The sequence below is a fragment of the Ectopseudomonas khazarica genome (assembly GCF_004521985.1).
GTDB classification, from domain to species: domain Bacteria; phylum Pseudomonadota; class Gammaproteobacteria; order Pseudomonadales; family Pseudomonadaceae; genus Aquipseudomonas; species Aquipseudomonas khazarica.
Map to the genome: position 1 here is coordinate 54,710 of NZ_SBHZ01000001.1, position 57,169 is coordinate 111,878.

General features: G+C 64.5%; 49 protein-coding genes, 1 tRNA gene and 2 pseudogenes (2 of these 52 cut by a window edge). 29 read left to right on the forward strand and 23 right to left on the reverse strand.

All coding sequences use genetic code 11. The features are described 5' to 3' along the window. The 5 genes from EPK82_RS00275 to EPK82_RS00295 form a co-directional block, all read left to right on the forward strand. A protein-coding gene (locus EPK82_RS00275; protein WP_037056259.1) for an NADPH-dependent 2,4-dienoyl-CoA reductase crosses the window boundary here: on the forward strand, positions 1-797 show its final stretch. Its footprint begins 1,237 nt before the window's first position; only the last 797 of its 2,034 coding nucleotides appear in the window; the start codon falls outside the window, past its left edge; it ends in the stop codon at positions 795-797. 66 nt (positions 798-863) lie between these two features. Then, a complete protein-coding gene (locus EPK82_RS00280) occupies positions 864-1,295 on the forward strand; it encodes a nuclear transport factor 2 family protein (protein WP_037056258.1) in 432 nt (143 codons plus the stop codon). Between the two features lie 357 nt (positions 1,296-1,652). Next, positions 1,653-3,020 carry a chromosome partitioning protein ParA gene (locus EPK82_RS00285; RefSeq protein ID WP_080756991.1) on the forward strand — a complete coding sequence of 456 codons (1,368 nt, stop codon included), beginning with the start codon at positions 1,653-1,655 and terminating at the stop codon, positions 3,018-3,020. A gap of 2 nt (positions 3,021-3,022) precedes the next feature. Next, positions 3,023-3,964: a 1-aminocyclopropane-1-carboxylate deaminase/D-cysteine desulfhydrase gene (locus EPK82_RS00290; RefSeq protein ID WP_134675449.1), complete on the forward strand. Its 942-nt coding sequence runs from the start codon at positions 3,023-3,025 to the stop codon at positions 3,962-3,964. A 22-nt stretch (positions 3,965-3,986) separates the two neighbouring features. Next, positions 3,987-5,096: a cyclic nucleotide-binding domain-containing protein gene (locus tag EPK82_RS00295; RefSeq protein ID WP_037056255.1), complete on the forward strand. Its 1,110-nt coding sequence runs from the start codon at positions 3,987-3,989 to the stop codon at positions 5,094-5,096. A gap of 28 nt (positions 5,097-5,124) precedes the next feature. Here the strand turns inward: EPK82_RS00295 and EPK82_RS00300 are convergent, their stop codons facing one another. Further along, positions 5,125-6,054 (reverse strand): DUF1853 family protein, encoded by a 930-nt coding sequence (locus tag EPK82_RS00300; RefSeq protein ID WP_134675450.1) that lies wholly within the window; start codon positions 6,052-6,054, stop codon positions 5,125-5,127. A gap of 85 nt (positions 6,055-6,139) precedes the next feature. Between EPK82_RS00300 and EPK82_RS00305 the strand changes: the two genes are divergently transcribed. From EPK82_RS00305 to EPK82_RS00350, 10 genes are all read left to right on the forward strand, one after another. Then, entirely contained in the window at positions 6,140-7,027 is an 888-nt protein-coding gene (locus tag EPK82_RS00305; RefSeq protein ID WP_037056253.1) for an NAD(+) kinase, read from the forward strand. Beyond that, a complete protein-coding gene (locus EPK82_RS00310; protein ID WP_037056252.1) occupies positions 7,028-8,002 on the forward strand; it encodes a metallophosphoesterase in 975 nt (324 codons plus the stop codon). Then, on the forward strand, positions 7,999-8,856 hold the full coding sequence (locus EPK82_RS00315; protein ID WP_037056251.1) for a rhomboid family intramembrane serine protease: 858 nt from the start codon (positions 7,999-8,001) through the stop codon (positions 8,854-8,856). The genes EPK82_RS00310 and EPK82_RS00315 overlap by 4 nt, the downstream gene beginning before the upstream one ends. An 88-nt stretch (positions 8,857-8,944) precedes the next feature. Then, positions 8,945-9,208 carry a YeaC family protein gene (locus tag EPK82_RS00320; protein ID WP_037056249.1) on the forward strand — a complete coding sequence of 88 codons (264 nt, stop codon included), beginning with the start codon at positions 8,945-8,947 and terminating at the stop codon, positions 9,206-9,208. Continuing rightward, positions 9,208-10,053 carry a DUF2797 domain-containing protein gene (locus EPK82_RS00325; RefSeq protein ID WP_134675451.1) on the forward strand — a complete coding sequence of 282 codons (846 nt, stop codon included), beginning with the start codon at positions 9,208-9,210 and terminating at the stop codon, positions 10,051-10,053. The genes EPK82_RS00320 and EPK82_RS00325 overlap by 1 nt, the downstream gene beginning before the upstream one ends. Before the next feature lie 60 nt (positions 10,054-10,113). After that, on the forward strand, positions 10,114-12,771 hold the full coding sequence (gene pepN, locus EPK82_RS00330) for an aminopeptidase N (protein ID WP_134675452.1): 2,658 nt from the start codon (positions 10,114-10,116) through the stop codon (positions 12,769-12,771). A 482-nt stretch (positions 12,772-13,253) separates the two neighbouring features. Beyond that, entirely contained in the window at positions 13,254-15,287 is a 2,034-nt protein-coding gene (locus EPK82_RS00335) for a DUF1302 domain-containing protein (RefSeq protein ID WP_134675453.1), read from the forward strand. 67 nt (positions 15,288-15,354) lie between these two features. Next, positions 15,355-16,725, forward strand: a complete 1,371-nt coding sequence (locus EPK82_RS00340) for a DUF1329 domain-containing protein (RefSeq protein ID WP_037056239.1) — start codon at positions 15,355-15,357, stop codon at positions 16,723-16,725. Positions 16,726-16,926: 201 nt separating this feature from the next. Next, positions 16,927-18,024 carry a WD40/YVTN/BNR-like repeat-containing protein gene (locus EPK82_RS00345; RefSeq protein WP_394346176.1) on the forward strand — a complete coding sequence of 366 codons (1,098 nt, stop codon included), beginning with the start codon at positions 16,927-16,929 and terminating at the stop codon, positions 18,022-18,024. Positions 18,025-18,042: 18 nt separating this feature from the next. Next, a complete protein-coding gene (locus tag EPK82_RS00350) occupies positions 18,043-20,397 on the forward strand; it encodes an efflux RND transporter permease subunit (RefSeq protein WP_047586334.1) in 2,355 nt (784 codons plus the stop codon). Positions 20,398-20,760: 363 nt separating this feature from the next. On the opposite strand, the gene EPK82_RS00355 is transcribed toward EPK82_RS00350, so the two are convergent. The 9 genes from EPK82_RS00355 to EPK82_RS00395 form a co-directional block, all read right to left on the reverse strand. Next, positions 20,761-22,401 (reverse strand): protein BatD, encoded by a 1,641-nt coding sequence (locus EPK82_RS00355; RefSeq protein ID WP_134675454.1) that lies wholly within the window; start codon positions 22,399-22,401, stop codon positions 20,761-20,763. Beyond that, positions 22,398-24,146, reverse strand: coding sequence for a VWA domain-containing protein (locus EPK82_RS00360; protein ID WP_134675455.1), 1,749 nt, complete (start codon positions 24,144-24,146; stop codon positions 22,398-22,400). Before EPK82_RS00360 ends, EPK82_RS00355 begins: the two co-directional genes overlap by 4 nt. Beyond that, positions 24,143-25,141 carry a vWA domain-containing protein gene (locus tag EPK82_RS00365; RefSeq protein WP_134675456.1) on the reverse strand — a complete coding sequence of 333 codons (999 nt, stop codon included), beginning with the start codon at positions 25,139-25,141 and terminating at the stop codon, positions 24,143-24,145. The genes EPK82_RS00360 and EPK82_RS00365 overlap by 4 nt, the downstream gene beginning before the upstream one ends. After that, positions 25,134-25,628 carry a DUF4381 domain-containing protein gene (locus EPK82_RS00370; RefSeq protein ID WP_134675457.1) on the reverse strand — a complete coding sequence of 165 codons (495 nt, stop codon included), beginning with the start codon at positions 25,626-25,628 and terminating at the stop codon, positions 25,134-25,136. The genes EPK82_RS00365 and EPK82_RS00370 overlap by 8 nt, the downstream gene beginning before the upstream one ends. After that, entirely contained in the window at positions 25,625-26,584 is a 960-nt protein-coding gene (locus EPK82_RS00375; RefSeq protein ID WP_134675458.1) for a DUF58 domain-containing protein, read from the reverse strand. Before EPK82_RS00375 ends, EPK82_RS00370 begins: the two co-directional genes overlap by 4 nt. Then, the gene (locus tag EPK82_RS00380; RefSeq protein WP_037056217.1) at positions 26,585-27,544 is read right to left on the reverse strand and encodes an AAA family ATPase; all 960 of its coding nucleotides are present in this window, start codon (positions 27,542-27,544) and stop codon (positions 26,585-26,587) included. A gap of 194 nt (positions 27,545-27,738) precedes the next feature. After that, a complete protein-coding gene (locus tag EPK82_RS00385) occupies positions 27,739-28,668 on the reverse strand; it encodes a 5-oxoprolinase subunit C family protein (protein WP_134675459.1) in 930 nt (309 codons plus the stop codon). Further along, the gene (locus EPK82_RS00390; RefSeq protein ID WP_134675460.1) at positions 28,665-29,378 is read right to left on the reverse strand and encodes a 5-oxoprolinase subunit B family protein; all 714 of its coding nucleotides are present in this window, start codon (positions 29,376-29,378) and stop codon (positions 28,665-28,667) included. Before EPK82_RS00390 ends, EPK82_RS00385 begins: the two co-directional genes overlap by 4 nt. After that, complete coding sequence (locus EPK82_RS00395; protein WP_134675461.1) at positions 29,375-30,127, reverse strand: 5-oxoprolinase subunit PxpA; 753 nt, start codon at positions 30,125-30,127, stop codon at positions 29,375-29,377. Before EPK82_RS00395 ends, EPK82_RS00390 begins: the two co-directional genes overlap by 4 nt. 363 nt (positions 30,128-30,490) lie before the next feature. On the opposite strand from EPK82_RS00395, the gene EPK82_RS00400 reads away from it, so the two are divergent. Further along, positions 30,491-31,432, forward strand: a complete 942-nt coding sequence (locus tag EPK82_RS00400) for a TRAP transporter substrate-binding protein (protein WP_244229793.1) — start codon at positions 30,491-30,493, stop codon at positions 31,430-31,432. A gap of 43 nt (positions 31,433-31,475) precedes the next feature. Here the strand turns inward: EPK82_RS00400 and EPK82_RS00405 are convergent, their stop codons facing one another. Then, positions 31,476-33,359, reverse strand: a complete 1,884-nt coding sequence (locus tag EPK82_RS00405; protein WP_134675462.1) for a methyl-accepting chemotaxis protein — start codon at positions 33,357-33,359, stop codon at positions 31,476-31,478. Positions 33,360-33,498: 139 nt separating this feature from the next. After that, positions 33,499-34,722 carry an OprD family porin gene (locus tag EPK82_RS00410; protein WP_134675463.1) on the reverse strand — a complete coding sequence of 408 codons (1,224 nt, stop codon included), beginning with the start codon at positions 34,720-34,722 and terminating at the stop codon, positions 33,499-33,501. Positions 34,723-34,993: 271 nt separating this feature from the next. Here EPK82_RS00410 and EPK82_RS00415 point away from each other — a divergent pair, with 271 nt between their 5' ends. From EPK82_RS00415 to EPK82_RS00435, 5 genes are all read left to right on the forward strand, one after another. Then, positions 34,994-35,938: a LysR family transcriptional regulator gene (locus EPK82_RS00415; RefSeq protein WP_037056204.1), complete on the forward strand. Its 945-nt coding sequence runs from the start codon at positions 34,994-34,996 to the stop codon at positions 35,936-35,938. A gap of 305 nt (positions 35,939-36,243) precedes the next feature. Then, entirely contained in the window at positions 36,244-37,221 is a 978-nt protein-coding gene (locus EPK82_RS00420) for a TRAP transporter substrate-binding protein (protein ID WP_134675464.1), read from the forward strand. A gap of 69 nt (positions 37,222-37,290) precedes the next feature. Further along, a complete protein-coding gene (locus EPK82_RS00425) occupies positions 37,291-37,797 on the forward strand; it encodes a TRAP transporter small permease (protein ID WP_037056200.1) in 507 nt (168 codons plus the stop codon). Between the two features lie 57 nt (positions 37,798-37,854). Further along, on the forward strand, positions 37,855-39,159 hold the full coding sequence (locus tag EPK82_RS00430; RefSeq protein WP_037056197.1) for a TRAP transporter large permease: 1,305 nt from the start codon (positions 37,855-37,857) through the stop codon (positions 39,157-39,159). A 347-nt stretch (positions 39,160-39,506) separates the two neighbouring features. Then, entirely contained in the window at positions 39,507-44,348 is a 4,842-nt protein-coding gene (locus EPK82_RS00435; protein WP_134675465.1) for an NAD-glutamate dehydrogenase, read from the forward strand. Positions 44,349-45,317: 969 nt separating this feature from the next. On the opposite strand, the gene EPK82_RS00440 is transcribed toward EPK82_RS00435, so the two are convergent. Further along, positions 45,318-46,751 carry a M48 family metalloprotease gene (locus EPK82_RS00440; RefSeq protein ID WP_037057435.1) on the reverse strand — a complete coding sequence of 478 codons (1,434 nt, stop codon included), beginning with the start codon at positions 46,749-46,751 and terminating at the stop codon, positions 45,318-45,320. Between the two features lie 109 nt (positions 46,752-46,860). Here EPK82_RS00440 and EPK82_RS00445 point away from each other — a divergent pair, with 109 nt between their 5' ends. Then, positions 46,861-47,100, forward strand: coding sequence for a sulfurtransferase TusA family protein (locus EPK82_RS00445; RefSeq protein WP_037057431.1), 240 nt, complete (start codon positions 46,861-46,863; stop codon positions 47,098-47,100). Between the two features lie 46 nt (positions 47,101-47,146). Continuing rightward, complete coding sequence (locus EPK82_RS00450; RefSeq protein WP_037057428.1) at positions 47,147-48,214, forward strand: AI-2E family transporter; 1,068 nt, start codon at positions 47,147-47,149, stop codon at positions 48,212-48,214. Between the two features lie 312 nt (positions 48,215-48,526). On the opposite strand, the gene EPK82_RS00455 is transcribed toward EPK82_RS00450, so the two are convergent. Together EPK82_RS00455 and EPK82_RS00460 are read right to left on the reverse strand one after the other, a co-directional pair. Continuing rightward, entirely contained in the window at positions 48,527-49,000 is a 474-nt protein-coding gene (locus tag EPK82_RS00455) for a peroxiredoxin (protein WP_037057425.1), read from the reverse strand. Between the two features lie 124 nt (positions 49,001-49,124). Then, positions 49,125-49,682, reverse strand: a complete 558-nt coding sequence (locus EPK82_RS00460; protein WP_134675466.1) for a glycine cleavage system protein R — start codon at positions 49,680-49,682, stop codon at positions 49,125-49,127. 204 nt (positions 49,683-49,886) lie between these two features. Between EPK82_RS00460 and dapA the strand changes: the two genes are divergently transcribed. From dapA to EPK82_RS00480, 4 genes are all read left to right on the forward strand, one after another. Then, entirely contained in the window at positions 49,887-50,765 is an 879-nt protein-coding gene (gene dapA, locus EPK82_RS00465; RefSeq protein ID WP_037057413.1) for a 4-hydroxy-tetrahydrodipicolinate synthase, read from the forward strand. Between the two features lie 16 nt (positions 50,766-50,781). Further along, on the forward strand, positions 50,782-51,903 hold the full coding sequence (bamC, locus tag EPK82_RS00470) for an outer membrane protein assembly factor BamC (protein ID WP_134675467.1): 1,122 nt from the start codon (positions 50,782-50,784) through the stop codon (positions 51,901-51,903). Between the two features lie 89 nt (positions 51,904-51,992). Beyond that, on the forward strand, positions 51,993-52,862 hold the full coding sequence (locus tag EPK82_RS00475; protein ID WP_134675468.1) for a phosphoribosylaminoimidazolesuccinocarboxamide synthase: 870 nt from the start codon (positions 51,993-51,995) through the stop codon (positions 52,860-52,862). A 126-nt stretch (positions 52,863-52,988) separates the two neighbouring features. After that, positions 52,989-53,078: transfer RNA gene (locus EPK82_RS00480), tRNA-Ser, on the forward strand. 103 nt (positions 53,079-53,181) lie between these two features. On the opposite strand, the gene EPK82_RS00485 is transcribed toward EPK82_RS00480, so the two are convergent. From EPK82_RS00485 to EPK82_RS00495, 3 genes and pseudogenes are all read right to left on the reverse strand, one after another. Beyond that, on the reverse strand, positions 53,182-53,466 hold the full coding sequence (locus tag EPK82_RS00485; RefSeq protein ID WP_134675469.1) for a type II toxin-antitoxin system RelE/ParE family toxin: 285 nt from the start codon (positions 53,464-53,466) through the stop codon (positions 53,182-53,184). Next, entirely contained in the window at positions 53,463-53,741 is a 279-nt protein-coding gene (locus EPK82_RS00490; protein WP_134675470.1) for an antitoxin of toxin-antitoxin stability system, read from the reverse strand. The genes EPK82_RS00485 and EPK82_RS00490 overlap by 4 nt, the downstream gene beginning before the upstream one ends. 84 nt (positions 53,742-53,825) lie before the next feature. Next, positions 53,826-54,050: pseudogene (locus EPK82_RS00495) on the reverse strand (tyrosine-type recombinase/integrase); the annotation flags it as partial. A gap of 105 nt (positions 54,051-54,155) precedes the next feature. Between EPK82_RS00495 and EPK82_RS24980 the strand changes: the two are divergent. Continuing rightward, positions 54,156-54,269, forward strand: a pseudogene (locus EPK82_RS24980) (DNA-binding protein); the annotation flags it as partial. A gap of 57 nt (positions 54,270-54,326) precedes the next feature. Then, positions 54,327-54,881, forward strand: coding sequence for a hypothetical protein (locus tag EPK82_RS00505; protein ID WP_134675472.1), 555 nt, complete (start codon positions 54,327-54,329; stop codon positions 54,879-54,881). Positions 54,882-54,959: 78 nt separating this feature from the next. Here EPK82_RS00505 and EPK82_RS00510 read toward each other — a convergent pair whose 3' ends face one another. The 5 genes from EPK82_RS00510 to EPK82_RS25180 form a co-directional block, all read right to left on the reverse strand. Then, positions 54,960-55,235 carry a hypothetical protein gene (locus tag EPK82_RS00510; protein ID WP_134675473.1) on the reverse strand — a complete coding sequence of 92 codons (276 nt, stop codon included), beginning with the start codon at positions 55,233-55,235 and terminating at the stop codon, positions 54,960-54,962. An 84-nt stretch (positions 55,236-55,319) separates the two neighbouring features. Continuing rightward, a complete protein-coding gene (locus EPK82_RS00515; RefSeq protein ID WP_134675474.1) occupies positions 55,320-55,697 on the reverse strand; it encodes a ribonuclease E inhibitor RraB in 378 nt (125 codons plus the stop codon). 389 nt (positions 55,698-56,086) lie between these two features. Next, positions 56,087-56,386, reverse strand: coding sequence for a hypothetical protein (locus EPK82_RS00520; RefSeq protein WP_134675475.1), 300 nt, complete (start codon positions 56,384-56,386; stop codon positions 56,087-56,089). Between the two features lie 64 nt (positions 56,387-56,450). Then, on the reverse strand, positions 56,451-56,852 hold the full coding sequence (locus EPK82_RS00525; protein WP_134675476.1) for a GFA family protein: 402 nt from the start codon (positions 56,850-56,852) through the stop codon (positions 56,451-56,453). 148 nt (positions 56,853-57,000) lie between these two features. Beyond that, on the reverse strand, positions 57,001-57,169 hold the 3' portion of the coding sequence (locus EPK82_RS25180; RefSeq protein ID WP_167494312.1) for a putative signal transducing protein. The gene runs 152 nt beyond the window's last position; only the last 169 of its 321 coding nucleotides appear in the window; its start codon lies off the right edge, out of view — the gene reads right to left on this strand; the stop codon is at positions 57,001-57,003.

Consider the following 57,169-nt stretch of genomic DNA (forward strand, 5'->3'; position numbering starts at 1 on the left):
GTCAGTTCAACGTGGCCAAGCGCGTGCCGGGCAAGGAAGAGTTCTTCGAGACCCTGCGTTACTTCAAGCGCAAGCTGGAAACCACGGGTGTCGACGTGCGCCTGAATACCCGCGTATCGGTGGATGACCTGGTCGCCGGCGGCTTCGACGACATCATCCTGGCCACCGGCATCGCGCCGCGCACCCCGGAGATTCCGGGCATCGATCACCCCAAGGTGATCGGCTACCTGGACGCGATCCTCGAGCGCAAGCCGGTCGGCCAGAAGGTCGCGGTGATCGGCGCCGGCGGTATCGGTTTCGATGTTTCCGAGTTCATCACGCACCAGGGCACGGCCACCAGCCTCGACCGCGAAGCGTTCTGGAAGGAGTGGGGCATCGACACCGCGCTCGAGGCGCGTGGTGGCGTGGCGGGCATCGAGGCGCATCCACACCCGGCTGCGCGTCAGGTGTTCCTGTTGCAGCGCAAGAAGTCCAAGGTCGGCGATGGCCTGGGCAAGACCACCGGCTGGATTCACCGCACCGGCCTGAAGAACAAGAACGTGCAGATGCTCAACAGCGTCGAGTACGTGCGCATCGACGATGCCGGTCTGCATATCCGCATCGCCGCAGGCGAGGAACAGGTGCTGCCGGTCGACACCGTCATCGTCTGCGCCGGTCAGGACCCGCTGCGTGAGCTGCAGGATGGTCTGCAGCATGCCGGTCAGCGCGTGCACCTGGTCGGTGGCGCGGACGTCGCCGCCGAGCTGGATGCCAAGCGGGCCATCAACCAGGGCTCGCGCCTGGCGGCCGAACTCTGATCGAAACAGCGCCCCGCTTCCAGCGGGGCGTTTGCTATCCGGCTTGAAAACAACAAGGAGAAGCCGATGTCTCTCGCCGCCCAACTGCACCCTGCTGCCGCCGCCAGCCTCGAACGCTGGCACCAGTTCGTCGCCGCCAAGGACCTGAGTGCCTTGCCCGAACTGCTGCACCCGCAGGCCGTGTTTCGTTCGCCCATGGCGCATACCCCCTATCCGGGCGCGCAGGCGGTCAACCTGATTCTCAACACCGTGCTCAAGGTCTTCGAAGACTTCACCTACCACCGTGAACTGGCCACCGCAGACGGCCTCAGCGTCGTGCTGGAGTTCTCTGCGCGGGTCGGCGAGCGTGATCTGAAGGGTATCGACATGATTCGTTTCGACGAGTCGGGGCAGATCGTCGAGTTCGAGGTGATGATTCGTCCGATGAGCGGGCTGCAGGCCCTCGGCGCGGAAATGGCGCAACGCCTGGCGCCTTTTCTCGCGGCAGCCAAGCGCTGACAGGCGCTGAACGGCGCCCGGCCCTCGACCGGACCAGGGCGCCGCTTCTATCCTGAGAACGCCGCCTCAGGATAGAAGCGGCTCGGCACCGGCAGCCATCCGTCGATCGAAGGCGCTGGCCTGACTGGCCGATGTGCGTGCGGCGGTCGCCGCCTGCAGTGCAATCCCGTCACATTTTCGCGCCGCCGGTGCTTCCTCCGGCGTTGTTGGCAGAGTGAGTGCCAACCCAGTCACATTGCTGGGGTTGGCTTTTCCCCTAGACTTGTCTGAACTGTCAGGGATGATATCTGTACCGGAGCACGCGAGGCTTCGGCATTTGATCGTGCGCGCGTATCCCGTTGGTTCAGAGGGCCCTCAATGAGCATGCAGAACAAGCCGCAGATGGTGGAAGCCGTGATGTTCTTCAGTGAACGCGGTATCTGCAAACAGATGATGTTCCCTGAATTCGAGGCGTTGCTCGACGGCGTGGTCAACATGCCCGAGTTCGCCGACGAACAGATGCGCGCCGTGTTCGTGGTGATCAACCCGCGCCTGCTGGTCAGGGCTGCGGTGTTCTTCTTTCTCGACTTCGATGATGATGGCCGTCCTGACAAGGGCTGGAACATTCCGCTGCAGCACCTGGCCGAACGCGCTGGGCGTGGTCCCGATCTGGGCGCCGGGCCGATTCGTCTCGCCTGCCGCAGCCAGTGCCCGGTGTCCTGGCACCAGATGCACCTGTGGGACCCCAATCTGGCGCCGACGCAGAACGATCTGGTGACGCTGCGCGATGCGGTCAAGCGCAATCAGCTCGGGTTGCTGGTCGAGGACGACAGCGCTCAGGCGGTGGTCGCCGAGCGCTTGCAGGTGGCCTCCGAAGACAAGTGGTATGCGCCCGACCCTGCCAAGGAAGTGTCCGAGCAGCTGGCGCAGAAAATGGATCAGGAACACCGTGCCAAGACTGCGCAACTGATCCAGCAGCAGCGCCTGCGTATCACCAGCCTGACCCAGCAGCACGAAGAGGAGCTGGCCAAGTTCAAGTTGGCCAGCGAGGAACAGAGCAACAATCTGCAGGCGCAGATCCATGGGCTGCATCAGGCGGTGCGCCAGCAGCAGGAACTCAATGCCAACCTCAAGGCGCAACTGGCGGCGCAGGCGGAAAGCTTCCAGAGCAGCCGTGAGGAGATGACCCAGCAACTGCGGGCGCTGGAGCGTCACGGGCGCACCGAGGGCGATATCCTGCGTGCCCAGTTCGAAGGCGAGATGCGGGCGAAGGTGGCTGCGGCCGTGGCCGAGGCCAAGGAGCAGATCGCCATTCGTGACGTGGAACTGGCCTATCGCAACGAGCTGGATGCCCAGTTGCAGGCGGAGATCGAGCGCCTCAAGCGAGAGCGCAACGAGTTCGCCAGCCAGGGCGGCGATCAGGTGCTGGAGCGCCTGGCCAAGCTCGGCGTGGTGTTCGTGGTCTACCATCCCGGCGCCGGCCACCTGACCATTCCCCTGCAGGATGTCGCCCGCTACCAGGACAACCCCATGGCCTACGCTGCCGCCAAGTGCTTCGTGTCCGAGGAGCAGTATCGCCATTGGCTGGGGCACTATCAGCAACCCTCCTGCGAGGCGAGCCTGCCCAGTGGCGAGCGTTGCGCCATTCCCATCGACCGCATCGACACGCCGAGCCGCTTCGTGCTGGGCGAATCCAACTGCTGCTCGCGCCACAAGGCGAGCAGCCGCCTGCGTACCGTCGGCTGACCTTGGCGATACGCGTTCCCGACTGGCGCCCACAGGCGCCCCTGCAACGCATTCATCTCGACTGGCTCGATGCCGCTGGCGTCGAGCTGGCCTGCCTGCGGCTGGACCTCATCGACCCGCTGCTGTCCGGCAACAAGTGGTTCAAGCTCTCGCCCTACCTGCAGCAGGCCGCCGCTGACGGCGCGCAGGGCCTGATCAGCCTGGGTGGCGCCCATTCCAACCACCTGCATGCCTTGGCCGCGGCTGGCCAGCGCTTCGGTTTCGCCACGGTCGGCCTGTTACGCGGCGAAGCGCAGCGCACGCCGACGGTGGATGATCTGCAGGCGCTGGGCATGCAGTTGCACTGGCTGGGTTATGGCGGCTATCGCGCACGCCACCAGGCCGATTTCTGGCAACCGTGGCTGGCGCGCTACCCGGGGTTCCAGGCGGTTGGCGAGGGCGGCCTGGGGCTGCCGGGCGCCGAAGGTTGCCGCGGCCTGGTGGCGATGGCGCAAGCGCAGCTGGCGGATCTCGATTGGCCGGACTTCGATGCCTGGTGGCTGGCCGCCGGGACCGGTACCACGCTGGCGGGCCTGCTGCTCGGTGATAGCCGCCGCTCCGTGTTCGGCGCATTGGCGGTACCTGCCAGCCATGGCGTGGCTGCCCAGGTCGCCGCGTTGCTGGGGCAGGCGGGCGTCAGTGGCGCGCGCCAGCAGTTCATCGATGCCGCGCGCGGCGGCTTTGCGCGTTTCGATCAGGCGTTGCGTCAGTTCATTCTGGAGACCGAGCAGGCCGCCGGCCTGCCGCTGGATCCGCTGTATACCGGCAAGGCGCTGATGGCCTTGCGTGATTTTTGCGCGAACGGGCAACTTGTGCGCGGCACGCGGCTGATCTTCATTCATACTGGCGGCCTGCAGGGGCGCCGAGCCCTGATGGGCACGAACACCGACTACACTCAGGGCTGACCAGCGGAGCCTGGATTACTTCATGAGCGAACCCCTTACTCCCGAGCAACTGCGCAGCCTGACGCCCCTCAATGTGCTGTCCGAGCAGCAGTGGCGCGAGTTGCGCAGCCAGCTGGTGCCTCAGCCACTGCTGGCCGGCCAGCCGTTGTTTCGCCTGGGCGACCAGGCGCGGCTGACCTGCTACCTGCTGGCGGGTGAGCTGCAGCTGCAGGATGCCGAGGGGCATGTCCAGTCCGTGAGCGCCGGCAGCGAGGTCAGCTGTCATCCCCTGTCACCCAGTCTGCCGCGTCTGCACGAGGCCCGGGCGCTGACGGATGCCAGTGTGCTGATGATCGACAGCGCCACGCTGGACCGTCTGCTGACCTGGCGTCTGGCCTACCAGGATCTGCTGCTGGCCTTGCAGCAGCGCGGGGCCGATATCGAGTGGCTGGAGCGCCTGCTGGAGAACCCGTTGTTCGCCAAGGTGCCGCCGGCCAACGTGCAGAGCATGCTTGCCCGTCTGCAACGGGTCGAGTTTGAGGCGGGTAGCCAGGTGCTGCAGGAAGGCGCGGCCGGGGACTGCTGCTTCTTCCTGGAAAGCGGCCGTGCCGAAGTGATCCGCAGCGCCGGCAGCGATCGTCAGGTGCTGGCGGAGCTGGACGTCGGTGCCTGCTTCGGCGAGGAAGCGCTGCTGGCCGACCGGCCGCGCAATGCCACGGTGACCATGGTCGAGCGCGGCAGCGTGCTGCGGCTGGATCGCCAGGATTTCTTCGCCCTGCTCAAGGCGCCGGTCGTCGCCGAGGTGTCGCTGGGCGAGGCGTCGCGCCTGCTCAGCCATGGCGCGCAATGGCTGGACGTGCGCCTGCTGGAAGAGTACGAGAAGGCTCATGCGCCGCAGGCCCTGCACATGCCGCTGCAGCTGTTGCGGCTGAAGGCGCGCCTGCTGGACAAGTCGCGCACCTACCTGTGCTACTGCGACAGCGGCAAGCGCAGCAGCAGCGCGGTGTTCCTGCTCTCGCAGCTCGGTTACAGCGTCTACGCCCTGCGTGACGGGCTGGATGCCTTGCCGGCCGTGCAGCGTGGCGCGTTGCTGTGCGAGAGCGGTTCGGGCTATCTGGCGCGTTCCGGTGGGCGTACCGAACGCAGCCGCTGAGCGGAGCTGCTTCCGACGTGCTGCGCCCTCAGGTTGGCCATTGATCGCTGACCAGGAAGAGCCGCTCGACCTCTCGCCAGTCACCGGCCTGATCCTCTTCCAGTCGCACCAGCAGCTGGGAGCGGGAGGACAGGCCCTCCAGCCAGTGCACGAACGTCTCGCGCGACCAGCGTTCCTCGCCGTCAATCAGCGCCGGCGCCAGCCAGGACAGGCGTGGCAGGGGTTGCCAGTGCGCCTGCGCTTGCCGGGCGGAGAATGCTGCCCAGTCACGTTGCCGCAGCCAGTGCCCTCGCCAGTGCGCCGGCAAGGCGCCGCGCGGTGAATCGCAGCCGGTCGGCCAGGGGTAGAACAGGTAGCCGGCGAGCCAGAAGGACGATCGGGTGTCGCTCAGACGCAGCTCGTTGAGGTCGCCACGCGCCTCGCGCCGGGACGACAGCGGCAGTTGATGCTGGGCGAGATGATTCAGTTTCAGGTCGAGCCGGTCGTGGCTGCCGGGGCCGAGCCAGAGGCCGGCATCGTTGCCGTCGCCCGCCAGCGGGCCCAGGTAGAACTTCACCGCCAGCTCCAGATGGTGCTCGCCTTCGGCGTCGCGCAGCAGCAGGTCCAGCTCGCCCAGGGTCTGGCCGTTCTGGCGTATCGGCAGGTTGGCCGCGACCACCTCGACGTCGTCGGCGGCGTGCAGGGCGAATTGCCACAGGCGTTCGTAGTACAGGCCGAGGCGCCTGGCCGGTTTCGCCAGCAGCCAGGCATGCAGCGCATCCGGGGCGCTGTCCAGCCCGCTCAGCCAGTTCTCGAGCAACTCCGGGGTATGGCGCCATGCGCTGGCCTGCAGCGGGTGGCGCTGGGGTTTCGTGGTCTGCCCCAGCAAGGGGGGCGAGAGCAGGGTCCAGGCGAGGTCGCGCACCGCCGGGGTGCGCAGTCTCTGCAGCAGAGCGTGCAGCAAGTCGTGAGCGGTCATGGGCAGAGCATAGCCCCGGTTTGCCGCATACCGCGCCTTTGGCCGATAATCCTCGTTCGTTTCTTATCTGTCTGGCGGGAGTCCCATGGAGCAATTTCGCAATGTCGGCATCATCGGGCGCCTGGGTAGCACGCGGGTGCTGGAGACCGTTCGCCGGCTCAAGCGCTTCCTCATCGACCGCCACCTGCATGTGATCCTCGAGGACACCATCGCCGACCTGCTGCCCGGCCACGGCCTGCAGACCTCGTCGCGCAAGATGCTTGGCGAAGTCTGCGACCTGGTGATCGTCGTCGGCGGCGACGGCAGCATGCTGGGCGCGGCGCGGGCGCTGGCGCGACACAAGGTGCCGGTGCTGGGGATCAACCGCGGCAGCCTGGGCTTTCTCACCGACATCCGCCCCGACGAGCTTGAACTCAAGGTGGCGCAGGTACTCGAAGGGCAATACCTGACTGAAAACCGCTTCCTGCTCGAGGCCGAGGTACGCCGCCAGGGCGAAGCCATCGGCCAGGGCGATGCGCTCAACGATGTGGTGCTGCACCCCGGCAAGTCGACGCGAATGATCGAGTTCGAACTCTTCATCGATGGCCAGTTCGTCTGCAGCCAGAAGGCGGACGGGCTGATCGTCGCCACGCCCACCGGCTCGACCGCCTATGCACTGTCCGCTGGCGGGCCGATCATGCATCCCAAGCTCGACGCCATCGTGGTGGTGCCGATGTACCCGCACACGCTGTCCAGCCGGCCCATCGTGGTGGATGGCAACAGCGAGCTGAAGGTGGTGGTGTCGGCGGACATGACCATCTACCCGCAGGTGTCCTGCGACGGCCAGAACCACTTCACCTGTGCCCCGGGCGACACCCTGCACGTGGCCAAGAAGGCGCAGAAGCTGCGCCTGATCCATCCGCTGGATCACAACTACTACGAGGTCTGCCGGACCAAGCTGGGTTGGGGCAGTCGCCTGGGAGGACAGGACTGAATGTCCCTCGACCCTCATCGTGGCTATGACCTGATCGGTGATATCCACGGTTGTGCGCGTACCCTCGAACGTCTGCTCGAACGCCTGGGCTACAGCCGCCAGGATGGCGTATGGCGGCATCCTCTGCGCATGGCGATCTTCCTGGGTGACCTGGTCGATCGCGGCCCCGGCATTCGTGAGGTCCTGCACCTGGTGCATGACATGGTGCGTGCCGGCCAGGCCCTGTGCATCATGGGCAACCACGAATTCAACGCGCTGGGCTGGAGCACCCCGGCACCGCCTGGCAGTGGTCGCCAGTACGTGCGCGAACACAGCCCGCGGCACCAGCGGCTGATGCGCGAGACCCTGGCGCAGTTCGAGGGGCATCCGCAGGAGTGGCGCGAGTTCCTGCGCTGGTTCTACGAGATGCCGCTGTTCATCGATGCCGGGCGCTTCCGTGTCGTGCACGCCTGCTGGGATGCCGAGCTGATCACGCCGCTCAAGGCGCAGTTTCCCGACGGCTGCATCGACGAGCATTTCCTCCAGGCCGCTGCCGTGCCTGGCAGCTTCGCCAACATGGCGCTCGACCGCCTGCTGCGGGGTACCGACATGCGCCTGCCGCACGGTCTGACGCTGACCAGTGGCGACGGTTTCACGCGCTCCTACTTCCGCACCAAGTTCTGGGAAGAGAATCCGCAGACCTACGGCGATATCGTCTTCCAGCCCGATGCCCTGCCCGAGCTGGCGGCACAGACGCCGCTGACCGAGCTGCAGAAGGACGAGCTGCTCAGGTACGGCGCGCATGAGCCGTTGCTGTTCGTCGGTCACTACTGGCGGCGTGGCAAACCGGCACCGATCCGCGCCAACCTGGCCTGCCTGGACTACAGCGCGGTGGTCGGCGGGCGCCTGGTCGCCTATCGCCTCGATCAGGAAACGCGGCTGGATGCGGGCAAGTTCGTCTGGGTCGATGTCGACCCGCAGGAGGCTCCTCGATGACCGCCGTAGCTGTACTGCGCTTGCCGCTGGATAACGACCTGAGTGGTTTCGTGGCCTTGTTGCAGCGCCTGCGAGTGCCGCATCGGGTCGCGGAGGAGGGCGGCGAGCAGGTGCTCTGGGTGCCCGGCGAAGCGCTGGCCGAGCAGGTGCGCGAGCTCTATGCGCGCTACCCGCAGGGGGATGGCGGCGAGTCGGCGCCGGCCTTGCCGCCTGTGCAGGAAGGTTTTTTCAGCCAGTTGCGGCGCAGTCCGGTGACGGCGCTGATGCTGCTGGTGACCTTCATCGTCTTCGCCGTGACCCTGGCGGGCGAGAACTATGCGGCCATTTCCTGGCTGAGCTTCGTCGATTTTCGTCTCGACGGCGACAACATCTACCTCAACTACCTGGATGCGACCCTGGAGAGCGGTCAGTGGTGGCGCCTGATCACGCCGATGCTGATCCATTTCGGCTGGCTGCACCTGGCGATGAACAGCCTGTGGTACTGGGAGCTGGGCCGGCGCATCGAGTTTCGCCAGGGCGCCATCGGCCTGTTCGGCCTGACTCTGCTGTTCGGCCTGGCCTCCAACTTCGCGCAGTACGCGTGGGCCGGCCCGTCACTGTTCGGCGGCCTGTCCGGCGTGCTCTACGGCCTGCTCGGGCATTGCTGGATCTACCAGCGCCTGGCGCCGAACGCGGCGTATCGTCTGCCGCCAGGCGTGCTGGTGATGATGCTGGTGTGGCTGCTGATCTGCATGACCGGCATCTTCGAGCTGCTGCAATTCGGCGCCATTGCCAACGCCGCGCATGTCGGTGGCCTGCTGACCGGCTGCCTGACCGGGCTGCTTGGCGGTATGCTGGCCAGACGAAGCGCCTGATTCGATTTTCGACCTGTAGGGCGGGTGCAATCCGCCAGAACAGTATTTTGGCGGTTTTCACCCGCCCTACGATTCATTGGAGAGCTCTATGTCGTCCTTCCTCGAAGCCATCGACAACATCACCCCGGAAATCTACGAGAGCCTCAAGCTGGCCGTGGAGATCGGCAAGTGGCCGGACGGCCGCAAGCTGACCCAGGAGCAGAAGGAACTCAGCCTGCAGGCGATGATCGCCTGGGAAATGAACAACCTGCCGGAAGAAGAGCGCACCGGCTACATGGGCCCGCAGGAGTGCAAGTCCAAGTCCGAGCCGGTCCCCAACCTGCTGTTCAAGTCGTCGGATACCTTGCACTGATGACCGAGTTAGGACGTGGCTCGCTGAGCAAGATGAAGGCGCACCTCGACGCGCCGGTGCAATACGCCTTTCGCCTCGGCGACGAGGAGGTGCCGGTCAATCCGCTGGTGGGCAAGCACCTGCGCCTGGAGTACCTCGGCGCCATCCACTGCACGCATTGCGGGCGCAAGACCAAGACCAGTTTCAGCCAGGGTTACTGCTACCCCTGCATGCAGAAGCTGGCGCAGTGCGACATCTGCATCATGAGCCCGGAGAAGTGCCACTACGACGCCGGCACCTGCCGCGAGCCGAGTTGGGGCGAGCAGTTCTGCATGACCGACCATGTCGTCTACCTGGCGAACTCCAGCGGGGTGAAGGTCGGCATTACCCGTGCCAGCCAGGTTCCGACGCGCTGGATCGACCAGGGGGCGACCCAGGCGCTGCCGATCCTGCGTGTGGCCACTCGGCAGCAGTCGGGCTTCGTCGAGGACCTGCTGCGCAGCCAGGTGGCGGACAAGACCAACTGGCGCGCGTTGCTCAAGGGCGACGCCGTACCGGTCGACCTGCTGGCGATTCGCGAGCAACTGTTCGACAGCTATGGCGCAGGTATCGCCGATCTGCAGCAACGCTTCGGCCTGCAGGCCATCCAGCCGCTCACAGCCGCCGAGGTACTGGACATTCGCTATCCCATCGAGGCCTACCCGGCCAAGATCACCAGCTTCAACCTGGACAAGCAGCCCCTGGCCGAAGGTACCCTGCTCGGCATCAAGGGCCAGTACCTGATGTTCGACACCGGCGTGATCAATATCCGCAAGTACACCGCCTACCAACTAGCCATAAGCTGCACGCCACAAGCTGCAAGCTGACGACAACCCCACTTGCAGCTTGCGGCTTGAAGCTCGCAGCTGCCTCGAAGAGGCTTCGCCATGCGCACCGAACAATCCAAGACGATCTACCTCAAGGACTATCAGGTACCGGATTACCTGATCGACGAGACGCACCTGACCTTCGAGTTGTTCGAGGATCACAGCCTGGTGCATGCGCAGCTGATCATGCGCCGCAACCCCGAGGCCGGTGCCGGCCTGCCGCCGCTGGTGCTCGATGGCCAGCAGCTGGAGCTGCTCGAGCTGAAACTGGATGATCGCGAGCTGGGCGAGGGTGACTACAGCCTGACCGCCAGCCACCTGACCCTGCAGCCGACCCAGGAACGCTTCGTGGTCGACAGCAGCGTGCGCATTCACCCGGAGAGCAACACCGCGCTGGAAGGCCTGTACAAGTCCGGCACGATGTTCTGCACCCAGTGCGAGGCCGAGGGTTTCCGCAAGATCACCTTCTACCTCGATCGTCCTGACGTGATGAGCAAGTTCACCACCACGGTCAGCGCCGAGCAGCATGCCTACCCGGTGCTGCTGTCCAACGGCAACCCGGTGGCGAGCGGCAGCGAAGAGGGCGGTCGCCACTGGGCGACCTGGGAAGACCCGTTCAAGAAACCGGCCTACCTGTTCGCCCTGGTCGCCGGCGACCTGTGGTGCGTCGAGGACAGCTTCACCACCATGAGCAGTCGCGAGGTGGCGCTGCGCATCTATGTCGAACCGGAGAACATCGACAAGGTGCAGCACGCCATGGACAGCCTCAAGCGCTCGATGAAGTGGGACGAGGAGGTCTACGGCCGCGAGTACGACCTGGACATCTTCATGATCGTCGCGGTCAACGATTTCAACATGGGCGCCATGGAGAACAAGGGCCTCAACATCTTCAACTCCAGCTGCGTGCTGGCCAAGGCCGAGACCGCCACCGATGCCGCGCACCAGCGCGTCGAGGCGGTGGTGGCGCACGAGTACTTCCACAACTGGTCGGGCAACCGCGTGACCTGCCGCGACTGGTTCCAGCTGTCGCTCAAGGAAGGCTTTACCGTGTTCCGCGACAGCGAGTTCTCTGCCGACACCCACTCGCGCACGGTCAAGCGCATCGAGGACGTGGCCTACCTGCGCACCCACCAGTTCGCTGAGGATGCCGGTCCCATGGCTCACCCAGTGCGCCCGGATGCGTACATGGAGATCTCCAACTTCTACACCCTGACCATCTACGAGAAGGGTTCGGAAGTTCTGCGCATGATCCACACCCTGCTTGGCCCCGAGCTGTTCCGCAAGGGCTCGGACCTGTACTTCGAACGCCATGATGGCCAGGCGGTGACCTGCGACGACTTCGTCAAGGCCATGGAGGATGCCAGTGGCATCGACCTGACCCAGTTCAAGCGCTGGTACACCCAGGCCGGTACGCCGCGCCTGCAGGTCAGCGAGGCCTATGATGCGTCCGCGCAGACCTACAGCCTGACCTTCCGCCAGAGCTGCCCGCCCACTCCGGGGCAGAGCGAGAAGCTGCCGTTCGTGATTCCGCTTGCGCTCGGCCTGCTCGACGCCCAGGGCAACGAGCTGCCGCTGCGTCTGCAGGGCGAGGTCACCGCCAGCGGTACTGGCCGCGTGCTGTCGATCACCGAAGCCGAGCAGACCTTCACCTTCGAGGGCATCGCCGAACAGCCACTGCCGTCGCTGCTGCGTGGTTTCAGTGCGCCGGTCAAGCTCAGCTTCCCCTACAGCCGCGACCAGCTGATGTTCCTCATGCAGCACGACAGCGACGGTTTCAATCGCTGGGAAGCCGGCCAGCAGTTGTCCGTGCAGGTGCTGCAGGAGTTGATCGGCCAGTACCAGCGCGGCGAAGAGCTGGCGCTCGATCAGCGCCTGGTGGAGGCGCTGCGTACATTACTGCTGGACGAGTCGCTGGATCAGGCGATGGTCGCCGAGATGCTCTCGCTGCCTGGCGAGGCCTATCTCACCGAGATCAGTGACGTGGCCGATGTCGAGGCCATTCACGAGGCGCGCGAGTTCGCCCGCCTGCAGCTGGCCGATGCCCTGTACGCGCCGCTGCTGGCGCGCTACCAGGCCAACCGCGACGTCTCCAGGGCGACGCCCTACGTGGCCGAGGCGGCGCATTTTGCCCGGCGCAGCCTGCAGAACATCGCCCTGTCTTACCTGATGCTCAGCCAGCAGGCCGAGGTGCTGGCCGCCTGTGTCGAGCAGTTCGAGAACGCCGACAACATGACCGAGCGCCTGGCGGCGCTGGCGGTGCTGGTCAACTCGCCGTTCGAGGCCGAGCGCAGCAAGGCCCTGGCGATGTTCGCCGACTTCTTCAAGGACGACGCACTGGTCATGGACCAGTGGTTCAGCGTGCAGGCCGGCAGCCCGCTGCCTGGTGGCCTGGAGCGCGTGCATGCGCTGATGCAGCACGAGGCCTTTACCCTGAAGAACCCGAACAAGGTGCGCGCCCTGATCGGTGCCTTCGCCAACCAGAACCTGATCAACTTTCACCAGGCCGATGGCTCGGGCTATCGCTTTCTCGCCGATCAGGTGATCACCCTCAACGCGCTCAACCCTCAGATCGCCTCGCGCCTGCTGGCGCCGCTGACCCGCTGGCGCAAGTACGCGCCTGCACGTCAGGCGCAGATGAAGGCCGAGCTGGAGCGCATCCTGGCCAGCGGTGAGCTGTCCAGCGACGTTTACGAAGTGGTGAGCAAAAGCCTGGCCTAAGGCGGGTTGGCTTCAATAAAAGTGTTACCAGTCGATGGCTGGTAACACTTTTTTGTTACCCGTAGAAATATCCAGGTGCCGTGTTATTCGTGCGCACACTAAAGTTAGGGCTGCATGGCTCTTGACATCGGCTTGTCGCTCGTTGCCGAAAACCTCGTGTCCCCAGGGCTCGAGTGGCATAAAGCGTCGGATCGTAGGACAAAGCGCGCCAATTTCACGCTGAATAGCTGACGCACTGGTCAGTGGCTGATCAGTCACGAAAAGAAACTGCGCGAAGGCGCTGGCAAGCGGCTCTGCGCTGATACACCCGTTTGAATTGGCACCATGGTTGCAGTGTCGAGCAGGATTCGACCGTGCGCAGCTGCGCAAAGGTCCCTGGAATACGCTGCACGAATAAAAAACAAGCCGTCGTCAGTACGGCATAACGCATCCCGCCAAATGGGATCGCCCAAAAGAATGATCTGTCCACGGAGTGAGTCTCGATGGAAATTAAGTCCCGCAAGCCCGTTCTACGTTTTGCCCCGGCCAAGGCCGGCTTTGCGTTCGCTGGCGTCCTGCCTTTGCTGGTAGCCGCTCAGGCTCAGGCGGTGGAGTTCAGCTTCGCCGACAACGAGATCACCGGTTCCATCGATACCACCGTCTCCTACGGCCAACTGTGGCGTGTCCAGGGGCAGGACAAGACCAACGACGACATCAACACCAACGACGGTAATCGCAGTTTCGATACTGGCCTGGTGTCCGAAGTGTTCAAGATCACCTCGGACCTCGAGGCGTCCTACCAGAATTACGGCGTATTCATCCGTGGTACCGCGTTCTATGACACGCAGATCATGGACAAGCGCAACGACTACTACGACGCCAACTCCCCGGTCCAGCCGAGCCAGACCAATCCGCACGACAACACCTTCACTCGTGAGACCCGCCACAAGGCTGGTCGCGATGCGCAGATTCTCGACGCCTACGTTTACGGGAACTGGGATGTGGGTGACATGCCGGTTTCCGGCCGTTTCGGTAAGCAGGTGTTCAACTGGGGCGAAGGCCTGTTCTATCGCGGTGGCATCAACACCACCAACCCGGTCGATGCCGCCAAGTTCCGTCTGCCTGGCTCCGAAGTGAAGGAAGTGCTGGTGCCTGTCGAGGCACTGAGCTTCAACCTGGGGCTGACCGACAACCTGTCGATGGAGGCCTTCTATCAGTGGAACTGGAAAGAAACCGCTATCGACCCGGTCGGCACCTATTTCTCCGAAACCGACCTGTTTGCGGATGGTGGTAACACCGCTTACTCGACCCAGACCGCTCTTGTGCCTCTGGCCGGGCTCTATTCCGGCTTGAGTGCCGCAGGAGTCGGTGGTTTGCAGGGCGGCCGCACCGTTGATGCCAACGGCAATATCAAGGTGGCGAGCATTGGTCCTGATATCAATGCCAAGAACGATGGCCAGTTTGGCGTCGCTTTCCGCTATATCGCTGAAGAGCTGAACTCCACTGAGTTCGGTTTCTACTTCGTCAACTATCACGCTAAAGAGCCGACCATTTACGCGGATCTCGGTGCATACACCGGGCTCGACCTCACAGCACTTGGCGCTCAGACACAAGCAGCATTGACCCCGCAGGTGCAGCAGGCCGTTGCCGCTCAAGCAGGTGTATCACTTGCCACGCTGCAGGCAGTAGTCGCTAACCCCGCTCTCAATCCTGCTTTGGCCACGGCGTATTCGAATGCGCTGACCAGTGCGGTGACGAGTGCTACTGGTGGTCTGGCTACGATTGACGTAGCCAACCAGGTCAACGCTCGCCGCGAGTACGCCGAGGACATTCGCATGTATGGCCTCAGCTTCAACACCACGGTCGGTAATGCTTCGGTGTTCGGTGAGTTGGCGTACCGTCCCAACCTGCCGATCGGCATCGCTGCTACCAACGACCTGCTCGGTGACCTGCTGACGCAAGCGCCTCAGCTTGCAGGCGGTAGCGTGGTTAACATCGGTGGTCAGCAGGTTCAGCTGGGTGACCAGATCCACAACTCTACTCGTGTCGAGGCATTCAACACCTCGCTGGGCACCATCTACAACTTCGGTCCGACTCTCGGCTTCGACTCGCTGTTCGGTGTGGCCGAGCTGGCTTCCGAGCACCTGCGTGGCGACAGCCTGCAGTACAACTCCCGCAATGGCACGCGTTATTACGCTGGCCGCGGTAACGGCTCCTACATCTCCGGCTACGATCGCGACGATCAGGTCAACAAGAACGCCTACGGCTACACCCTGGTGCTCTCCGGTACCTGGAACGACGTCTACGCGGGCGTGAACCTGTCGCCGTTCGCCGTGTTCAAGCATGACTTCGAAGGCAACTCGCACCAGACCGGCAACTTCATCGAAGGTCGCAAGGCGTACACCGTCGGCATGCGCGCCAGCTACCTCAACAGCCTGGAAGCCGAGATCCAGTACACCGAGTTCTATGGCGCAGGCCAGAACAACGGTTCGCGTGATCGCGACAACATCGGTCTGAACGTCAAGTACTCCTTCTAATACCTATAACCAGAAAAACGCCGGGCGCTTGTGGGCGCCCGGCCAGACTCTTCACGGAGAATTACCCATGCTGAACAAGCACAGGCTGATGGCCGTAGCCGTTGCGCTGGCGTTTTCCGCCGGCTCTGCACTGGCTGCCGTTTCCCCGCAGGAAGCTGCCAAACTCGGCGACACCCTGACGCCCTTCGGTGCCGAGAAAGCCGGCAATGCCGCTGGCACCATCCCGGCCTGGACCGGTGGCATCACCAAGGCACCGGCCGGTTACACCCGCTCGGGCCAGCATCACGTCGACCCGTTCCCGGAAGACAAGCCGCTGTTCACCATCACCGCGGCCAACCTGAGCCAGTACGAGGCCAACCTGACGCCAGGTCAGATCGCCATGTTCAAGGCCTACCCGGAAACCTACCAGATGCCGGTCTACCAGACCCGTCGCTCCGGCTCGGCGCCGCAGTGGGTCTACGACAACACCGTCAAGAACGCCACCAGCGCCAAGCTGGTCGACGGCGGCAACGGCTTCTCCGATGCCTATGGCGGCATCCCGTTCCCGATTCCGCAGAACGGCGTGGAAGCGCTGTGGAACCACATCGCCCGTTATCGTGGTACCTACATCGTGCGTCGTGCCTCGGAAGTGGCGGTACAGCGCAATGGTGCCTACTCGCTGGTGACCTCGCAGCAGGAGGCCATGTTCAAGTACTACGTGCAGAACGGCTCCTTCGCCGACCTGAACAACATCATGTTCTACTACCTGTCCTTCACCACCAGCCCGGCGCGTCTGGCCGGTGGTGCGGTGCTGGTTCACGAGACCCTGGATCAGGTCAAGGAACCGCGCCAGGCCTGGGGTTACAACGCCGGTCAGCGTCGCGTGCGTCGTGCGCCGAACCTGGCATACGACACGCCGATCGCTGCCGCCGATGGCCTGCGTACCGCCGACGATACCGACATGTTCAACGGTGCTCCGGATCGCTACGACTGGAAACTGGTGGGCAAGAAGGAAATCTACATCCCGTACAACAACTACAAGGTCACCAGCCCTGAGGTTAAGTACGAGGACCTGCTCAAGGTCGGTCACCTGAACCCGGCGCTGACCCGCAACGAACTGCACCGCGTCTGGGTGGTGGAAGGCACGCTGAAATCGGGCGCCCGTCACATCTACTCCAAGCGCACCCTGTTCCTCGACGAGGACAGCTGGCAGGCTGCAGTGGTCGATCAGTACGACGGTCGCGGTGAGCTGTGGCGCGTATCCATCGCCTACCTGAAGAACTACTACGACCTGCCGACCACCTGGTCTGCCCTGGACGTGTTCCACGATCTTCAGGCGCGTCGTTACCACGTGCAGAACCTGGACAACGAAGAGAACAACACCATCGACTTCAGCCAGGCCATTCCGGACGACGGTTACTTCAAGCCGGCTGCGCTGCGTCGTCGCGGCACGCGATAATAGTCGTGTAGCCTCGCGCCAAGGCCGCTACAGTAGTAGCGGCCTTTTTCGTATCAGCTTCGCGAATAGGCTTCTATAACGCGGGTTCTGCCTTAACAAAACATAACGTCGCGCTAATTGTCAGGGCTTTCCTAAGCTCGCTAGGATGGGCGGCCTGCTATTGAGAGCAGTACCGCCTATAACAAGAAAGGGGGAAGGTATATGAGTGAGCCCGTCATGCGGCGCACCCAGTCCGGTCTGACGCCCACTACGGCGCACAAATCGGCGCTTCGTGTCCATTCGCCGCTGGCTAAAGCGCTCTCGCTGTGCAGTGTGCTTTCCGTTCTGGCTTTCACCGCCGTGCCTGCATACGCCGAGACGTCGTCGACAGCGGCGGAGGCCGGCTATGCCATCGAGTCCGCCAAGGCCGTACACAGCCTGCTGCAGGACGTCGTCAACACTGGCGAACGCCTGGTAGCCGTCGGCGACCGTGGCCACATTCTCCATTCCGAAGACCAGGGGCAGAGCTGGGAGCAGGCCAAGGTGCCGACCCGGCAGATGCTCACCTCGGTCTTCTTCGTCGATCCCAAGCACGGCTGGGCGGTCGGTCACGATGCGCAGATTCTCGTCACCAGCGACGGCGGTCTGACCTGGACCAAGCAGTTCGAAGACCTCGAGCGCGAGGCGCCGCTGCTGGATGTCTGGTTCAAGGACCTGCAGACCGGTTTCGCGGTGGGCGCCTACGGTGCGCTGCTGGAAACCAGCGACGGCGGCAAGACCTGGGAAGACGTCAGCGATCGCCTCGACAACGAGGATGCCTATCACCTCAATGCCATCACCGCGGTGAAGGATTCCGGCCTGTTCATCGTCGGCGAGCTGGGCCAGATGTTCCGTTCCGCCGACTGGGGGCAGACCTGGGAACGCATCGAAGAGCCGCCCTACGAGGGCTCGCTGTTCGGCGTGCTCGGTACCGACCAGAGTGGCACCTTGCTCGCCTACGGCCTGCGCGGCCACCTGTTCCGCTCCGCCGATTTCGGTGACAGCTGGCAGCAGATCTCGCTGCACACCCCCAACAATGGCCCGCTGGAGTTCGGCCTGGCCGACGGTACGCTGCTCCGCGACGGCAGCATCGTGGTCGTGGGCCACGGCGGCACCGTGCTGCGCAGTACCGACCACGGGCAGAGCTTCAGCCTGATGAACCGTCCCGACCGCCTTTCGCTGGCCGGGGTGACTGCACTGGATAACGGCAACCTGATCCTGGTGGGGCAGGGCGGCGTTCACCTCGCCGCTTCGACCGGCGCCGATCTGGGCCAACAATAACAAGCCGGGAGCCTTTGCATGACCAAGCATCAACAAAAGCCTGCTTCTTATCTCGAGCGGCTGATCTTCAACAATCGCCCGGCGGTGATCCTGATCTGCCTGCTGATCAGCATCTTCCTGTTCTACCAGGCTGCCCAGGTGCGCCCGCAGACCAGCTTCGAGAAGATGATTCCGCTGGGCCATCCGTACATCCAGAAGATGCTCGAACACCGTAACGACCTGGCCAACCTGGGCAACACGGTGCGCATCTCGGTGGAAGCCACCGAAGGCGACATCTTCAGCAAGGAGTACATGGAGACGCTGCGGCAGATCCATGACGAGGCCTTCTACATTCCCGGCGTCGATCGTTCCGGCCTCAAGTCGTTGTGGAGCCCCAGCGTGCGCTGGACCGAAGTGACCGAGGAAGGCTTCGCCGGTGGCGAGGTGATTCCGCAGACCTACGACGGTTCCGCCGACAGCCTCGAGGAGCTGCGCAGCAACATCCTCAAGTCGGGGCAGATCGGTCGCCTGGTGGCGAACAACTTCAAGTCCAGCATCGTCGACATTCCTCTGCTCGAGTCCTATCCGGACCCGGCCGACCAGAGCAAGCTGATCAAGCTGGACTACCAGAAGTTCTCCCACGAGCTGGAAGAGAAGATTCGCGACAAGTACCAGGCGCAGAACCCCAATGTGCAGGTGCACATCATCGGTTTCGCCAAGAAGGTCGGTGACCTGATCGACGGCCTGGTCGGCGTGGCGCTGTTCTTCGCCGTCGCCATCGGCATCACCTTCGTCCTGCTGCTGTGGTTCACCCACTGCTTCAAGAGCACGCTGGCGGTGGTCATCACCACCCTGGTGGCGGTGATCTGGCAGCTTGGCCTGCTGCACACGCTGGGCTTCGGTCTGGACCCTTACTCGATGCTGGTGCCGTTCCTGGTGTTCGCCATCGGTATCTCGCACGGGGTGCAGAAGATCAACGGCATCGCCATGGCCTCCGGCGAAGCGACCGATGCGCTGTCCGCAGCGCGCATGGCCTTCCGTCAGCTGTTCATCCCCGGGCTGGTCGCGCTGCTCTCCGATGCCGTCGGCTTCGTGACCCTGCTGCTGATCGATATCGGCGTGATCCGCGAGCTGGCCATCGGTGCGTCCATGGGCGTGGCGGTGATCATCCTGACCAACCTGATCCTGCTGCCGGTGGTGATCTCCTACATCGGCATCGGCAACCGTGCCGTGAAGAAGAGCCGCGAGGAAGCCGCCAAGGACCATCCGCTGTGGCGTGCCATCTCCAACTTCGCGCACCCGATGGTGGCGCCGATTTCCGTGGTGATTGCCGTGGTGGCCCTGGCCGGTGGCGTCTGGTACGGGCAGAACCTGAAGATCGGTGACCTCGACCAGGGCGCGCCGGAGCTGCATCCGGATTCGCGCTACAACCTGGACAACGACTTCGTCATCCGCAACTACTCGACCAGCTCCGACGTGCTGGTGGTGATGATCAAGACCGCGACCGAGCGTTGCTCCACCTACGAAGCGCTGTCCGCCATGGACGAGCTGATGTGGAAGATGGAAAACACCCAGGGCGTGCAGTCGGCCATCTCCATGGTCACCGTGTCCAAGCAGGTGATCAAGGGCATGAACGAGGGCAACCTGAAATGGGAAACCCTGTCGCGTAACCAGGATGTGCTGAACAACTCCATCGCACGTGCCGAAGGCCTGTACAACGCCGACTGCTCGGTGGCGCCGGTACTGGTGTTCCTCGAGGACCACAAGGCCGAGACGCTGTCGCGTGCCGTGGCTGCGGCCGAGGCGTTCGCTGCAGAGCACAGCACCGATGACCTGCAGGTCGTGCTGGCCGCCGGTAACGCCGGTATCGAGGCCGCCACCAACGAGGTGATCGCGGCATCCGAGACCACCATGCTGATCGCGGTCTACGCGGCCGTGAGCATCATGTGCCTGCTGACCTTCCGCTCCCTGGCGGCGACGCTGTGCGTGATCCTGCCGCTGGTGCTGACCTCGGTGCTGGGCAACGCGCTGATGGCCTTCATGGGCATCGGCGTGAAGGTCGCGACCCTGCCGGTGATCGCGCTGGGCGTCGGTATCGGTGTGGATTACGGTATCTACATCTACAGCCGCCTGGAGACCTACCTGCGTCAGGGCATGACGCTGCAGGAGGCCTACTACGAGACGCTCAAGTCGACGGGCAAGGCGGTGCTGTTCACCGGCGTCTGCCTGGCCATCGGCGTGGCCACCTGGATCTTCTCGGCGATCAAGTTCCAGGCCGACATGGGCCTGATGCTGACCTTCATGTTCCTCTGGAACATGATCGGTGCGATCTGGCTGCTGCCGGCGCTGGCGCGTTTCCTGATCAACCCGGAGAAGCTGCGCGGCAAGGCCTGATGCCTGTAGCGCAGGACGAGAACCGCGGCCCCAGGGCCGCGGTTTTTTTATGCGTGTTGCATGAGGGGCGATATGGGCGCGGGTAGGGGGCTTGGCTGGTGCCTGGGATCGCCCGCAAGCGGGCTCCTACGGAGTGGGTGGGCGGCAATGCGCGGGGCTGTGCTCGGTTCCTAGGGCGTTGGCAGGTTGCGAATTGCCTTGCACGGTTCATCGCCTTGCCACTGTTGGTCGGTCTCGCTGTGCGGCGTGCCGTCGGGTGCATCGGGTGCGTCCGTCAGCGGTACGTAGTGCGCCGCCATGTCAGGGTTTACGCGAGGGATCGCCCGTAAGCGGGCTCCTACGTAGTGTGTGCGGCTGCGTTTGCTAGCGCGGATACAGCGGCGGCAACGCGCTGCTGTCCTGCGGGGCGGCGCTCGGTTCCTGCGCTGCCGGCAGGTTGCGAATCGCCTTCCACAGCTCATCGCCTTGCCACTGCTGGCCGGTCTCGCTGTACAGCGCGCCGTTGAGGCCATCGAGCGCGTCCGACAGCGGCACGTAACGCGCCGCCATGTCGGCCAGGGTTTCCGGTTGCTGTCGCGCCCAGGCATCGAGCGCGTAACGGGTGGCCTGGGCATCGCCCGCCTGGCAGGCGCGCTTGAGGTCGTCGAGCAGCGTGCGCGGGCTGGGGCCCGCCTGTGCGGCCCGCTGGATGGCCGGTTGGCGTCGGGCGCGCCACCACAGGGCGAAGCCGAGCAGGGTGCTCAGGCCGAGCAGCGCGCAGGCCAGTTGCCAGGGCCACAGCTCGGGCACCTCCTGTGGCTGTGCGACGGGCAGGTTCGCCGTGGGGCTGTCCTCGCCCTGCAGCTGAGGGTTCTCGGCCACCTGCAGGGTGCGTGCCGGCAGCGTCGTCCGCTCCAGGCTGTCGCTCTGCGTGTTCCACCACACCACTTCCAGCGCCGGTAGGGCGATGTCGCCGCTGCGGCTCGGCACCAGGGCCTCGCGTTCCTCGCGCGTGCCGACCACGCCGCTCTCGCTCTTCTGGTCGCTCAGTTGCGGCTGGTCCGGGTAGCGGCGCAGGCCTTCGACCTGGGTAGCCGGCAGCGGCGGCAGCTGGGCGCTGGACAGGCCATCGACCTTGAGGATCAGGCGGCGGGTCAGCGAGTCGCCGACCTGGCTCTGTTCCGGCTGCGGGTTCCAGGTTTCCGCCAGGCCCAGCGCCCGTGCCGGCAGCCAGGGTGCATCGGCGGGATAGTCCGCCGGCTTGGCCTTGACCCGCAGGGGGATGTCCGGCGACTTGACCCGCGAGACCTTGCCCGCACGCGGGCCGAAGGGCAGGAAGTCATCGTTGCGCGAGCGGTCGACCAGGGTGGCGCTGAAGGTCTGCCCCGGAATCACCAGTTCGCCGCTGCGCTGCGGGTAGATGGCGTACTGCAGTTCGATCACGCCGTGGCGCACGCCGCCGATGCGCTTCTCGTAGGTGCGCGGCTCGCCCAGCTGTTCCACGCGCGCGTCCTGCATCTGCAGCGGCGTCAGGGTGCTGTCGTCGTACATGGACACCGAATGGTAGATGCGCAGCGTCAGCACGGCCTGTGCCTGCACGTAGACGCTGTCCTGGTCGAGGCTGGCATCGATGTACACCGGGGCCAGCTTGGCGCTGCCGCTGGCGTCGCTGACCGCATCGACGGTGAGGGTGATGGGCAGGGTCTCGGCGTCTTCCAGGCGGATGGGCGGAATCACCACTTCGCCGCTGCGCCGGGGTTGCAGGGTGAGGATCCAGCGGGTGCTGGCGCGGGGCGTGTCGCCGATGCTGCTCAGGCGATTGACCTGGCGGCTGCCGAGGACTTCGAAGTTCTCGTCCAGCGGGCTGAAATCGGGCCGTCCGAAACGGGTCGGGTCGGTCGATTCGAGGGTCAGCACGACGGTCTCCCCCTCGCTCAGGCGCGTGCGGTCGACGCTGGCGAAGAAGGCATCGGCGCAGGCCTGGCCGCTTACCAGTAGAAGAAGCAGGAAGAGGAAGCGCTTCATCGGCTTGAGTCCTGACGCTGTTGCTGTTCATACCAGAATTTGCGCCGCAGCAGTTCGGCCGGGTCGTCCGGGATCTGCCGCAACCATTGTTCCAGGGCCTGGCGACGCTCTGCGGCGTCGCCCAGATCGCCCTCGGTGACGGCGCCCTGGCCCGGCTCGCTTGGCTCCGCCGGAGCGCCCGTATCCGGCTGCGTGCCACCTGCGCTTGCATCCTGGGCATCGCCGTCGCTGCCGCTGTCATCGCGGCTGCCGGATTGGCCGGGCTGCGCAGGCTGGCCGTCGGCGGGCTGAGCGCTTGCGTCCTCGTGCGGTTCGCCGGTGTCGCCCGAGGCGTCGTCCTGCTGCTGCGCAGACGCATCGCCGCCGTTCTGCTGCTGATCCTGGCGCTGGCGCAGCGCCTCTTCCACCAGCGCCTTGTTCTGTTGTGCTGCGGTCAGTTCCGGCTGGCGCTCCAGGGCCTGTTCATAGGCATCCAGCGCCGCTTCCAGTTCGCCGGACTTGGCCAGCGCGTTGCCGCGATTGTAGTGATCGGCGGCCGTGTCGCCCTGGGCGAAGCGCTCGGCGGCACCGGCGTAGTCCTCGGCCTGGTACAGCGCGTTGCCTTGCCACTGCGGGTCGACGAAACGCTCCGCGGCCTCGGCCGGGCGCTGCGCCTGCAGCAGGCGCTGGCCTTGCTGGTCAGGGCGCAGCCACAGGTCGTCCAGTTCGAAGGCCTGGCTGCTCTGCGGCGGCAGCATCAACAGCAGCGGCAGGCAGAACAGCCAGCCGCGACGCCCCGCGCAGGCCGCGAGCAACAGCAACGGCAGCAGCAGCCAGTAGCCCTGGTCGACATGGCTGTCGAGCTGCGTGGGCTCCTGTGCCGCCCGCAGTGCCTGGGGGGCGTCGAACAGGCCGAGGCGCCTGAGGTCGTCGTCATCCACCCGTATCTGGGCGTAGCGGCCGCCGTTGCTCTCCGCCGTTTCGCGCAGGCTGCGTGCATCCAGGCGGGGCACCAGGATGGCGCCGCGCTGATCCTTGAGGAAGCTGCCGTCTTCCTGCACCACCGGTGCGCCTTCGCGGCTGCCGACGCCAAGGATCAGCAGCGGCACCGCACGTTTTTCCAGGGCCTGGCGGATGCCGCTGCGTTCCTGTTCATCCAGTGCGCTGCCGATCAGCAGGATGCGACCCTGGCCGAGCTGCGCCTGATCGAGCATCTGCAGGGCGCGCACCACCGCCAGGTCGGCACGGCGGCCGGGTTCGGGCATCAGCGACGGCTTGAGCGCCTCGAGCAGGTTGCGGCTGGTGGCCAGGTCATCGGACAGTGGCACCAGGCTGTGTGCGCTACCGGCGTAGACGATGATCGCCGTCTGCGCATCGCGCCGCGCCTCGAGCAGGTCGAGCAGCTTGCGCCGCGCCTGTTCCAGGCGATTGGGGTGGCCATCGCTGGCGAGCATCTGCGGGGTCAGCTCGAGCACCACCAGCAGCGGATCGGCCGGTTTCTGGTTGCTCTGCTCGACCCGCTGCCAGCTGGGCCCCAGCAGTGCGCCGATGGCCAGCAACCAGGCCAGGCCCAGGGCCACCCAGGGCAGGCGGCTGGAGCGGCCATCACCGCCCTTGAGCAGCACCTGATGAAAGGCGGCGGGAAGCAGCAGCTGCCAGCGGCCGCTGGCCCGTTCACGGTGCCACAGGCGCCACAGCAGCCAGGCCAGCAGGGGCAGCGGCAGCAGCCACAGCGGGCGCAGCCATTCCGGCCACAGCGCCATCATGCGCGCCTCCGCAGCTGGTCGGGCCACAGCACCTGGCCGACCAGCAGCAGCGAGCCCAGCAGCGCCAGCGCCAGTGGCCAGGCGTACAGCGCCAGGGCAGGGCGGGCGAGAGTCGGTTGCTGGGCTACGGGCTCCAGGCGGTCGAGGCTGAGCTCGATCTGCTCCAGCTCGGCCTGGCTGCGTGCGCGGAAGTATTCGCCACCGGTGGCATCGACGATCGCGTGCAGGGTCGGTTCGTCCAGTTCGAGGCCACTGTTGAAGCCCAGCGCGCCAGCCAGGCCGTCTTGCTGAGGGTCGGCGCCGATGCCGATGGCATAGATGCGCACGCCTTCATCGGCGGCCAGTTGCGCGGCCACCAGCGGCTCGATGCTGCCGCCGTTGTTGGCTCCGTCGGTGATCAGCACCAGTACGCGGCTCTGCGCCGGGCGCTGGCGCAGGCGCTTGACCGCCAGGCCGATGGCGTCGCCGATGGCGGTGTTCTTGCCGGCGATGCCGATCAGCGATTCCTCCAGCCAGGTGCGCACGGTGGTGCGGTCGAACGTCAGCGGTGCCTGCAGGTAGGCCTGGCTGCCGAAGAGGATCAGGCCGACGCGGTCACCACGGCGGCCATCGATGAAATCACCGAGCAGGCGCTTGACCAGCTCCAGGCGGCTGATCGGCTCGTCGTCCCATTGCATGTCGGCGTAATCCATCGAGCCGGACACATCCACCGCCAGCAGCAGGTCGCGGCCGCTGGCCGGCAACGGCAAGGGTTCGCCGACCCACTGCGGGCGCGCCGCCGCGCACAGCAGCAGGCACCAGAGCAGCACCAGCGGGGCCTGCTGGCGCCAGCTGGGCAGGGCGGCGCGGGCGCGGCGGCCACTCAGGGCCTGCAGTTCGTCGAGGAAGCTGACGCGCAGCGCCGCATCGCCGCTGTCGGCGGCCGGCAACAGCAGGCGCAGCAGCCAGGGCAGCGGCGCCAGGAGGAAGACCCACGGCCAGGCGAACTCAAACATGCTTGCGAATCCACACGGCAATGGCCTGGTCGAGCTCGGCGATGGCCTTGTCGCTCAGCGTGCACTGCGGCTTGTAGCTGCCTTCGACCAGAATCATCCAGCGCGTCAGGCCGGCGGCCGGGCAGCGGTTGTCGAGGAACGCCAGCCAGGCGCGACTGCTCAGCACGTGGCTGCCGCTGTCCGGATAGCGTTCGCGGCACAGTCGCTTGAGCAGGGCGTTGAGCTGTTGCAGCCAGGGGCCGGCCGGCGCTGCGTCGTAGGGTTTGCTCAGCCGCGCCAGTTCGTCCAGCGCGGCCTGGCGCAGCGGGTCCAGGTCGTTCTCGAGCTGCGCCCTGGGCGGACGCTGGCGCCAGCGCCGAAGCAGCTGCCAGAGTCCCCAGCCGAGCAGCGGCAGCAGGGCCGCCAGCAGCCACCAGCCCGGTGCTGGCGGCCACCAGGGCACGGGCGCCGGTTCGATCAGCGGCTGCAACTGGTCGATGGGGTTCATAGGGTTTTTCTCGGGTGCAGCGCGCCGAGCTGCTCCTGCAGCTGTTCGATCAGCTCGAACTGCGTGCTGAGCGGCAGCAGCGGTACGCCGAGCTTCTGCGCCAGGCGCTGCCAGCGTGCTTCACGCGCCTGGGCCTGGGCACGATAGGCCTGGCGCAGGTCGCCGTTGTGGCTGTCGACTTCCAGCTGCATGCCGCCCTGGGTGAAGCGCAGCAGGCCGGCGGCCGGCAGGGCATGATCCAGCGGGTCCGACATCGGCAGCAGGAGCAGGTCGGTATGCCGGGCGAGCAGGCTGAGTTGCTGCTCGGCGTTATCGCTCAGGGCGCGCTCGTCGCACAGCACGATCACCAGGCTGCCGGGGCGCAGCACTTCGCGGGCACGGCGCAGGGCCAGGCCGAAGTTGTCACGGGCGAGGTTGGCCTGGCTGTCGGGCCCCAGCGCCTGGTTGGCGCGGGCCAGCAGGTTGAGCAATTGCAGCAGGCTCTGCTTGCTGCGCCTTGGCTTGACTTCATGGTGCTCGTCGTCGGCGAAGACCAGGCCGCCGATGCGGTCATTGTGACCGAGCGCGGCCCAGCCGATCAGCGCGGCCGCACGGGCGGCGAGCACCGACTTGAAGCACTGCCCGGAGCCGAAGAACAGGCGCTGGCTCTGTTCGGCGATGATGAAGATCGGCCGCTCGCGTTCTTCGTGGAACAGCTTGGTATGCGGTTCCTGGGTGCGCGCGGTGACGCGCCAGTCGATGGTGCGCACGTCGTCGCCGGGCTGGTAGACGCGCACCTGGTCGAAGTCCACGCCGCGTCCGCGCAGCCGCGAATGGTGCAGGCCGGTGAGCGGGCTGCGCCGTGCGGGGGTGGAGAACAGCGGCACCTCATGCGCCTTGTGGCGCATCTCGATCAGCTCGCCGAGATCGACCTGGATGCCCGCCTGCAGCTTGTGGCTTGCAGCTTGCGGCTGCATCTATGCCACCGCCACCACGTCGAGGATGCGCTGGATCACGCGGTCCTGGTCGACGCCCGAGGCTTCGGCCTCGAACGACAGGATGATGCGGTGGCGCAGCACGTCGAACAGCACTGCCTGGATGTCTTCCGGGCTGACGAAATCACGCCCGGCCAGCCAGGCGTGGGCGCGTGCGCAGCGGTCGAGGGCGATGGAGCCGCGCGGGCTGGCGCCGTAGGCGATCCAGTCGGCCAGCTCGGCGTCGAACTTGGCCGGGGTGCGGCTGGCCATGACCAGTTGCACCAGGTATTCCTCCACGGCATCGGCCATGTACAGGCCGAGGATTTCCTTGCGTGCGGAGAATATCGCCTGCTGGCTGACCCGGTGCTCCGGCTTGGCCTCACCGTTGAGGGCGTCGCCGCGTGCCTGGGCGAGGATCTTGCGCTCGACCGCCGCGTCGGGAAAACCGATCTTCACATGCATCAGGAAGCGGTCGAGCTGCGCTTCGGGCAACGGATAGGTGCCCTCCTGCTCGATCGGGTTCTGCGTGGCCATGACCAGGAACAGCGGCGACAGGTCGTAGGTGCTGCGTCCCACCGACACCTGGCGCTCGGCCATCGCCTCGAGCAGCGCCGACTGCACCTTGGCCGGTGCCCGGTTGATCTCGTCGGCCAGCACCAGGTTGTGGAAGATCGGCCCCTGCTGGAACACGAAACTGCCGGTTTCCGGACGATAGATCTCGGTGCCGGTGATATCGGCCGGGAGCAGGTCAGGGGTGAACTGGATGCGGTGGAACTCGCCTTCGATGCCTTCGGCCAGTTCCTTGATCGCCTTGGTCTTGGCCAGGCCCGGTGCGCCCTCGACCAGCAGGTGGCCGTCGGCGAGCAGGGCGATCAGCAGGCGCTCGATGAGCTTCTCCTGGCCGAGGATCTGGGTGGAGAGAAATTGGCGTAACGCGACCAGCGCTTCACGGTGTTCCATCGTCGGGCTCTTCTGGCGGATGGGCAAGGCGCACTGCGACCTCGCGTGCAGACCGCCGACTTTAATGCATTTGCGCCTTCAGCCGCTATGCATGGCGCGGGTGATGCACCGCCTGGTGAAAGAAATGAGCGACGCATCGCCAGGCGCCAGGGCAGTCCATCACAGCGCGTGCTGGATTGCCCGGGCGCGGCCGCTCATTGCCACTGCGCGAGCAGTCGACGCTGGCTGCGCTGTGCGCTGTCCTGGGTGGTCGGTTGCAGCCACAGGCTCTGCCCTGGCAGGCATTGCGCCAGGCGCGCCACCGCCTGGGGTGTCAGCGCGCCCAGGCGTGGATAGCCGCCGATGGTCTGGCGGTCATTGAGCAGGATGATCGGCTGGCCGTCCGGGGGCACCTGCACGGCGCCGAGTGGAATGCCTTCGGAGATCATCGAGCCGCGCTGGCATTGCAGTTGCGGACCGTTGAGGCGAATGCCCATGCGATCGGCACGCTGGTCGATCAGCCACTCGCTGTTGAAGGCGTCGAACAGGCTCTGGCCACGGAAGTCACCGATCTGCGCGCCGAGCACCACCTGCAGCCGGGGGGCATCCTCGTAGACGGGGATGCACGCCGCGGGCATCTGCCGGGCAGCGGCTGCTTCCGCGTCCCAGGTGAGCGCATCACCCACGGCCAGCGGGCGGCCGTCGCCGTGCAGGCCGCCGAGCCCCTCGCGGCGCATGCTCGCGCAACTGCCCAGTACCAGGGGCGCCTTGAACCCGCCGGGCGCGGCCAGGTAGGCCCGTGCGCCCTGGCGCGGCGTGGCGAAGCTCAGGCGCTGCCCCTGGCGCACGCTGAAACTGCGCCAGGGCAGCAAGGCCTGGTCATCGAGACGCGCGCCGAGATCCGCGCCGGTCACTGCCAGGGTCGCATCGCGGGTGCACTCGAATTCGAGGTTGCCGAGGGTGATCTCCACCACGGCTGCCGTGAGCGGGTTGCCCAGCAGCCAGTTGGCCCAGCGGTGGGCGATCCAGTCCAGTGCGCCGCTCTGGGTCACGCCAAGGTGGCGTACGCCGAAGCGCCCAGCATCCTGCAACTGAATGAAAGGGCTGCTGCGCAGCACGCGCAGGCCATTGCCGATCGCGCTCATTGGCTGGCCTCCAGCGGACTGTCGTCACCGCCCAGGCGAATGAATTCGGCGCGTTCGACAGCGACGAAGCGTACGCGGTCACCGGGTTGCAGCAGGCTGTAGCCCTCGATGTCGCTGCCGAACAGGCGGGTCGGGGTACGCCCGATCAGGTTCCAGCCGCCGGGGGAGACCACCGGATAGGCGGCGGTCTGGCGCTCGGCGATGCCGACGCTGCCCGCAGCGATGCGCTGGCGGGGCGTGCTCAGGCGCGGTGCGGCGAGGATTTCCTCGACCAGCCCCATGAAGGCGAAGCCCGGTGCGAAACCCAGGGCGAAGACCTGGTAGGCATGGCCGCTGTGACGAGCGATCACCTCGGCTTCGCTGAGACCGCTGCGGCGTGCCAGCAGCTGCAGTTCCGGGCCGACGCTGCGGTCGTACCAGGTCGGCAGCTGGTGCTCACGGCCGTTCTGCACGTCGGCAGGCTGCAGGCCATCGAGTGCCTCGGCGACCTTGGCGCGCGCCTGGGCGCTGTCGAGCTGGCACAGGTCATAGTGCAGCAGCAGCGTGGTGTAGGAGGGCACCAGGTCCAGCAGGGCGTCGCCGAAGGTGGCCTGCAGGCGCGTGCGTGCCGCCAGCATCCAGGGCATGTTGGCTTCGTCGATGTGATCGAACAGGCGCAGGATCAGGCTGTCGATGCCGGCGACTTCCAGTCGCACACTGGGCGCCTTCATGCCTGGGCCAGATGGTCGAAGGCCTGGCGGATACGCTTGACCGCCGCGACCGAGCTGGCGTTGTCGCCATGCACGCACAGGGTCTGCGCGACCAGCGGCAGGGCACTGCCATCGCTGGCCTGCAGCGCCTCGCCACGTGCCAGGGTCACGGCCTGGGCGACTATCACTTCGCTGTCGTGATGCACTGCGCCGGGCAGGCTGCGGCTCACCAGGTAGCCGGCGGCGTCGTAGGCGCGATCGGCGAAGGCCTCGAACCACAGGGTCAGGCCGAACTCGTCGCCCAGTGCCTGGGCAGCAGCGTTGTCGCGGGTGCACATCAGCATCAGCGGCAGCTGGCGATCGTACTTGGCCACGGCGCTCATCACCGCGCGCAGGGTGGCGGGCTTGCGCATCATGTCCTGGTACAGCGCGCCATGCGGTTTGACGTAGCTGACGCGGGTGCCCTGGCTGCGGCAGAGGCCTTCCAGCGCGCCGATCTGATAGAGCATCAGGTCTTCGACTTCCTGGGGCGAGCAGTCCATCGAGCGGCGGCCGAAGCCGACCAGGTCCTGGTAGGCGGTATGTGCGCCGATGCGTACGTTGTGCGCCACGGCAAGGGCCACGGTCTTGCGCATCACGCTGGGGTCGGAGGCGTGGAAGCCGCAGGCGATGTTGGCGCAGTCGATATAGGGCATGACCTCGGCGTCCAGGCCCATGGTCCAGGCGCCGAAGCTTTCGCCGATGTCGCAGTTCAGAAGCAGGCTGTTCAAGGGAGCATCCTAATCATGGCTTGTCGATTCCAGCAGCGTTGAGCTGTCCTGGCTGATGGCTGCATTTTTTCCGTTGCCACGGAACAGCGTCCAACTAATAAAAACATCCGCCGGAGATAGGAAAAGCTGATGGTGGCGGGCATCGGATTTTTCGATCGCCAGGCGCTGGTTTTTCCCGTTGGACAGCGTGCGTCGCGTGGGTCGACAGTGCGTCGGGTGAACGCTCCCTGGCGCCGTTCTGGCGCATCCCGGTGCCCCGCACCGGGGCCTCTTGCGTTTCCTTCGACCCGACACGAACGGGGGACCCCGATGAAGACCGCTCCCTGCATGTCCGCGCTCTGCGCGTTGCTCGTCGTTCTACCCATGAAAGTATCCGCGCAAGGTGCCGCGTCCTGGTCGATGTCGGTGGAGCAACCGGCTGGCAATTTCATCAGCCGCGTGGCCGTCGATTTTGCCAGGAATGTGCGCCAGACCACCAAGGGGCAGCTGAACATTCGCGTGCATCCCGGTTCTGCCCTGTACAGCCGGCCGCAGGTGAAGGGCGCCGTGAGCCGCGGTGACATTCAGCTCGGCGATGTGTTCATGTCCGCGCTGGGTGCCGAGGACCCGCTCTACGAACTGGACAGCCTGCCGTTTCTCGCCACCGATTACGAGCAGGCGCGCCGGCTCTGGGCCGTCAGCCGCGGGGCGGTCGAGCAGCGCCTGCTGGTCGATGGCGTGCGCCTGCTGTATGCGGTGCCCTGGCCGGCGCAGAGCCTGTTCAGCACGCGCCCGCTGCGCCAGCCGGGCGATATCCGCGACCTGAGCTTTCGCAGCTACAACCCGACCATCTCGCGCCTGGCGCAGCTGCTCGAGGCCCGGCCCACGACCATCGACACCGAGGACGTGCCGCAGGCGTTCCGCGACGGCCAGGTCGACATCATGCTCACCTCCAGCGCCACGGGAGTGGACCTGCGCGCCTGGGACTTCACCTCGCACTTCTATGATGTGCGCGCCTTCATCCCGAAGAACATCGTGATCGTCAACGAGCGTGCCTTCCAGCGCTTGCCCGAGGCGCAGCGTCAGGCCCTGCTGCATGCGGCCGAGCGCGCCGAGCGGGCAGGCTGGGAGCTGTCCTGGGCACTGACCGAGTACCAGACGCGCATGCTCGCGCGACATGGCATGGAGGTGGTTCGCGACATCGATCCGGCCCTGCAGCAGGGGCTGGTCGAGGTGGGGCAGCGGCTGACCGAGGAGTGGCTGGCGCGTGCCGGTGACACGCGGGCAGGGATCATCCACGAATACCGGCAAGAGCAGGCGCGCTGAACCACGGCGGCGGGCGTCAGCCTCGAGCTGGCGCCCGTCGTGCTCATGCCAGGCGAAACTGGCTGGCGCTGCGACTCAGGGCGTCGACCTGGGATGACAGCCCCTCGGTATGACCGCCCAGCGTATGGCGCAGCTCTTTGCTTTGCCCGGTGTGCACGTGGATGGTCTCCATCTTGTCGGCGATGTCCTCGGTGGTGGTGGACACTTCCTCGATGGCGACCACCACCTGGTTCATCTCGCCGGTCAGGCGCTCCATCGCCGAGGTGATCGAGGTGATCGCGTCGGCGACCTGCGCCGCATGGCGTTCGCTGTCGGCTGCCAGGTTCAGGCCGTTGCTCATCAACTGATGCATGTGCCGGGTCTGTTGCTGGAACTCACCGACGATGGCGCTGATGTCGGTGGTGGCGGCCACGGTCTTCTGCGCCAGCGAGCGCACTTCATCGGCCACCACCGAGAAGCCGCGCCCGGCATCACCGGCCCGCGCCGCCTCGATGGCCGCGTTGAGCGCGAGCAGGTTGGTCTGGTCGGCCAGGCTGTTGATCACATCGACGATGCCGTTGACCCGGGCGCTGCTCTGGCCGAGGGCGTCCACCTGGTTGTGCGTGTCCTGAATCAGCTGCGCCAGGCGGCTCATGCTGTTCACGCTGGCGGCGATCACTTCGCCGCCGTTGCGCGCCGCGTCGTAGGCACTGGTGGTGGCGCTGCCGACTTCCGCAGTGCGCTGCGCCATGTCGTTGAGGGTGGCGCTGATCTGGTGCGAGGCGGAGGCGGCCTGCTCGGTCTGCATCTCCACCTGGCTGCTGTTGTCACCCAGCTGGCGCATGGCGTCGCCGAGGTGATTGTGCAAGCGGCTCAGCTCGCCGTTGGCACGTACCACCTCGGCCACGATGCCACCGATGCCCTGGATCATGCGATTGGCCGCGTCTGCCAGCTGATTGAATTCGTCGCGGCGGTTGCTTCCCACCGGCAGCTTGCCGCTGAGGTCGCCGGACGCCACCTGGCTGAGCAGCTGGATGACGTTGCGCAGGCGGCTGACCAGGGTGCGTGAGGCTTGCAGCAGGGTGAAGCAGAGCAGGGCGGCGACGGCCAGGAAACTCAGGCCCATCAGCCACAGCGCGGAGATGCGCGATTGCTCCGCCTCCTGCGCACGTCGCAGCAGCAGGCCGTCCTGCAGGGCGCGAGCCTGTTGTGCCATGCGCGCCTGCAAGTCTTCGCCCAGCTGGCCCAGGCGCTGGTTGGTGGCGTTGATGCGCTCGATACTGGCATGGGCTTCGCCGAAGGCATCGGCGTAGGCCTGCACGTTCTTGCCGATCGGGGTCTGCTGCCACTCCAGGTCGGCGATCTGCTCCTGCAGCTTGCCGATCGCCGTCAGCGCGATCTGGGCGAAGGCCGGATCGAAGGTCGACAGGTAGTCGCGCTGGCTGCTCAGTGCGCTGGTGATGAACGGCTTGATCAGGTCGAAGCTGATGGCTTCCAGGGCCTTGCCCTTTTCACTCAGGACCTTGCGCTGGCCATCGAAGGGCGACAGCCCCAGCGCCTGGTTGAAGCTCAGCCACTGGCGCTGTTGTTCCAGCTCCTCCTCGAGGATGGCCTGGATCCGCTGTGCGTGTTGCAGGGTATCGTCGTCTCGCAAGGCTTGAGCTTTGGTCAACAGTTGTCCGATGAGTTCGTGCAATTCATCGAGACCGCTGCCGAATGCCGCCTGCTGCTCGGGCGTGAGCTTCTGGCGCTGGGCGTTCTGCCGCCACCAGCGGTTCATCAGTTCGGTGCTGGCGCTGGCGTAGCTCGCCGCCTGCTCCCTGGCTTGCAGGGCGCTGCTCAGGCGGTGGCTGGCCCACAGCGAGGCGGCCGCCATCAATGCCAGACTGATCAGGGTGAGCGCGATGAGGGCGCGGAATTTTTGTTGCCAGGACAGGTGCAAAGTCACGATAACGCCTCGCCATCTTCTTCAGGATGATTCTCGGGGATCGGCAAGTTGTCATACGACTGCGGTGAAAGTCTATGGCTATCTTGCCGCCCGGGAAATGAAAAACGGGGCCCCGAAGGCCCCGTCCGCGCAACGCCGCTTACCAGAGCGGCAGGGTGTAGCTGAGGATCAGGCGGTTCTCGTCGAGATCGTTGCCGAAGTTGGAACGAACGGTGGCGTTGCGCCATTTCAGGCCCAGGTTCTTCAGCGGGCCGGTCTGCACCACGTAGGCGATATCCATGTCGCGCTCCCACTCCTTGCCCTCGCCGCTGCGTCCGGCGACCTCGACGTTGTCGCCGGAGATGTAGCGGGTCATGAAGGTCAGGCCGGGGATGCCGAGGCTGGCGAAGTTGTAGTCATAGCGCAGTTGCCAGGAACGTTCCTGGGTATTGGCGAAGTCGTTGATCTGCACGAAGTTGACCAGGAAGGGGTCGCTGTTGGCGATGTACGGGAAGGGGTCGTCACCGCTCATGCGCTGGTAGCCGGCGCCGAAGGCATGGCCACCCAGGCTGTAGGTGAACATGGCGCCGAAGGCCTTGTTGTCGAGGTCACGGAAGTTGCTGTCCTCGCGGCTCTGCGAATAGCGCAGGTCGCTCTTCAGCGACTGCCCTTCGCCCAGCGGCAGCACATGCACCAGGGTGCCGTAGTACTGCTGGTAGATGTCTTCCAGCGTGCCGTAGTGCAGGCCGGCGGTGAGCTGCGGCGTGAGCTTGTACTCACCACCGCCGAAGACGAAGGAATCGCTGCTGCCGCCGATGCGGTTGCCGCTCATCTCGGTGTAGTCGCTGGAGCTGTTGGCCTTGATCCGGTTGATCTTGCCGCCCTGCAGGGTCAGCTTGTCGATTTCCTGGACGTTGAGCAGCGCGCCCTGGAAGGTCTGCGGCAGCAGGCGCGAGTCATTGGCGGAGACGATCGGGCTGCGGAACTGCAGGGCGCCGACTTTCAGCGTGCTGTTGGAGATCCTGGCCTTGGCGGTCAGGGCGAGCTTCGAGTAATCGTCCTGCGATCCGCCGGAACGGTCGGCCGGCAGCAGGCCGGTGCCGGCGGTGCCGTCGCCGGAGTCGAGTTTCAGGCCGAGCATCCCCAATGCATCGATGCCGAAACCGACGGTGCCCTCGGTGTAGCCGGATTCCATGCGCAGCAGAAAACCTTGCGCCCATTCCTCAGCCTTGTCGCGAGCGCCGCTCTGACGGAAGTCGCGGTTGAAGTAGAAGTTGCGCATCTCGACGCTGGCCTTGCTGTCAGCGATGAAGTCGGCGTGCGCCAGGGTTGGCAGGCCGCTGCCGAGCAGCAGCGCGGATGCCAGTGGGTAATGGGGTTTCATGGTTGCAGTGTCTCCTGTTGGGAGCGCGCAGCGGCGAGAGCGGCTGCTTGGCAGAGCGCGTTTTGAATGATGTTGTTGTGGTCTGCGCGGAGCGCGCCGCCATTCTTCAAAGCGTTGTTCGGCTGCGTCCAACGAGAAAAAACAGGGGGCCGGCGATAGGAAAATTCATCCGCCGGGCGAAAAACCTCTGGCATGCAACCTGCTACGCCCAAGGCAGCATGGGTGCTGACGATCAGGCCCGGATGACGATATTGCGAAGAGGCGTTGTGGCATGAACCTGAGATTTCTCGAGACCTTCGTTTGGGTGGCGCGGCTGAAGAGTTTCCGCCTGACTGCCGAGAAGCTGTTCAGTACCCAGGCGTCGATTTCCAGCCGCATCGCCGCGCTCGAGGATGAACTCGGTACGCGTCTTTTCCTGCGTGATTCCAAGGGCGTGTCGCTGACGCCCGAAGGGCAGAAGGTGCTCGAATACGCCGAGCGGATGATCGACACCATGCAGGCGCTGAAGCAGTCGATCAGTGATACCGGCAGTATCCAGGGGCGCATCCGCATCGGGGCGATGGATACCGTCATTCACACCTGGTTGAGTCCGTTCGTAACACGGGTGATGGAGCGCTACCCCGCAGTGGAGATCGAACTGACCGCCGACACCGCGCGCAACCTCAACGAGCAACTGCTCAAGGGTTATCTGGACATCGTGTTCCAGACCGACATGGTCAATGGCGACAGCGTGCGCAATCTGCAGCTGGCGGTGTTCCCGGTGCGCTGGATCGTGCCCACCGGCTCGCTGTACCACCGCCGCTACGCCTCCACGGATGAGCTGGCGCGCGAGCGCATCATCACCTTCTCGAAGAACTCGCGGCCGCACCAGGACATTCTCAACCTGCTGCACGCCGGCAGCGTCAGTGCGCCGCGCATCAACTGCGTCAACTCCATCGCGGCGATGACCCGGCTGATTCGCGATGGCTTCGGGGTCGGCGCCTTGCCGCCGGCGCTGGTCCACGATGAACTCAAGCAGGGGGTGCTGAGCATTCTCGACGACGTTCCCGAGCCGCCGGCCTTGCCGGTGGTGGCCACCTGGCGCACCGGGGTCGGGCTGGAACTCAGCGAAGACATCATCGCTCTGGCCTGCGAGGCGCTCGACGTCTATGCCGAGGAAATGGGCGAAGCCTGCATGGCGCGCGTCGCCCCGGCGCCGGAACAGCAGAGCGCCTGAGCCCTTACGCTGGTCGACGGCCCCTCGAGAAGCCCCCTCGGCAGGCTCGCTCAGCGCGCGTGAATCCCGCTTGCCTGTCTGTCATGCCCCGGCGCAGGCGGCCTTGCCCAGGTTTTCCAGGAGCCGTCAGCGGTTGCCCGCTGCTGGTGCATTTGCCACAGCGATGCCCCGTTTCATCCCATAACGAATTCCGATCATGCGCCCCCGGTTTTTCTAGTTGGACAGGGTAGGGCGATGCGCTGAGACTCGAAATCGTCTTCCAGCCGCGCGTGCGGCGCACAAAGAACAATTAACAGGAGAGCACCATGAAAAGCATCGCATCGCGTTTCGCTATTACCGCTTTGGCTTGCGCACTGGGCGTCGGCGCCCAGGCTGCCGAGCGCTGGAACATGAGCGTCGAGCAGCCCGACGGCAACTTCATCACGACCGTGGCCAAGTCGTTCGCCGAGGACGTGGAGCAGGCCAGCCAGGGTGAGCTGCAGATTCGTGTGCACGCCAACTCGGTGCTGTTCAAGCGCCCCGAGGTCAAGCGTGCGGTGCAGACCGGGCAGATCCAGGCTGGCGACGTGCTGATGTCGGTACTGGGTAACGAAGACCCGATCTTCGAAGTCGACAGCGTGCCGTTCCTGGTGCGCAACTACGAGCAGGCCCAGGCGCTGTGGGCCGCCAGCCGGCCGGCCGTCGAGGAGCGCCTGGCCAAGCAGGGCATCAAGCTGCTGTACGCCATGCCGTGGTCGCCGCAGAGCATCTTCACCAAGACCCCGGTCGCCAGCATGGACGACTTCAAGGGCATGAAATTCCGTGCCTACAACCCGGCCACCTCGCGCATGACCGAGCTGATGGGGGCGGTGCCGACCGTGATCCAGACCGGCGAGATTCCACAGGCCTTCAGCACCGGCATGATCAACGGCATGCTCACTTCGCCGACCACGGGCGTGGACTCCCAGGCCTGGGACTTCTCTTCCTACTACTATGACGTCAAGGCCTTCATTCCGAAGAACTTCGTCATCGTCAACGCACGTGCCTTCGCGCGCCTGCCGGAAGCGACCCAGGCTGCGGTACTCGATGCCGCCAAGCGTGCCGAGGCGCGTGGCTGGGCGATCGCCCAGGAAAAGACCGGCGAGCTGGTCAAGACCCTGGCCGACAACGGCATGCAGGTGTCCGAGCAGGCACCGGCTGCGGTCGAGAAGGGCTTCGAGCAGATCGGCCAGACCATGACCGACGAGTGGCTCAAGCGCTCCGGGGCCGACGGCCAGGCTATCCTCGACGCCTACCAGCGTTGATGTCAGTGCCCATCGCTGCGTCGCAGCGATGGGCTTTTTCTTCAAGCTTGCCCAGGGAGCCCGCTGTTCATGACCCCACTGCACAAGCTCTACACCCTGTCCGGATGGCTGTCCGGCGTCTTTCTCGTCTCGATCTGCGTGCTGGTGGTGGCGCAGATCGTGGCCCGCCAGCTGGGCACCATGGTGCCGGCGGCCGATGAGTTCGCCGCCTACGCGATGGCGGCGTCCGGTTTTCTCGCCTTGCCCTATGCCCTGCAGCGTGGCGCACACATTCGCGTGGAACTGATGCTGCGCCTGCTGCCGCCTGGTGGCCGTCGTGCGGCCGATGTGCTGGCCACCCTGATCGGTCTTGGCATCGCCGCCTACCTGGCCTGGTACTGCACCCTGTTCGTGCTGGAGTCCTACGAGTTCAAGGAAGTGTCCTCGGGCCTGTTGCCGATCCCGATGTGGCTGCCTCAGCTGCCGATGCTGCTCGGCACCCTGATCCTGGTCGTGGCCATGGCCGAGCGCCTGGTGCTGACCTGCCTGGGCAGGCGTTTCGAGTCTGCCGAGGCCGATACGGCGATGAGCGAGTGAGCCGCATGGCTCGATCCTTAATTGCGGCCATCGCCGCACTGATTCGTGAGTGAACCCGTGGACTACACAACCATCACCATTACGCTGCTGCTGGCACTGTTCGTGCTGCTCGGCGGCGGCGTCTGGGTCGCCCTGTCGCTGCTCGGCGTCGGCATCATCGGCATGGAGCTGTTCGGCGGCGCGCCGGCCGGCTCGATCCTGGCCTCCACCAGCTGGGCGTCCAGCGCCAGCTGGACCCTGACCGCCTTGCCGCTGTTCATCTGGATGGGCGAGATCCTCTACCGCACGCGTCTTTCCGAAGACATGTTCAACGGCCTGGCACCCTGGATGCGCGGCATGCCGGGGCGCCTGCTGCACGTCAATGTATTCGGCTGCGGCATGTTCGCGGCGGTCAGCGGCTCGTCCGCCGCCACCGCCGCCACCATCGGCCGCATTTCCCTGCCCGAACTGAAGTCGCGCGGTTATCCCGAGTCCATCGCCATGGGCTCGCTGGCCGGCGCCGGCACGCTCGGCCTGCTGATTCCGCCGTCGATCATGATGATCGTCTACGGGGTGGCGGCGCAGGTGTCGATCTCGCGCCTGTTCATCGCCGGCATTCTGCCCGGCCTGTTGCTGCTCGCCATCTTCAGCGGTTACCTGATGCTCTGGTCGGCCTGCAATCGCAGCCAGCTGCCGGAGGAGGGCGAGCGCCTGCCGTTCATGGAAAAACTGCGCCGGGCCAAGTTGCTGATCCCGGTGCTGGGGCTGATCGTCGCGGTGATCGGTTCGATCTATGGCGGCATCGCCACGGCGACCGAGGCGGCGGCGGTGGGGGTGGTCGGCGCGCTGCTGATCGCGCTGTGTTCCGGGGCGCTGACCCGGGAGACCTTCATGGCCAGCCTGATGGGCGCCGTCTCCACCTCGTGCATGATCTTCTTCATCCTGCTCGGCGCGGCCTACCTGACGTCGGCGATGAGCTTCACCGGCCTGCCGGCGGCGCTGGCCGACTGGATCATCGCCAAGCAGCTGTCGCCGTACCTGCTGCTGCTGGCGCTGACGCTGTTCTTCATCGCCCTGGGCTGCTTCCTCGATGGCATCTCGATCATCCTGCTGACCACGGCGGTGATCCTGCCGGCGGTGCAGGCCGCGGGCATCGACCTGCTGTGGTTCGGCATCTTCGTCATCCTGGTGGTGGAGATGGCGCAGATCACCCCGCCGGTGGGCTTCAACCTGTTCGTCATCCAGAACCTCACCGGGCGCAACCTCGGGGCGGTGGCGCGGGCCAGCTTTCCGTTCTTCATGCTGCTGGTGCTGGCGGCGGTGCTGATCACCACCTTCCCGCAGATCGTCCTGGCACTGCCCGAGGCCATGCGCGGCGCCTGACCCTTCTGCATGGCTCGTTCGCCCTGCGCTGGCGGGCCATGGTTTTTCTCTTTTGCACCGTCTCGGTGCAGCCTTGAAAGAAAATGTCGCAGCACCGCAAGCGGTTGCAGGGCTTCCCTCGTTAAGCTCGGCGGTCATACGTGACCAGTCGGTCGTCTCCCTTCGCGCCGGTCCGATGCGACTCGCAGGTGTCATTGTCGCTTCATGGACTAACGTTGAACTAGCAGACCATTGCAAACGTAGACGCGGCAGCAATGGCAACGCAGGTGGTTGTTCAACCGCCTGGCAACACCCAGCGGCAGCGATCCAGATGTCCTGTCGAACCACCAGCCCAACGGAGCAAAAACATGGCGTTCTTTACGGCGGCCAGCAAAGCCGACTTCCAGCACCAACTGCAAGCGGCCCTGGCGCAGCACGTGAGTGAGCAGGCGCTGCCACAAGTAGCCCTTTTCGCCGATCAGTTCTTCGGCATCATCGCCCTCGAGGAGCTGACCCAGCGGCGTCTTTCCGACCTGGTCGGCTGCACCCTGTCGGCCTGGCGCATGCTGGAGCAGTTCGATCACGCCAAGCCGCAGGTGCGGGCGTTCAACCCCGACTACGAGAAGCACGGCTGGCAGTCCACCCATACGGCGGTGGAAATCCTCCATGGCGACATCCCGTTCCTGGTGGATTCGGTGCGCATGGAGCTGAACCGCCACGGCTACAGCATCCATACCCTGCAGAACAGCGTGTTCAGCGTGCGCCGCGACAAGAACGGCCAGCTGCTGGAGATCCTGCCGCGTGGCACCCAGGGCGAGGGCGTGCTGCAGGAAGCGCTGATGTTCCTGGAAATCGACCGCTGCGCCAGCTCCGCCGAACTGAAGACGCTGGAGAAGGCCATCCACGAAGTCTTCGGCGACGTGCGCATGAGCGTTGCCGACTTCCAGCCGATGAAGGCCAAGGCACGCGAGCTGCTGGCCTGGCTGGACCGCGCCAAGCTCAAGGTGGACAAGACCGAGCTGGAGGAGATCAAGGTCTTCCTCGGCTGGTTGCTGGATGACCATTTCACCTTCCTCGGCTACGAGGAATTCACCGTGGCGCCCTCCGCTGAAGGCGGCACCATGGTCTACGACGAGAAATCCCTGCTCGGCCTGTCCAAGCGCCTGCGCTCCGGGCTCAAGGCCGACGAGCTGCACATCGAGCCGGAGGCGGTCGCCTACCTGCGTGAAGCGCAGCTGCTGTCCTTCGCCAAGGCGGCCGTGCCGAGCCGCGTGCACCGCCCGGCCTACCCGGACTTCGTCTCCATCCGTGAACTCGATGCCAAGGGCAACGTGGTCAAGGAATGCCGCTTCATGGGCCTCTACACCTCGGCGGTGTATGCCGAGAGCGTGTGGAACATCCCCTACATCCGCCGCAAGGTGGATGTGATCAAGCAGCGCTCCGGTTTCGACAGCAGCGCCCACCTGGGCAAGGAACTGGCCCAGGTGCTGGAAGTGCTGCCGCGTGACGACCTGTTCCAGACCCCGGTCGACGATCTGTTCAGCACCGCCATGGCCATCGTGCAGATCCAGGAGCGCAACAAGATTCGCGTGTTCCTGCGCCGCGACCCCTATGGCCGCTTCTGCTACTGCCTGGCCTACGTACCGCGTGACGTGTACTCCACCGAGACTCGGGTGAAGATCCAGCAGGTGCTGATGGAGCGCCTGCAGGCCACCGATTGCGAGTTCTGGACCTTCTTCTCCGAGTCGGTGCTCGCCCGCGTGCAGTTCATTCTGCGGGTCGACCCGAAGAGCAAGACGCAGATCGATCCCGTGCGCCTGGAGAAGGAAGTCATCCAGGCCTGCCGTTCGTGGAAGGACGACTACGCCGGCCTGATGGTGGAGAGCTTCGGCGAGGCGCAGGGCACCAACGTGCTGGCGGAATTCCCCGGCGGCTTCCCGGCGGGCTATCGCGAGCGTTTCGCCCCGCACTCGGCGGTGGTGGACATGCAGCACCTGCTCAGCCTGAGCAGCGAAAAGCAGCTGGTGATGAGCTTCTACCAGCCGCTGGCGCAGAACGAGCAGCAGCTGCACTGCAAGCTGTACCACGCCGATGCGCCCCTGCCGCTGTCCGACGTCATGCCGATTCTGGAGAACCTCGGGCTGCGCGTGCTCGGCGAGTTCCCCTACAAGCTGCGCCGTGCCGATGGCCGCGAGTTCTGGATCCACGACTTCGCCTTCACCTACGCCGAAGGCCTGGATGTCGACATCCAGCAGCTCAATGACACCCTGCAGGATGCCTTCATCCACATCGTCGGTGGCGACGCCGAGAACGACGCCTTCAACCGCCTGGTGCTGACCGCGGCCATGCCCTGGCGCGACGTGGCGCTGCTGCGTGCTTATGCGCGCTACCTCAAGCAGATTCGCCTGGGCTTCTCGCTGAGCTACATCGCCGCCACCCTGGTCAACCACGCCGACATCGCCAAGGAGCTGGTGCGCCTGTTCCGCACGCGCTTCTACCTGGCGCGCAAGCTCACCGCCGAAGACCTCGACGACAAGCAGCAGAAACTGGAGCAGGCCATCCTCGCTGCGCTGGACAACGTTGCGGTGCTCAACGAGGACCGCATCCTGCGGCGCTACCTGGACCTGATCAAGGCCACCCTGCGCACCAACTTCTACCAGAACGGCGAGCATGGCCAGGGTAAGGCCTACTTCAGCTTCAAGCTCAGCCCGCGCCTGATCCCGGACATTCCGCGCCCGGTGCCGAAGTTCGAGATCTTCGTCTACAGCCCGCGTGTCGAGGGCGTGCACCTGCGCTTCGGCGACGTTGCGCGGGGCGGTCTGCGCTGGTCGGATCGTGAAGAAGACTTCCGTACCGAAGTGCTCGGCCTGGTCAAGGCGCAGCAGGTGAAGAACGCCGTAATCGTGCCGATGGGCGCCAAGGGCGGCTTCGTGCCGCGCCGGATGCCGGTCGGCGGCAGCCGCGACGAGGTGATGGCCGAGGGCATCGCCTGCTACCGCATCTTCATCAGCGGCCTGCTCGACATCACCGACAACCTCAAGGATGGCGAGGTGGTGCCGCCGGCCAACGTGGTGCGCCACGACGCCGACGACCCCTACCTGGTGGTGGCGGCGGACAAGGGCACCGCGACCTTCTCCGACATCGCCAACGGCATCGCCGCCGAGTACGGCTTCTGGCTCGGCGACGCCTTCGCCTCCGGCGGCTCGGCCGGTTACGACCACAAGGGCATGGGCATCACCGCCAAGGGCGGCTGGGTCAGCGTGCAGCGTCACTTCCGCGAGCGCGGCATCGACGTGCAGAAGGACAATGTCACGGTGATCGGCATCGGCGACATGGCGGGCGACGTGTTCGGCAACGGCCTGCTGCTGTCGGAAAGCCTGCAGCTGGTGGCGGCGTTCAACCACATGCACATCTTCATCGACCCCAACCCGGACGCCGCGCGCAGCTTCGTCGAGCGCAAGCGCCTGTTCGAGCTGCCGCGTTCGAGCTGGGCCGACTACGATGCCAAGCTGATCTCCGAGGGCGGTGGCATCTTCCTGCGCAGCGCCAAGAGCATCGCCATCAGCCCGCAGATGAAGGCGCGCTTCGACATCGCCGCCGATCGCCTGGCGCCGACCGAGCTGCTCAACGCACTGCTCAAGGCGCCGGTCGACCTGCTGTGGAACGGCGGTATCGGCACCTACGTCAAGTCCAGCAAGGAAAGCCACGCTGACGTCGGCGACAAGGCCAACGACGCCCTGCGCGTCGATGGTCGCGAGCTGCGCGCCAAGGTGGTGGGCGAGGGCGGTAACCTGGGCATGACCCAGCTCGGCCGTGTCGAGTTCGGCCTGCACGGCGGCGCCAGCAACACCGACTTCATCGACAACGCCGGTGGCGTGGACTGCTCCGACCACGAGGTCAACATCAAGATCCTGCTCGGCGAGATCGTCTCCGGCGGCGACATGACCGAGAAGCAGCGCAACAAGCTGCTGGCGCAGATGACCGACGACGTTTCCGAGCTGGTGCTCGGCAACAACTACAAGCAGACCCAGGCACTGTCGCTGGCCGAGCGCCGTGCGCGCGAGCGGGCGGGCGAGTACAAGCGCCTGATGAACGCGCTGGAAAGCGCCGGCAAGCTGGATCGCGCCCTGGAGTTCCTGCCGTCCGACGAAGAACTCAACGAGCGCGCCAACAACGGCCAGGGCCTGACCCGTCCGGAGCTGTCGGTACTGATCTCCTACAGCAAGATCGACCTCAAGGAGTCCCTGCTCAAGTCCCAGGTGCCGGATGACGACTACCTGGCCCGCGAGATGGAAACCGCCTTCCCGGATATCCTCACCGAGAAGTTCGGCGACGCCATGCGCCGTCACCGCCTCAAGCGCGAGATCGTCAGCACGCAGATCGCCAACGACCTGGTCAACCACATGGGCATCACCTTCGTGCAGCGCCTGAAGGAGTCCACCGGCATGAGCGCGGCCAACGTCGCCGGCGCCTACGTCATCGTGCGTGACCTGTTCCGCCTGCCGTACTGGTGGCAGCAGATCGAGGCGCTGGACTACAAGGTGCCGGCCGACCTGCAGCTGCAGCTGATGGATGAGCTGATGCGCCTGGGCCGTCGTGCTACGCGCTGGTTCCTGCGCAGCCGTCGCAACGAACTGGACGCCGCCCGCGACGTGGCGCATTTCGCGCCGCGTATCGAGGCGCTGGTCGGTCGCCTGGACGAGCTGCTCGAAGGCCCGGCGCGCGAGCAGTGGCTGGCGCGCTACCAGAGCTTCGTCGAAGCTGGCACGCCGGAGGAATTGGCGCGCGTGGTCGCCGGCACCAGCCACCTGTACACCCTGCTGCCGATCATCGAAGCCGCAGACGTGACCGGCAAGGATGCCAGCGAAGTGGCGACTGCCTACTTCGCCGTGGGTGGCGCGCTGGAACTGTCCTGGTACCTGCAGCAGATCACCAACCTGCCGGTGGAGAACAACTGGCAGGCACTGGCCCGCGAAGCCTTCCGCGACGACCTCGACTGGCAGCAGCGGGCGGTCACCGTGTCGGTCCTGCAGATGGTCGACGGCCCGCAGGACATCGAGGCACGGGTGGCGCTGTGGCTTGACCAGCATCAGCGCCTGGTCGATCGTTGGAAGGCCATGCTGGCCGACCTGCGCTCGGCGACCGGCACCGACTACGCCATGTACGCCGTGGCCAACCGCGAGCTGATGGACCTGGCGCAAAGCGCCTGAGCCATCCGCTGAAATGAAGAGCCCCGCCTAGTGCGGGGCTTTTCATTTCAGGCTGCGCGCGTAGCCCGGATGAAATCCGGGGCCGGCTACGGGGCTGTACTACGGATTCCCCGGATTGCATCCGGGCTACGGACGCAGCGCCCACAAGATTTGCTCCCCTCTCCCATTCATGGGAGAGGGGCCGGGGGAGAGGGGCGAACGTACCGCACTTCGCCAAACCAGTGCGCCACCGCCTTGACCACCTTCGTAGCCCGGATGAAATCCGGGGCCGGCTACGGGGCTGTACTACGGATTCCCCGGATTGCATCCGGGCTACGGATGCAGCGCCCGCACGGTTTGCTCCCCTCTCTCATTCATGGGAGAGGGGCCGGGGGAGAGGGCCGAGCGCGCCGCACTTCGCCAAACCAGTACGCCACCGCATTGACCACTTTCGTAGCCCGGATGAAATCCGGGGCCGGGCTACGGGGCTGTACTACGGATTCCCCGGATTGCATCCGGGCTACGGATGCAGCGCCCACAGGGTTTGCTCCCCTCTCTCATTCATGGGAGAGGAGCTGGGGGAGAGGGCCAATCGTTTCGCACTTCGCCAAACCAGTACGCCACCGCCTTGACCACCTTCGTAGCCCGGATGAAATCCGGGGCCGGGCTACGGGGCTGTACTACGGATTCCCCGGATTGCATCCGGGCTACGGATGGAGCGCCCGCACGGTTTGCTCCCCTCTCCCATTCATGGGAGAGGGTCCGGGGGAGAGGGGCGAGCGCGCCGCACTTCGCCAAACCAGTGCGCCACCGCATTGACCGCCTTCGTAGCCCGGATGAAATCCGGGGCCGGGCTAAGGGATTCCCCGGATTGGATCCGGGCTACGGGCGCAGCGCCCGCACGGTTTGCTCCCCTCTCCCATTCATGGGAGAGGGGCCGGGGGAGAGGGCCGAACGTACCGCAGTCAAAAGACCGTGCCAGCACGTGCGTCAGCGCAACATCTGCTCGACCAGGCGTTTCTCTTCGGAGAGTTCGCGCTGGCGTGCGTCGATGCGCGAGGCCAGCTGGAAGTTGTTGCTGGCGCGGCGCTTGGCGTAGTCCAGCTGTTCGATCGCCTGGTTGTAGTCACCCACCAGCGCGAAGAACTCGGCGCGCGCCTGGTGCAGGCCGATGGTGTTGCCGCTCAGGCCGCGTACCTCGGCGACCTGGTACCAGACGTCCGGGTCCTTGCTGCGGGTCTTCAGCAGGTCATCCAGCGCTCGCTCGGCATCCGGGATGCGCTGCTGCTTGAGCAGCAGGTCGATGCCGCTCTGTTGCAGCGGATAGTTGCTGGGGTACAGGGTGCGCATGCGTGCCTGGCGGCGATCGGCCGCATCGAGGCGATTGGCGGCCATGTCCAGCTCGATCTGCGCCAGGTTGTAGACGATGTCGTCCGGGGCCTTGCTCAGCAGCGGTGCCAGGGTCTTGCCGGCCTCGTCGAGCTGGCCGGTCTTCATCTGCGCCAGGACCAGGCCATAGCGCGCGGCATCCAGCCCCGGGTTCTCGTCGAGCATGGCGCGGAAACGCTTGGCGGCGACCCCGGGCGTCTCTTCATAGGTCAGCTGCACGCGGGCGCGCATCAGCTGGTAGCGCAGGCTGTCCTCGCGGCCTTCCACCGGATACTGCTCGGCGCGGTTACGGGTGTCGGCGATGCGCGACTCGGAAACCGGGTGGGTCAGGAGGAATTCCGGCGGCTTGGCGTCGTAGCGGTACTGGCGCATCAGGCGCTCGAACATCGACGGCATGGCGCGCGGGTCGTAGCCGGCCTTTTCCAGGTTGACCAGGCCGATGCGGTCGGCCTCCTGCTCGTTCTGGCGCGAGAAGCGGCGCTGCTCCTGAATCGCCGCAGCCTGGGTCGACATGATCGTGGCGATGCCGGCATCCCCCGCGCCCGCTGCCGCGGCGACGATGCCGGCGAGCATGGCGGCCATCAGCGGCAGTTGCATGCGCTGCTGCGCCTCGATGCCACGGGCGAAGTGGCGTTGCGACAAGTGCGCCAGTTCGTGCGCCATGACCGAGGCGTACTCGGCTTCGGTCTGAGCGTAGAGGAAGAGGCCACCGTTGACCCCGACGATCCCGCCCGGGGCGGCGAAGGCGTTGAGCTGCGGGCTGTTGAGCAGGACGAACTCCAGGCGGCGGTCCTGCAGCTGGCTGGTTTCCGACAGACGATAGACGCTGGATTCGACGAAGTCCTTGAGCTGCGGGTCGTCCAGTTGCGAGACCTGGCCGCGCAGCAGGCCGAGCCAGGCGCGGCCGAGTTGGTGTTCTTGCTGAGGGGAGACGATCGAGGAGCTGGCATCGCCAAGCGACGGCAGGTCACTGGCTCCCGTGTGGGCAGCGAACAGGCAGGCCAGCGTCAGCAGGGTGGGGCGCAGAAAAGTCATGCACTCAGGGCTCTCGGAGGGCAAAGGGGGTTACTGTAGCCGGCCAGCTAGCGCGCTGGCCAGGGTTGCAGTGGCTTGGTTATCCTAGCGCCCTTATCAGGAGTAGACGATGACAGACGTACCGGCTTTCGATGCCGAACTCGACGCCTGCGGGCTCAATTGCCCGCTGCCCTTGCTCAAAGCCAAGCTCGAGCTCAATCGCCTGGCCAGCGGCGCCGTACTCAAGGTCAGTGCCACCGATGCCGGTTCGCAGCGCGATTTCCGCGCATTCGCCACGCTGGCCGGTCATGCGCTGCTGCATGAAGAAGTCGACTCGGGTGTCTATCGTTACTGGCTGCGCAAGGCCTGAGCCCTTCGCCGTCCTCCCCAGCACATCTGCAGATTAAGGATCGTTGATGGTCAAGGTTATACGCGACTGGCTGCACCGCTACTTCTCCGACGAGCAGGCCGTGGTGCTGGCCGTGCTGCTGGTGCTGGGGTTCGCCGTGGTGCTGACCCTGGGCGGGATGCTCGCGCCGGTGCTGACCGGCCTGGTGCTGGCCTTCCTGATGCAGGGCATGGTCAACGGCCTGGAGCGCATGCGGGTGCCGCAGGTACTCGCCGTGTGGCTGGTGTTCACCCTGTTCATGGGCTGCCTGGCGGTGTTCATGCTGGTGCTGATGCCGTTGCTGTGGCAGCAGCTCAGCACCCTGTTCAACGAGCTGCCGCGCATGGCGGCCGAATGGCAGTCGGTGTTCCTGCTGCTGCCGGAGCGCTACCCGAACCTGATCACCGACGCGCAGATCGTGCAGCTGATCACCAGCATGCGGGGCGAGGCCGGCAAGTTCGGCCAGTGGGCGCTGTCGTTCTCGCTGTCCAGCCTGCCGATGCTGGTCAGTGTGATGATCTACCTGGTGCTGGTGCCGATCCTGGTGTTCTTCTTCCTCAAGGACCGCGAGCAGATCGGCCAGTGGTTCCGTGGCTACCTGCCGCGCGAGCGGGCGCTGATCAGCCAGGTCGCGCAGGAGATGAACCAGCAGATCGCCAACTACATCCGTGGCAAGTTCATCGAGATCATCATCTGTGGCGTGGTCACCTACATCGCGTTCGCCTACCTGGGGCTGAACTACGCGGCGCTGCTGGCGCTGCTGGTTGGCCTGTCGGTGGTGGTGCCCTACATCGGCGCGGTCGTGGTGACGGTGCCGGTGGCGCTGATCGGCCTGTTCCAGTGGGGCTGGAGCGACCAGTTCATCTACCTGATGGTGGTCTACGGCATCATTCAGGCCCTCGACGGCAACGTGCTGGTGCCGTTGCTGTTCTCCGAGGCGGTCAACCTGCACCCGGTGGCGATCATCTGCGCGGTGCTGCTGTTCGGCGGCCTGTGGGGATTCTGGGGCGTGTTCTTCGCCATTCCGCTGGCCACGCTGTTCAAGGCGGTGATCAACGCCTGGCCGCGTACCGAGCTGGAGTCTGCACAGGCCTGAGAGGGCGGGTCACAGGAGCCAACGGTCTTTGCTCTGTGTCTGGCACGCTGGTGCTGGGGCCGCGTCGTTCCTCTGGGAGAGGGGGCATCCGCGACCGCGGCGTGCGCCTGGGGCGCATCGCGAATGGCCGCTGGCTCCTCGGGCGAATCCCCCCGTAGGAGCGGCTTCAGTCGCGAAACAGGCGCATTACTGGAGCGATATCCCCGTCAAACGAAAAAGGCCGCGAATGCGGCCTTTTTCATGCTTGCTCCCGCTGGTGCGGGGCTCGGCATTCGCGGCTGAAGCCGCGCCTACAGCAAGGTGAGCCTGGTCTCAGCGCTTGTGCAGTTCCTGCGCGGCGGCCAGCACCTTGTCGACATGGCCGGCAACCTTGACGTTGCGCCATTCCTCGCGCAGCACGCCATCCTTGTCGATGAGGAAGGTGCTGCGCACGATGCCCATGTACTCCTTGCCGTAGTTCTTCTTCAGCTGGTACACGCCGAACAGGTCGCACAGGGCGTGCTCCTCGTCGCTGATCAGCTCGAAGGGGAACTCTTGCTTGCACTTGAAGCTCTCGTGCTTCTTCAGGCTGTCCATCGACACGCCGAAGATCAGCGTGTTGGCGGCCTGGAACTGTTCGAAGCGCGCGCGGAAGTCCAGGCCCTCGGTGGTGCAGCCGGGCGTGGCGTCCTTCGGGTAGAAGTACAGCACGACCTGCTGGCCCTTGAGGTCAGACAGTTTCACCTGCTGGCCGCTGGTGGCTTCGGCCTGGAAGTCGGCAACGGCTTGGTCGATGGCTACGGTCATGGGAACTCCTTCGATAGAGGCGGTCGATGATCTCGCGCGGCAGTCATCTGCGCGGCAGACGGCGGGGCCTGATGAGCAGGCCGCCGCTGCGGTTACTGGCGCAGGGCCGACGCGCGGCGAATCGTCATGGGTTCTGCGGGCGCCAGGGTTCGATCAGCGCATCCAGGTTCAGGGCGTCGGCGAAATCGAGGAACTGATCACGCAGCCAGCTGATCTGGGTGCCTGCCGGCAGCGTCACCGTCAGCGTGGCGTTGAGCATGGTGCCGCCGGTCTGCGGTGCCTGGTAGGTATCGCAGGTGAGGTTCTCCAGCTCCACGCGGTGGTCGATGAAGAACTGGCACAGTTCGTTGAGGATGTCCGGGCGGTACACGGCGCTGACGTAGGCGACGTAGGGCAGCGCCTGCGGGCGAGCGTCGGCAGCGGCGCTACGGATCAGGTTGACCGAGAAGTCGTGCTTCTTGGCCAGCAGCGGCAGGCTCGACTCCAGGCGCGCCAGGGCGTCCCAGCTGCCGGACACCTGCAGCACCAGGGCGCTGAACTCTCCATGGCGGCTCAGGCGGGTGCTGATCACCGCACAGCGGTTCTCGTGGCTGGTGCGGCTGAGCAGGTTGGTCAGGGCCATGGCATCACGGCCGAGAGCGCTGATAACGAGGAATTGTTCGCGAACGGGGGGGGGGGACATGCAGCCTTCCTAAAGCGATGAACGGTCCGCGCACGAGACGCCGCAGACCAAAGAGAGCAGGTTAGCGAAAAGCACCGCCGAGGGGAATGGCGCCGCCACCCTCGTCGCCCCAAGTCGGGAGCGGATATGCCCTTGTCCGTTGCTTGTGCCGGACTGGTGGCACCAGTACCATTACGGCTCAATTTTTCCGGCAGGAGCAGTTGCATGATTGCGGGCAGTATGGTGGCACTGGTCACGCCCATGGACGCGCAGGGTGATCTGGATTGGGCGGCCCTGAGCAAACTGGTGGATTTCCACCTGCAAGAGGGTACCAATGCCATCGTCGCGGTCGGCACCACCGGTGAGTCCGCCACGCTGGACGTGGGTGAGCACGTCGAAGTGATCAAGCGCGTGGTCGACCAGGTCGCTGGCCGTATCCCGGTCATCGCCGGCACCGGTGGCAACTCCACCCGTGAGTCGGTCGAGCTGACCCGTGCGGCCAAGGACGTAGGCGCCGATGCCGCCCTGCTGGTCACCCCGTACTACAACAAGCCGACCCAGGAAGGCCTGTACCTGCACTTCCGCCATATCGCCGAAGCCGTGGCCATCCCGCAGATTCTCTACAACGTGCCGGGCCGCACCGTCTGCGACATGCTGCCGGAGACCGTCGAGCGCCTGTCGAAGATCGACAACATCATCGGTATCAAGGAAGCCACCGGCGACCTGCAGCGTGCCCAGGACGTACTGAGCCGCGTCGGCAAGGACTTCCTCGTCTATTCGGGCGACGACGCTACCGCTGTCGAGCTGATGCTGCTGGGCGGCAAAGGCAACATCTCCGTCACCGCCAACGTCGCGCCGCGCGCCATGAGCGACCTGTGCGCCGCTGCCATGCGCGGCGAGGCGGCCATCGCCCGTGCCATCAACGACCGCCTGATGCCCCTGCACAAGGCCCTGTTCCTCGAATCCAACCCGATTCCGGTGAAGTGGGCGCTGCACGAAATGGGCCTGATGGACGAAGGTATTCGCTTGCCGCTGACCTGGCTCAGCCCGCGCTGTCACGAACCGCTGCGCCAGGCCATGCGCCAGTGCGGCGTATTGGCTTAATCGAGGAATTCTACGCATGAAGCGACTGGCCGGATTTTCCGCCCTTGCTCTGATCGTCTCCAGCACCAGCGGTTGTGGCTGGCTCTGGGGTGAAGATGGCTACTTCCGTGATCGCGGTAGCGACTACCTGGAAGCGCGTCAGACTGCACCGATGCAACTGCCGGCCGATGTCCAGGCCAAGCGTCTCGACCCGCTGCTGCCGGTGCCTGCCCAGGTCGCCAGCAGCAACTCGACGTCCCGCGAATTCGAGGTGCCGCGCCCTCAGCCCCTGCAAGTGCGCGGCGACGAGCGTGAGTTCAGCCTGCAGCGCAGCGGCGACTCGCGTTGGGTGGTTGCCCAGCGCGTGCCGGCCGAAGTCTGGCCGCTGGCCCGTCAGTTCTTCGAGGACAATGGCTTCCGTATCGCCAGCGAGCGCCCGCAGGTCGGTGAATTCACCACCTCCTGGCAGCGTTTCGACGAGCTTTCCAGCACCATGGCGCGCCGCCTGAGCAGCCGCGTGTCCGGTGTCGCACCGGATGCCGAGATGCGCGTACGTGTGCGCATCGAGCCGGGTGTGCAGCGCAACACCAGTGAAGTCTTCGTCACCAGTGCCGAGCGTCCGGCCGGCAGCAGTGCCGATGTCGCCTTCGCCGAACGCAGTGGCAACGCCAGCCTGGAAGCGGCACTGCTCGACGAAATGCTGGTAAGCATGGCGCGTGGCGTGGAGCAGGGCGGTTCCGTCTCGCTGCTCGCCGCTCGCGACTTCGATGCCCCCAGCCGCGTCAGCCTGAGCGAAGACGGCAACGGCAACCCGGTGCTGAACCTCGGCGCCGACTTCGACCGCGCCTGGTCGGGTGTCGGCCGCTCGCTGGAGCTGGGTGACGTGCGTGTCGACGACCTCAACCGCAGCCTTGGCCTGTACTACATCAACCTGGCCGAAGGTGCCCAGGTCAATGAAGAGAAGCCCGGTTTCTTCGGTCGTCTGTTCGGCAGCGAGCCGAGCAAGGAAGAGATCGAGGCGCGCGCCGAGCGCTATCAGGTTCGCCTGACCCCGGTGGGCGATAGCGTGCAGGTCACGGTGGAGAAGGACCTCAACACCATCGCCCCGGCCGATGTATCGCGCCGCGTGCTGAGCCTGATTCAGGACAACCTCGGCTGATCCAGGCAGCAGCTGCCTCAGCCTCCAATCGATGGGCGAAATCCTAAAGGGTTTCGCCTGTTTTGTTTGCCACGAACGGAAATGCCGACATGAGCACACCTACCACCCTGAGCCTGAAGAAGATCTACTCGGGCAAGGTCCGCGACCTCTACGAAATCGACGACAAGCGCATGCTGATGGTGGCCACCGATCGTCTGTCGGCATTCGACGTGATCCTCGAACAACCGATCCCGGAGAAGGGCAAGATCCTCACCGCCATCTCCAACTTCTGGTTCGACAAGCTGGCCGGCGTGGTGCCCAACCACTTCACCGGTGACAAGGTCGAGGACGTCGTGGCGGCGGCCGAGCTGCCCCTGGTCGAAGGCCGTGCCGTCGTCGCCAAGCGCCTCAAGCCGGTTGCCGTCGAGGCCATCGTGCGTGGCTACATCGTCGGTTCCGGCTGGAAGGAGTACCAGAAGAGCGGCACCGTCTGTGGCATCGCCCTGCCGGCTGGCCTGAAGGAAGCGGCCAAGCTGCCGCAGCCGATCTTCACCCCCTCGACCAAGGCCGCCGTCGGCGACCATGACGAGAACATCAGCTTCGAGCAGTGCGAAGCCATCATCGGTGCCGAACTGGCGGCCAAGGTGCGTGACACGGCCATTGCCCTGTACAGCGCTGCGGTCGAGTACGCGGCGACCCGTGGCATCATCATCGCCGACACCAAGTTCGAATTCGGTCTCGATGAAGACGGCACCCTGACCCTGATGGACGAAGTGCTGACGCCCGACTCCAGCCGCTTCTGGCCGGCCGATAGCTATGTCGAAGGCAAGAACCCGCCCAGCTTCGACAAGCAGTTCGTCCGCGACTGGCTGGAGTCCACCGGCTGGAACAAACAACCCCCGGCCCCGGCCGTGCCGGCGGACGTGGCGCAGAAGACGGCGGACAAGTACCGCGAGGCGCTGACGCGCCTGACCGCCTGACCGCCCAGACAGGCGCCGCCGGCAGTACCGGTGGCGCCTGTTTTTTACAAGCGACTGATAGAACAAGAAAAATTTTCAAAATTAGCTTCGCCAAAGCGTATTGAGCTGTTATGATTCGCGCCGCTTGGGAAGATGCCGGAGTGGTCGAACGGGACGGATTCGAAATCCGTTGTGTCAGCAATGGCACCTAGGGTTCAAATCCCTATCTTCCCGCCATATCTCAAGCTTAAGCCCCTGAAATTCCTAGAGTTTCGGGGGCTTAAGCTTTCTACGGCATGCAAGGTGTCGAAGAAGTGTCGAAAACTGCTTGAGACTGCAGCTAGCTCTGGATCGGCGGCCACATTCTGGCGACGTGTACCAGGGTGAGAATCCAGACCGCATCATGCTCAGTCTGATAGACCAGGCGGTAGTTCTCGTGAGGGATCAGTTCCCGAGTACCGGTGACCGTTCCCAATCTACCCTTGTCGGGGAAGTCGGCCAGAGAGGCTGCAGCAGCGCTGAATAGCTCGTCCATGTGCACGGCAGCGCTAGGGTTTTCGGCGGCGATGTATTCCCAGATATCCAGACGATCCTGCAGGGCTTCGGGTGTCCAGATAACCTTCATTCGTGGCCCAGAGCCTTAGCGCGGCGAGCGGCGAACTCAGCTTCAACATCGTCATTGGATCGGCCACGACCGGCCTCTACAGACGCCCTGGCAACAGCGACCTTGCGTTGCACAAACTCGTCATGTTCCTTGGCCTGCTGTTGCTGGCGGATAAAGTCGCGCATGAGGTCTCGCATTACCTGGGAGGCCGGCAGGTGGACGGCTTGAGCGGCTGCCATAAATCCTTCGCGTAGTTCGGGTTCAAGCTTCAGGTTGAAAACGGCTTCTTTGGCCATGGCGGTCACCTCATGTCTTGGCTGTATCTACAACGTATATACGTCGTGTGCATCTTAAGCCAAGCTCATGGCACAGGAAAGCACTCAGCCGGCCGGAGTGATGATCGCCAGGAAGTGCTGGTAGTCAGCGACAGGCCCAAGCTTCACGGCATCCTGCAGGTGATCCGGTGCCAGGTGCGTATAGCGCATGGTCATGGCCAAAGTGGTGTGGCCGAGGATCTTCTGCAGCGTCAGGATGTTCCCGCCATTCATCACGAACCGGCTGGCGAAGGTGTGTCGCAGCACATGTGATGACTGGCCGGCAGGTACGGATGTAGGCGCACTGCCAGAAGGACTCGGTATCGCCTTGCCACATCAGCTCCAGCAGAACGGCTTGCCCGACGTAGCTCAGAGCCGTGGGCGTATCCAGGGTGATTCCGCGCTTACGCGCTTTGGCTTGTAAGCGGCAGAGTTGAGCCAGAGGGCGGCCACCGAAGCCCGGATTACGACGAGGCCAACCGAAACTTGACCGATCAGAACGCGGGATAGCGATCACCCAGGAAGTAGCCAAACGCTGGTACGCCCGCAAGGATAGGAGATTCAAGGATGAAGGCTGACAGAGACGACGCGCCGGAATGGCTCACCAGCCGGCCACGCAAAAGCGGAAGCATGGTGGCAGTGCTGGCAGGTGGTGTCGGTATGGTCATTACCCTGGGCTTGCTCACAGTGGCTGGTGAGGCGTTCATGCAGAGCACCGTCAAGAACCTAGCCGAGAACCGACAGCAGCCGAAGCCCAAACCGGTTGCTGAAATCACCCGAGTAGAGCCAGCACCTGCAAAGGACTGGGATCGAATCGTTGAGCAGCAGGCAAGACGAGACGCAATGTCTCAGCAGCTATCAGAGCAACTCTCTGGCTCAGGTAGCCCAGCCATAAAGCAAACGGTGTTCAACGATCAAAACTACACCGCGAGAGGGGCTGACAATGTGCTCAGCCTTCGTGAGAGCTATCAACCTGGTGCGCCGGAAAAACCAGCTGGAAAAGTTCGGGTGACAGTTATCAAGGAAAAACAAAAGCTGAAAGATTGGGCTTGCAGAGGCAGAGAGGGAAGCATTGAACGACGTAATTGTAGGTCACACGTCGGGCTTAATTACAGGGACTAACGCTCCGCACAAGGGCAGACAAATAAGCGCAGCGTTTTGGCTGTCCCAGCGACCAACGGGAGCGATTGCTGCGGCTTGTTAAGTGTTGGACTCATGATGTGCCTTAATGCTTTTGTAGCACTCTTCACACACGACCGAAAAGTCACAGAATTTCCGAAAGCGCTCAGTTTTATCTTCCTCTTGCAAGAACATATGTTCGCAGGCGTAGCACCAGCCCTGGAGATCGCCCGGTTCCGAACTATTTTCGATAAAGCCTAGAGGAGCACCATTATTTCTAACTAGATGGCAGCAGACTGTAGCAGCCATACCTTTACCGTGTGTTTCGCAGTCGATATTCAATGCTTCGATTTCCATTCTTGGACACTTAACGTTTGGTTAAGGGGCCGGCTTTAGCCGGTCCCAGTGAGCGAAGCGAACGGTTTGAACCAATTGTTAGGGTTACTGGTCAGGGTTAGTTCCCCAACCATCAAATTCGCAATCATGCTTGAAGCCCAAGGAACACATGAGAGCTGTCCACTCATTGATTTTATCGCTCGCAGCTTGGGTTGGAGTGCTCCAGCCTGTAATTAGATAAATTCCAGGTTCGTCTTCGAGCTGGCCGAGTTCTGACGTATATCCGAGCTTAACTAGGCTCTCGGACAGTGATAATGCCTTGCTCTGTGCATCAGTGTAAAAGAAATACTCTAGCTTCAAACTCTGCGAAATAGATACTCCGTACTCATGCAGTTGCGCTAGCGTCTGCGGGGACATGGAAAGCTGTGATGCTAAGTTTTCGATATGTTGCTGTTCCGAGATAAAGGTATTTGCATCGGTCATGATTCCGTTTTCCCTAACAGTGATTAGATAGCCTTCCACACTAATCCAATAGCGAGGAAGGCGGTATAACTCCGAAAAATGGGAGTCTTGAGTTCAGGAAAATACTTATATTTTCAATGGCTTAGAGAGGTGGCATGTGACGCTTGCGTATTCGCTTGACTTCCACATTTCACGCTTTCATTAGTACTGGATAGGTATACACAAAGGCACTGTAGAGGTGCAAGACAGACGAAAGATCGTGTCGAAAAAGTGTCGAAATCGACGGGCGACAGAGTGACGCAATGGGCAGAGAGGATGAGGCGAAAGCCGCCATTCTGCTAGCGCTGAGCAGGTAAGGGCAGCAACGGGCACAGGCCCAAACGGGTTCGACTCTCACTGCTTTCCAGTGATCAGGTGTGCTGCCCACGGAAGAGGGCGTACCGAATGGCTGTTGCACCCAGGAGCACCATTGCCCAGGCGGATGATGCATTGAACGCCGCCGCTGCGGGCCGCCAGAGGCTGTCCATCGAGTCCGTATCGACAGGCCAGGCGAACAGAGCACTGGCCAGCGCCACAGCTGCAGCGAGCAACCAGGCCCAGCGATCAAATGCACGGATGCGATCGGGGGCGGCACCCTTGGGCCTCAGCTTTGCAAAAGCGAGCGCCGTGGTAGCCACAACGAAGCAAACAAAAAAAGCGAAGACAATCATCCTGGGCACCTAATGTTTGGTTCAGGGGCAGATTCTAGCTGCTCTGCAAGAAGGTGAGCTTCTCTTACTCTGGCAGCCCTTCGAACTCCGGCACATCACCAGTCGCCCGATCCCATGCTGCTTTGCTTGATGTGAAAATTTGCGCAGTCGGCAGCGCAGCAATTTCTGTGTCCAAACAACCCGCAGGAACAACGAGCAGGTTTGTAAGTTGAATGCTGGGCAATGCTGAGCCACACGACCTGCAAAAGCTTTTGCTGTGGCGGGTGCCTGGAAGCGTAAAGGAGGTCACAGAATCTACACCCGCCAGCCAGGTCAGTGTAGCTGACTGCGAAAACAGATTTGATGCATAAGCAGAGCCAGTGTCCTTTTGGCAGTGTTTACAGTGGCAGAGGTAAAAACTGTCGAAGTCTCCATGGATCTCAAATTTCACTGTGCTGCACAGGCAAGAGCCAACATGCTTAGTCATAGCTATCTCTTCTATGGTCTACATATTAATCCGGCATGACGTTTACTTAAGGCGCAGGTGTTAGCCCGTACCAGTGAGGGAAACAGACGGATTGAGCCGCTTGTTAGGCGTGCTCAACCGGTATTCAAGCCGCAAATCATAAGGAAGATTAATTGTGGCTTCCACAGGCCCAGCAAGACATGAAGTTGCCAGGATTGCTTTCCTTGCAATTCTTGCATAGCCACTCGGTTTCGCTTTGCGAGTAATTTGATTCTTGTTCGTATTGAAAGCGGCCGACAAGTTTGGCAGCAGTTTCAAACTGTTCGGGGTGTACCCAG

Coding starts and splice junctions, on each gene's coding strand:
- EPK82_RS00280 (WP_037056258.1), top strand. CDS start 864: ATGTCTCTCGCCGCCCAACTGCACCCTGCTGCCGCCGCCAGCCTCGAA.
- EPK82_RS00285 (WP_080756991.1), top strand. CDS start 1,653: ATGAGCATGCAGAACAAGCCGCAGATGGTGGAAGCCGTGATGTTCTTC.
- EPK82_RS00295 (WP_037056255.1), top strand. CDS start 3,987: ATGAGCGAACCCCTTACTCCCGAGCAACTGCGCAGCCTGACGCCCCTC.
- EPK82_RS00300 (WP_134675450.1), bottom strand. CDS start 6,054: ATGACCGCTCACGACTTGCTGCACGCTCTGCTGCAGAGACTGCGCACC.
- EPK82_RS00305 (WP_037056253.1), top strand. CDS start 6,140: ATGGAGCAATTTCGCAATGTCGGCATCATCGGGCGCCTGGGTAGCACG.
- EPK82_RS00310 (WP_037056252.1), top strand. CDS start 7,028: ATGTCCCTCGACCCTCATCGTGGCTATGACCTGATCGGTGATATCCAC.
- EPK82_RS00315 (WP_037056251.1), top strand. CDS start 7,999: ATGACCGCCGTAGCTGTACTGCGCTTGCCGCTGGATAACGACCTGAGT.
- EPK82_RS00320 (WP_037056249.1), top strand. CDS start 8,945: ATGTCGTCCTTCCTCGAAGCCATCGACAACATCACCCCGGAAATCTAC.
- EPK82_RS00325 (WP_134675451.1), top strand. CDS start 9,208: ATGACCGAGTTAGGACGTGGCTCGCTGAGCAAGATGAAGGCGCACCTC.
- pepN (WP_134675452.1), top strand. CDS start 10,114: ATGCGCACCGAACAATCCAAGACGATCTACCTCAAGGACTATCAGGTA.
- EPK82_RS00335 (WP_134675453.1), top strand. CDS start 13,254: ATGGAAATTAAGTCCCGCAAGCCCGTTCTACGTTTTGCCCCGGCCAAG.
- EPK82_RS00340 (WP_037056239.1), top strand. CDS start 15,355: ATGCTGAACAAGCACAGGCTGATGGCCGTAGCCGTTGCGCTGGCGTTT.
- EPK82_RS00345 (WP_394346176.1), top strand. CDS start 16,927: ATGAGTGAGCCCGTCATGCGGCGCACCCAGTCCGGTCTGACGCCCACT.
- EPK82_RS00350 (WP_047586334.1), top strand. CDS start 18,043: ATGACCAAGCATCAACAAAAGCCTGCTTCTTATCTCGAGCGGCTGATC.
- EPK82_RS00355 (WP_134675454.1), bottom strand. CDS start 22,401: ATGAAGCGCTTCCTCTTCCTGCTTCTTCTACTGGTAAGCGGCCAGGCC.
- EPK82_RS00360 (WP_134675455.1), bottom strand. CDS start 24,146: ATGATGGCGCTGTGGCCGGAATGGCTGCGCCCGCTGTGGCTGCTGCCG.
- EPK82_RS00365 (WP_134675456.1), bottom strand. CDS start 25,141: ATGTTTGAGTTCGCCTGGCCGTGGGTCTTCCTCCTGGCGCCGCTGCCC.
- EPK82_RS00370 (WP_134675457.1), bottom strand. CDS start 25,628: ATGAACCCCATCGACCAGTTGCAGCCGCTGATCGAACCGGCGCCCGTG.
- EPK82_RS00375 (WP_134675458.1), bottom strand. CDS start 26,584: ATGCAGCCGCAAGCTGCAAGCCACAAGCTGCAGGCGGGCATCCAGGTC.
- EPK82_RS00380 (WP_037056217.1), bottom strand. CDS start 27,544: ATGGAACACCGTGAAGCGCTGGTCGCGTTACGCCAATTTCTCTCCACC.
- EPK82_RS00385 (WP_134675459.1), bottom strand. CDS start 28,668: ATGAGCGCGATCGGCAATGGCCTGCGCGTGCTGCGCAGCAGCCCTTTC.
- EPK82_RS00390 (WP_134675460.1), bottom strand. CDS start 29,378: ATGAAGGCGCCCAGTGTGCGACTGGAAGTCGCCGGCATCGACAGCCTG.
- EPK82_RS00400 (WP_244229793.1), top strand. CDS start 30,491: ATGAAAGTATCCGCGCAAGGTGCCGCGTCCTGGTCGATGTCGGTGGAG.
- EPK82_RS00410 (WP_134675463.1), bottom strand. CDS start 34,722: ATGAAACCCCATTACCCACTGGCATCCGCGCTGCTGCTCGGCAGCGGC.
- EPK82_RS00415 (WP_037056204.1), top strand. CDS start 34,994: ATGAACCTGAGATTTCTCGAGACCTTCGTTTGGGTGGCGCGGCTGAAG.
- EPK82_RS00420 (WP_134675464.1), top strand. CDS start 36,244: ATGAAAAGCATCGCATCGCGTTTCGCTATTACCGCTTTGGCTTGCGCA.
- EPK82_RS00425 (WP_037056200.1), top strand. CDS start 37,291: ATGACCCCACTGCACAAGCTCTACACCCTGTCCGGATGGCTGTCCGGC.
- EPK82_RS00435 (WP_134675465.1), top strand. CDS start 39,507: ATGGCGTTCTTTACGGCGGCCAGCAAAGCCGACTTCCAGCACCAACTG.
- EPK82_RS00440 (WP_037057435.1), bottom strand. CDS start 46,751: ATGACTTTTCTGCGCCCCACCCTGCTGACGCTGGCCTGCCTGTTCGCT.
- EPK82_RS00445 (WP_037057431.1), top strand. CDS start 46,861: ATGACAGACGTACCGGCTTTCGATGCCGAACTCGACGCCTGCGGGCTC.
- EPK82_RS00450 (WP_037057428.1), top strand. CDS start 47,147: ATGGTCAAGGTTATACGCGACTGGCTGCACCGCTACTTCTCCGACGAG.
- EPK82_RS00455 (WP_037057425.1), bottom strand. CDS start 49,000: ATGACCGTAGCCATCGACCAAGCCGTTGCCGACTTCCAGGCCGAAGCC.
- EPK82_RS00460 (WP_134675466.1), bottom strand. CDS start 49,682: ATGTCCCCCCCCCCCGTTCGCGAACAATTCCTCGTTATCAGCGCTCTC.
- dapA (WP_037057413.1), top strand. CDS start 49,887: ATGATTGCGGGCAGTATGGTGGCACTGGTCACGCCCATGGACGCGCAG.
- bamC (WP_134675467.1), top strand. CDS start 50,782: ATGAAGCGACTGGCCGGATTTTCCGCCCTTGCTCTGATCGTCTCCAGC.
- EPK82_RS00475 (WP_134675468.1), top strand. CDS start 51,993: ATGAGCACACCTACCACCCTGAGCCTGAAGAAGATCTACTCGGGCAAG.
- EPK82_RS00485 (WP_134675469.1), bottom strand. CDS start 53,466: ATGAAGGTTATCTGGACACCCGAAGCCCTGCAGGATCGTCTGGATATC.
- EPK82_RS00490 (WP_134675470.1), bottom strand. CDS start 53,741: ATGGCCAAAGAAGCCGTTTTCAACCTGAAGCTTGAACCCGAACTACGC.
- EPK82_RS00505 (WP_134675472.1), top strand. CDS start 54,327: ATGAAGGCTGACAGAGACGACGCGCCGGAATGGCTCACCAGCCGGCCA.
- EPK82_RS00510 (WP_134675473.1), bottom strand. CDS start 55,235: ATGGAAATCGAAGCATTGAATATCGACTGCGAAACACACGGTAAAGGT.
- EPK82_RS00515 (WP_134675474.1), bottom strand. CDS start 55,697: ATGACCGATGCAAATACCTTTATCTCGGAACAGCAACATATCGAAAAC.
- EPK82_RS00520 (WP_134675475.1), bottom strand. CDS start 56,386: ATGATTGTCTTCGCTTTTTTTGTTTGCTTCGTTGTGGCTACCACGGCG.
- EPK82_RS00525 (WP_134675476.1), bottom strand. CDS start 56,852: ATGACTAAGCATGTTGGCTCTTGCCTGTGCAGCACAGTGAAATTTGAG.